At 66.2% G+C, this 56,045-nt stretch carries 51 protein-coding genes, 2 tRNA genes and 4 pseudogenes (2 of these 57 only partly in view); 35 read left to right on the top strand and 22 right to left on the bottom strand.

Annotated elements, in window-relative coordinates:
* The 3 genes in view from ggt to ACOOGH_RS01520 are tightly spaced (at most 48 nt apart) and all read right to left on the bottom strand, a layout consistent with a single transcriptional unit that may run on beyond the window.
* Positions 1–750: the beginning of a gamma-glutamyltransferase gene (gene ggt, locus ACOOGH_RS01510; RefSeq protein ID WP_420447232.1), read on the bottom strand. It extends 1,140 nt beyond the left edge of the window; only the first 750 of its 1,890 coding nucleotides appear in the window; the start codon lies at positions 748–750; its stop codon lies off the left edge, out of view.
* 48 nt (positions 751–798) lie between these two features.
* Positions 799–1,023 (bottom strand): type II toxin-antitoxin system HicA family toxin, encoded by a 225-nt coding sequence (locus ACOOGH_RS01515; protein WP_420447233.1) that lies wholly within the window; start codon positions 1,021–1,023, stop codon positions 799–801.
* Between the two features lie 6 nt (positions 1,024–1,029).
* On the bottom strand, positions 1,030–1,239 hold the full coding sequence (locus tag ACOOGH_RS01520; protein ID WP_420447234.1) for a type II toxin-antitoxin system HicB family antitoxin: 210 nt from the start codon (positions 1,237–1,239) through the stop codon (positions 1,030–1,032).
* Positions 1,240–1,422: 183 nt separating this feature from the next.
* Here ACOOGH_RS01520 and ACOOGH_RS01525 point away from each other — a divergent pair, with 183 nt between their 5' ends.
* The 6 genes from ACOOGH_RS01525 to ACOOGH_RS01550 all read left to right on the top strand — a co-directional run bounded on the left by ACOOGH_RS01525 (position 1,423) and on the right by ACOOGH_RS01550 (position 6,389).
* A complete protein-coding gene (locus ACOOGH_RS01525; RefSeq protein ID WP_420447235.1) occupies positions 1,423–3,048 on the top strand; it encodes a benzoate-CoA ligase family protein in 1,626 nt (541 codons plus the stop codon).
* A 150-nt stretch (positions 3,049–3,198) separates the two neighbouring features.
* Complete coding sequence (locus ACOOGH_RS01530) at positions 3,199–3,456, top strand: hypothetical protein (protein WP_420447236.1); 258 nt, start codon at positions 3,199–3,201, stop codon at positions 3,454–3,456.
* Positions 3,457–3,459: 3 nt separating this feature from the next.
* On the top strand, positions 3,460–4,218 hold the full coding sequence (locus ACOOGH_RS01535) for a hypothetical protein (protein ID WP_420447237.1): 759 nt from the start codon (positions 3,460–3,462) through the stop codon (positions 4,216–4,218).
* A 179-nt stretch (positions 4,219–4,397) separates the two neighbouring features.
* A complete protein-coding gene (locus ACOOGH_RS01540; protein ID WP_420447238.1) occupies positions 4,398–5,162 on the top strand; it encodes a porin family protein in 765 nt (254 codons plus the stop codon).
* Positions 5,159–5,881 (top strand): outer membrane beta-barrel protein, encoded by a 723-nt coding sequence (locus ACOOGH_RS01545; protein WP_420447239.1) that lies wholly within the window; start codon positions 5,159–5,161, stop codon positions 5,879–5,881. Before ACOOGH_RS01540 ends, ACOOGH_RS01545 begins: the two co-directional genes overlap by 4 nt.
* Before the next feature lie 100 nt (positions 5,882–5,981).
* Positions 5,982–6,389, top strand: coding sequence for a hypothetical protein (locus tag ACOOGH_RS01550; RefSeq protein ID WP_420447240.1), 408 nt, complete (start codon positions 5,982–5,984; stop codon positions 6,387–6,389).
* A 37-nt stretch (positions 6,390–6,426) separates the two neighbouring features.
* Here ACOOGH_RS01550 and ACOOGH_RS01555 read toward each other — a convergent pair whose 3' ends face one another.
* The 5 genes and pseudogenes from ACOOGH_RS01555 to ACOOGH_RS01575 form a co-directional block, all read right to left on the bottom strand.
* Positions 6,427–7,266, bottom strand: coding sequence for a class I SAM-dependent methyltransferase (locus ACOOGH_RS01555; RefSeq protein WP_420447241.1), 840 nt, complete (start codon positions 7,264–7,266; stop codon positions 6,427–6,429).
* Between the two features lie 62 nt (positions 7,267–7,328).
* The gene (locus tag ACOOGH_RS01560) at positions 7,329–8,840 is read right to left on the bottom strand and encodes a GPP34 family phosphoprotein (protein WP_420447242.1); all 1,512 of its coding nucleotides are present in this window, start codon (positions 8,838–8,840) and stop codon (positions 7,329–7,331) included.
* A 142-nt stretch (positions 8,841–8,982) separates the two neighbouring features.
* Positions 8,983–10,162, bottom strand: a pseudogene (locus ACOOGH_RS01565) (IS3 family transposase).
* A complete protein-coding gene (locus tag ACOOGH_RS01570; RefSeq protein WP_420447243.1) occupies positions 10,089–10,694 on the bottom strand; it encodes a hypothetical protein in 606 nt (201 codons plus the stop codon). Before ACOOGH_RS01570 ends, ACOOGH_RS01565 begins: the two are co-directional and overlap by 74 nt.
* 53 nt (positions 10,695–10,747) lie before the next feature.
* On the bottom strand, positions 10,748–10,942 hold the full coding sequence (locus ACOOGH_RS01575) for a hypothetical protein (protein WP_420447244.1): 195 nt from the start codon (positions 10,940–10,942) through the stop codon (positions 10,748–10,750).
* Positions 10,943–11,034: 92 nt separating this feature from the next.
* Here ACOOGH_RS01575 and ACOOGH_RS01580 point away from each other — a divergent pair, with 92 nt between their 5' ends.
* From ACOOGH_RS01580 to ACOOGH_RS01600, 5 genes and pseudogenes are all read left to right on the top strand, one after another.
* Positions 11,035–11,499: a transposase gene (locus ACOOGH_RS01580; RefSeq protein WP_420447245.1), complete on the top strand. Its 465-nt coding sequence runs from the start codon at positions 11,035–11,037 to the stop codon at positions 11,497–11,499.
* Positions 11,496–12,056 (top strand): DDE-type integrase/transposase/recombinase, encoded by a 561-nt coding sequence (locus ACOOGH_RS01585; RefSeq protein ID WP_420447246.1) that lies wholly within the window; start codon positions 11,496–11,498, stop codon positions 12,054–12,056. The genes ACOOGH_RS01580 and ACOOGH_RS01585 overlap by 4 nt, the downstream gene beginning before the upstream one ends.
* 48 nt (positions 12,057–12,104) lie before the next feature.
* Positions 12,105–13,283 (top strand): IS256 family transposase, encoded by a 1,179-nt coding sequence (locus ACOOGH_RS01590; protein ID WP_420447247.1) that lies wholly within the window; start codon positions 12,105–12,107, stop codon positions 13,281–13,283.
* A gap of 48 nt (positions 13,284–13,331) precedes the next feature.
* Positions 13,332–14,564 carry an IS256 family transposase gene (locus ACOOGH_RS01595; protein WP_420438216.1) on the top strand — a complete coding sequence of 411 codons (1,233 nt, stop codon included), beginning with the start codon at positions 13,332–13,334 and terminating at the stop codon, positions 14,562–14,564.
* Between the two features lie 162 nt (positions 14,565–14,726).
* A pseudogene (locus tag ACOOGH_RS01600) lies at positions 14,727–15,254 on the top strand (transposase); the annotation flags it as partial.
* Positions 15,255–17,428: 2,174 nt separating this feature from the next.
* Here the strand turns inward: ACOOGH_RS01600 and ACOOGH_RS01605 are convergent.
* From ACOOGH_RS01605 to ACOOGH_RS01615, 3 genes are all read right to left on the bottom strand, one after another.
* Positions 17,429–17,503 (bottom strand) — tRNA-Ile (locus tag ACOOGH_RS01605).
* A gap of 284 nt (positions 17,504–17,787) precedes the next feature.
* Positions 17,788–17,930, bottom strand: a tRNA-Ile gene (locus ACOOGH_RS01610).
* 335 nt (positions 17,931–18,265) lie between these two features.
* On the bottom strand, positions 18,266–18,790 hold the full coding sequence (locus ACOOGH_RS01615; RefSeq protein WP_420447248.1) for a hypothetical protein: 525 nt from the start codon (positions 18,788–18,790) through the stop codon (positions 18,266–18,268).
* Between the two features lie 366 nt (positions 18,791–19,156).
* Here ACOOGH_RS01615 and ACOOGH_RS01620 point away from each other — a divergent pair, with 366 nt between their 5' ends.
* Entirely contained in the window at positions 19,157–19,753 is a 597-nt protein-coding gene (locus tag ACOOGH_RS01620; RefSeq protein ID WP_420447249.1) for a DUF3883 domain-containing protein, read from the top strand.
* Positions 19,750–20,919 carry a PDDEXK nuclease domain-containing protein gene (locus tag ACOOGH_RS01625; protein WP_420447250.1) on the top strand — a complete coding sequence of 390 codons (1,170 nt, stop codon included), beginning with the start codon at positions 19,750–19,752 and terminating at the stop codon, positions 20,917–20,919. The genes ACOOGH_RS01620 and ACOOGH_RS01625 overlap by 4 nt, the downstream gene beginning before the upstream one ends.
* Positions 20,920–20,986: 67 nt before the next feature.
* Here ACOOGH_RS01625 and ACOOGH_RS01630 read toward each other — a convergent pair whose 3' ends face one another.
* The gene (locus tag ACOOGH_RS01630) at positions 20,987–21,520 is read right to left on the bottom strand and encodes an ATP-binding protein (RefSeq protein ID WP_420447251.1); all 534 of its coding nucleotides are present in this window, start codon (positions 21,518–21,520) and stop codon (positions 20,987–20,989) included.
* Positions 21,521–21,762: 242 nt separating this feature from the next.
* On the opposite strand from ACOOGH_RS01630, the gene ACOOGH_RS01635 reads away from it, so the two are divergent.
* Both ACOOGH_RS01635 and ACOOGH_RS01640 read left to right on the top strand, forming a co-directional pair.
* Entirely contained in the window at positions 21,763–23,199 is a 1,437-nt protein-coding gene (locus tag ACOOGH_RS01635; protein WP_420447252.1) for an SIR2 family protein, read from the top strand.
* Complete coding sequence (locus ACOOGH_RS01640) at positions 23,196–24,965, top strand: ATP-binding protein (protein WP_420447253.1); 1,770 nt, start codon at positions 23,196–23,198, stop codon at positions 24,963–24,965. The genes ACOOGH_RS01635 and ACOOGH_RS01640 overlap by 4 nt, the downstream gene beginning before the upstream one ends.
* A 75-nt stretch (positions 24,966–25,040) precedes the next feature.
* Here ACOOGH_RS01640 and ACOOGH_RS01645 read toward each other — a convergent pair.
* From ACOOGH_RS01645 to istA, 3 genes and pseudogenes are all read right to left on the bottom strand, one after another.
* A pseudogene (locus ACOOGH_RS01645) lies at positions 25,041–26,220 on the bottom strand (IS3 family transposase).
* A 175-nt stretch (positions 26,221–26,395) separates the two neighbouring features.
* A complete protein-coding gene (gene istB / locus ACOOGH_RS01650) occupies positions 26,396–27,205 on the bottom strand; it encodes an IS21-like element helper ATPase IstB (RefSeq protein ID WP_420447254.1) in 810 nt (269 codons plus the stop codon).
* The gene (istA, locus tag ACOOGH_RS01655) at positions 27,202–28,215 is read right to left on the bottom strand and encodes an IS21 family transposase (protein ID WP_420447255.1); all 1,014 of its coding nucleotides are present in this window, start codon (positions 28,213–28,215) and stop codon (positions 27,202–27,204) included. The genes istB and istA overlap by 4 nt, the downstream gene beginning before the upstream one ends.
* 157 nt (positions 28,216–28,372) lie before the next feature.
* Here istA and ACOOGH_RS01660 point away from each other — a divergent pair.
* Positions 28,373–28,708, top strand: a pseudogene (locus ACOOGH_RS01660) (ATPase); the annotation flags it as partial.
* A gap of 489 nt (positions 28,709–29,197) precedes the next feature.
* On the opposite strand, the gene ACOOGH_RS01665 reads toward ACOOGH_RS01660, so the two are convergent.
* From ACOOGH_RS01665 to ACOOGH_RS01695, 7 genes are all read right to left on the bottom strand, one after another.
* Complete coding sequence (locus ACOOGH_RS01665) at positions 29,198–30,232, bottom strand: type I restriction-modification enzyme R subunit C-terminal domain-containing protein (RefSeq protein WP_420447256.1); 1,035 nt, start codon at positions 30,230–30,232, stop codon at positions 29,198–29,200.
* A gap of 169 nt (positions 30,233–30,401) precedes the next feature.
* Positions 30,402–32,576 (bottom strand): DEAD/DEAH box helicase family protein, encoded by a 2,175-nt coding sequence (locus ACOOGH_RS01670; protein ID WP_420447257.1) that lies wholly within the window; start codon positions 32,574–32,576, stop codon positions 30,402–30,404.
* Positions 32,577–32,582: 6 nt separating this feature from the next.
* Complete coding sequence (locus tag ACOOGH_RS01675; RefSeq protein WP_420447258.1) at positions 32,583–33,755, bottom strand: restriction endonuclease subunit S; 1,173 nt, start codon at positions 33,753–33,755, stop codon at positions 32,583–32,585.
* Positions 33,752–35,236 (bottom strand): type I restriction-modification system subunit M, encoded by a 1,485-nt coding sequence (locus ACOOGH_RS01680; protein WP_420447259.1) that lies wholly within the window; start codon positions 35,234–35,236, stop codon positions 33,752–33,754. Before ACOOGH_RS01680 ends, ACOOGH_RS01675 begins: the two co-directional genes overlap by 4 nt.
* A gap of 118 nt (positions 35,237–35,354) precedes the next feature.
* Complete coding sequence (locus ACOOGH_RS01685) at positions 35,355–35,678, bottom strand: hypothetical protein (protein ID WP_420447260.1); 324 nt, start codon at positions 35,676–35,678, stop codon at positions 35,355–35,357.
* A gap of 331 nt (positions 35,679–36,009) precedes the next feature.
* Positions 36,010–36,711, bottom strand: coding sequence for a DNA-processing protein DprA (locus ACOOGH_RS01690; RefSeq protein ID WP_420447261.1), 702 nt, complete (start codon positions 36,709–36,711; stop codon positions 36,010–36,012).
* 159 nt (positions 36,712–36,870) lie between these two features.
* On the bottom strand, positions 36,871–37,596 hold the full coding sequence (locus ACOOGH_RS01695) for a S24 family peptidase (RefSeq protein WP_420447262.1): 726 nt from the start codon (positions 37,594–37,596) through the stop codon (positions 36,871–36,873).
* Positions 37,597–37,976: 380 nt separating this feature from the next.
* Here ACOOGH_RS01695 and ACOOGH_RS01700 point away from each other — a divergent pair, with 380 nt between their 5' ends.
* The 19 genes from ACOOGH_RS01700 to ACOOGH_RS01790 form a co-directional block, all read left to right on the top strand.
* Positions 37,977–38,522: a helix-turn-helix transcriptional regulator gene (locus ACOOGH_RS01700; RefSeq protein WP_420447263.1), complete on the top strand. Its 546-nt coding sequence runs from the start codon at positions 37,977–37,979 to the stop codon at positions 38,520–38,522.
* Complete coding sequence (locus tag ACOOGH_RS01705; protein ID WP_420447264.1) at positions 38,519–38,806, top strand: TrbC/VirB2 family protein; 288 nt, start codon at positions 38,519–38,521, stop codon at positions 38,804–38,806. The genes ACOOGH_RS01700 and ACOOGH_RS01705 overlap by 4 nt, the downstream gene beginning before the upstream one ends.
* Positions 38,806–39,111, top strand: coding sequence for a VirB3 family type IV secretion system protein (locus ACOOGH_RS01710; protein ID WP_420447265.1), 306 nt, complete (start codon positions 38,806–38,808; stop codon positions 39,109–39,111). Before ACOOGH_RS01705 ends, ACOOGH_RS01710 begins: the two co-directional genes overlap by 1 nt.
* The gene (locus ACOOGH_RS01715) at positions 39,108–41,558 is read left to right on the top strand and encodes a VirB4 family type IV secretion system protein (RefSeq protein WP_420447266.1); all 2,451 of its coding nucleotides are present in this window, start codon (positions 39,108–39,110) and stop codon (positions 41,556–41,558) included. Before ACOOGH_RS01710 ends, ACOOGH_RS01715 begins: the two co-directional genes overlap by 4 nt.
* Positions 41,559–41,562: 4 nt before the next feature.
* Positions 41,563–42,450 (top strand): TrbG/VirB9 family P-type conjugative transfer protein, encoded by an 888-nt coding sequence (locus tag ACOOGH_RS01720; protein WP_420447267.1) that lies wholly within the window; start codon positions 41,563–41,565, stop codon positions 42,448–42,450.
* Positions 42,447–42,809, top strand: a complete 363-nt coding sequence (locus tag ACOOGH_RS01725) for a hypothetical protein (RefSeq protein ID WP_420447268.1) — start codon at positions 42,447–42,449, stop codon at positions 42,807–42,809. Before ACOOGH_RS01720 ends, ACOOGH_RS01725 begins: the two co-directional genes overlap by 4 nt.
* Before the next feature lie 48 nt (positions 42,810–42,857).
* Positions 42,858–44,090, top strand: coding sequence for an IS256 family transposase (locus ACOOGH_RS01730; RefSeq protein WP_420438216.1), 1,233 nt, complete (start codon positions 42,858–42,860; stop codon positions 44,088–44,090).
* Between the two features lie 181 nt (positions 44,091–44,271).
* Positions 44,272–45,036: a TrbI/VirB10 family protein gene (locus ACOOGH_RS01735; RefSeq protein ID WP_420447269.1), complete on the top strand. Its 765-nt coding sequence runs from the start codon at positions 44,272–44,274 to the stop codon at positions 45,034–45,036.
* A 17-nt stretch (positions 45,037–45,053) separates the two neighbouring features.
* Positions 45,054–45,950: a hypothetical protein gene (locus tag ACOOGH_RS01740; protein WP_420447270.1), complete on the top strand. Its 897-nt coding sequence runs from the start codon at positions 45,054–45,056 to the stop codon at positions 45,948–45,950.
* 13 nt (positions 45,951–45,963) lie between these two features.
* Complete coding sequence (locus ACOOGH_RS01745; RefSeq protein WP_420447271.1) at positions 45,964–46,953, top strand: type IV secretion system protein; 990 nt, start codon at positions 45,964–45,966, stop codon at positions 46,951–46,953.
* A gap of 17 nt (positions 46,954–46,970) precedes the next feature.
* A complete protein-coding gene (locus ACOOGH_RS01750) occupies positions 46,971–47,642 on the top strand; it encodes a VirB8/TrbF family protein (protein WP_420447272.1) in 672 nt (223 codons plus the stop codon).
* Positions 47,639–48,574: a hypothetical protein gene (locus tag ACOOGH_RS01755; protein ID WP_420447273.1), complete on the top strand. Its 936-nt coding sequence runs from the start codon at positions 47,639–47,641 to the stop codon at positions 48,572–48,574. The genes ACOOGH_RS01750 and ACOOGH_RS01755 overlap by 4 nt, the downstream gene beginning before the upstream one ends.
* A 304-nt stretch (positions 48,575–48,878) precedes the next feature.
* Positions 48,879–50,918 (top strand): type IV secretory system conjugative DNA transfer family protein, encoded by a 2,040-nt coding sequence (locus ACOOGH_RS01760; protein WP_420447274.1) that lies wholly within the window; start codon positions 48,879–48,881, stop codon positions 50,916–50,918.
* Positions 50,915–51,925 (top strand): CpaF family protein, encoded by a 1,011-nt coding sequence (locus ACOOGH_RS01765; RefSeq protein ID WP_420447275.1) that lies wholly within the window; start codon positions 50,915–50,917, stop codon positions 51,923–51,925. The genes ACOOGH_RS01760 and ACOOGH_RS01765 overlap by 4 nt, the downstream gene beginning before the upstream one ends.
* Positions 51,922–52,146, top strand: coding sequence for a hypothetical protein (locus ACOOGH_RS01770; protein WP_420447276.1), 225 nt, complete (start codon positions 51,922–51,924; stop codon positions 52,144–52,146). The genes ACOOGH_RS01765 and ACOOGH_RS01770 overlap by 4 nt, the downstream gene beginning before the upstream one ends.
* Positions 52,143–53,177: an ArdC family protein gene (locus ACOOGH_RS01775; RefSeq protein ID WP_420447277.1), complete on the top strand. Its 1,035-nt coding sequence runs from the start codon at positions 52,143–52,145 to the stop codon at positions 53,175–53,177. The genes ACOOGH_RS01770 and ACOOGH_RS01775 overlap by 4 nt, the downstream gene beginning before the upstream one ends.
* A gap of 3 nt (positions 53,178–53,180) precedes the next feature.
* Complete coding sequence (locus ACOOGH_RS01780) at positions 53,181–54,080, top strand: hypothetical protein (protein ID WP_420447278.1); 900 nt, start codon at positions 53,181–53,183, stop codon at positions 54,078–54,080.
* 44 nt (positions 54,081–54,124) lie between these two features.
* Positions 54,125–54,439 (top strand): hypothetical protein, encoded by a 315-nt coding sequence (locus ACOOGH_RS01785; protein ID WP_420447279.1) that lies wholly within the window; start codon positions 54,125–54,127, stop codon positions 54,437–54,439.
* Between the two features lie 133 nt (positions 54,440–54,572).
* Positions 54,573–56,045, top strand: partial view of a phage/plasmid primase, P4 family gene (locus ACOOGH_RS01790; RefSeq protein ID WP_420447280.1) — the 5' portion only. 297 nt of this gene lie beyond the right edge of the window; the window shows 1,473 of its 1,770 coding nt (coding positions 1–1,473); its start codon is at positions 54,573–54,575; its stop codon lies off the right edge, out of view.

The following is a 56,045-nucleotide window of genomic DNA, read 5'->3' on the forward strand; positions in this document are numbered from 1 at the left end:
GTCGCCGGGAAGGAAGACGCGCGCGCTGTGCGCGAAGGCGCGGATTCCGTTCTGCGCCGCGTCGAGGGTCGACACGAGGCGCGTGGTGACCTCGAACCCGTTCGCGAGGTCGATGGCGGGTTGCACCACGTCCGTCCACTCGAGCGTGCCGAAACGCTGCTGCGCCTCCCACAGCCCGGACACGGTTCCGGGGACGCCCGCCGCGAGGTGTCCCAGAACGGAGCGGTCGGTCACGTTTCCGTCCGCGTCGAGGTACATGTCGCGGGTGGCCGCCAAGGGCGCCTTCTCACGGTGGTCCTGTGCGAAGACGGTGCCGTCGGCGAGGCGGACCATCATGAAGCCGCCGCCTCCCAGGTTGCCCGCCTCAGGGTTCACCACGGCGAGCGCCAGACCGGTGGCGACGGCCGCATCGACTGCGTTGCCGCCGGCCGCGAGGATCTCGACGCCGACGCGCGATGCGTATTCGTCGGTGGAGGCGACCATGCCCTCGGTGGCCGAGACGGGCGCATCTTCGGCCGCGAAGGGCCACCCCTGAGGGAAGGCGCCGCCCGCCTCGACGAAAGCGCTGGTCGTGGTGCCGGCCACGCCGGTGGCGGCGCCGTCTGCGGCTCCCCCTCCCGTGCCGTCGGACTGGCAGCCGCCACCAACGAGGGCCAGCAGCGCGAGGACCGCGCCGAACCTGAGCAGGACCCCTCCACGGAACGCGGCCCTGATTGGACCTCGAGTATCGACCCCGCGTGCATCGTGCATCTGAAATGACTCCCCTGGAGATGTAAATCCGTTCTCGGACTTCCGCGATCAGCGGTGTTCGACGAACTCGTCAACCGGCATGCCGACATCGCGGGCGATGCGCCGAAGCAGGATAGGTGACACGTCGCGGCCTCCATGGACCGGTACGGTGGTCGCGCGGCCACCGGGATGCCGAAACCGCTTGTGAGAACCGCGTTGCCGAACTTCCTTGAAGCCAAGCGTGCTGAGGATCGCGATGACTTGACGCGGCTTGAGGACGGGTACCGGCGGCACCCGACGTTAGGTCACGACTACAGTCTGGGTACCGACGTATTCGCCCACGAACGCAGGCGGTCCCTCAGCCAGAAGCATGGCAATCACTTCCTTGAGGTTGCCATTCAACTCCTCAAGCGTCTCGCCCTGGCTATGCGCCCCCGGGAAGCCGGGTACGTAGCCCACATAGAGGTCCGTATCCGGGCAGCGCTCCACGACAGCTGTATAGATTTGCATCGACCGAGATCCCTGTCCTTGATTGCACATACCATTCTAGCCGCCCCCCCGCACGGCGGCCAACGCACGGCGCGGTGCGCGCGGCGACCGAGGGCAAACGCTTGGTCGTCGCGGGTTCGCTGGCGCCACTCGTAGCCCGCCGCGCGTTTCGCCGCAGCCTTCGCGTGCCGTAGACTGGCCGTCATGGAACTTGCCGAGTTGAGCATCGACCGCTCGTCGTCCCCCGCGCGGCTCGTCTACGGAGAGCGGTTCAACGCGGCGTCCTGGTACATCGACCGACACCTGACCGAGGGACGGGCCGACAAGGTTGCCATCGAGCAGGCCGGGATGGCGGTCACCTACCGGGAGCTGGCTCAGCGCGTCGGGCAGGCAGGGAACACGCTCCTCGGGCTCGGGTTCGTGCCGGGCGACCGCATGCTGATGGTCGTGAAGGACTGTCCCGAGTTTTTCTACTTCTTCTGGGGGGCGATCAAGGCGGGGATCGTGCCTGTGCCCGTGAGCTACCTCATGCGGGCACGGGATCTCGCGTTCATGATCGACGACTCCGGGTGTCGAGCGGTTGTCTACTCTCCCGAGTTTGCGGCGGAGGTCGTGCCGGGGCTGGCGGCGGCGGGCACGGGCGCGCGCGGGCTAGCGCTCGACGCGGAGCGCGGCATACTCGGCGACGTGGCCGCGGCCCCTCCCGAGCTGGAGGCGGCGCCGGCCCGGCCGGAGGACATCGCGTTCTGGCTATATTCCTCCGGGACGACGGGGCGTCCCAAAGGGGTGCCGCACCGCCACCGCGACATGCCGGCCACCTGTGAGCACTACGCGGTCGGGATCCTCGGTCTGGGCGAGGAGGACCGCTGCTACTCCGCGGCGAAGCTCTTCTTCGCGTACGGGCTCGGGAACGCGATGACCTTCCCGCTGTGGGTCGGCGGCACCGCGATCCTCGACGCGCGGCGGCCAACGCCCGAGACCACCTTCGAGACGATCGAGACGTTGCGGCCGACGGCGTACTTCGGCGTGCCGACGCTGTACGCGGCCCAACTCCAGGCGCTGGACCTGGCGGAGGCTGCCCGTGGCGGCGCGGCAGGGCAGGGCGGCCCGGATCTGAGTTCGCTCAGGCTCTGCGTCTCCGCGGGCGAGGCGCTGCCACCGGACCTCTTCCGGCGCTGGAAGGCGGCGACGGGGATCGAGATCCTGGACGGGATCGGCTCCACGGAGGCGCTCCACATCTTCATCTCGAACGCGCCGGGGGACGTGAAGCCCGGGAGCACGGGCCGCGTCGTCCCCGGATACGAGGCGCGCATCCTCGACGAGGAGGGGGCCGAGGCAGGCCCCGGCGAGGCGGGACAGCTCGAGATCCGCGGCGACTCGACGACCCCAGGCTACTGGAACCGTCCCGAACTCGAGGCACGGACGATCGTGGACGGCTGGCTCCGCACTGGCGACCAGTACGTGCGCGACGCGGAGGGCTGGTTCCACTACCAGGGGCGCGCCGACGACATGATCAAGGTGGGGGGGATCTGGTGCTCCCCGTTCGACATCGAGGCCCGCCTCATGGATCACCCGTTGGTGCTGGAGGCGGCGGTCGTGGGCCGAGAGGACGACCACGGTCTGGTGAAGCCGGAGGCGCACGTGGTGCTCACCGAGCCGCTGAGGGAGACGGTGGGCGCCGAACCGGCCGCCGACGCGCTCACGGCGGAACTCGTCGCGCATTGCCGGGAGGGCCTCCCGCGCTACATGTACCCTCGCTGGATCCGGTTCGTAGCGGCGCTGCCGAAGACGGCGACCGGCAAGATCCAGCGCTTCCGGCTTCGTTCGTGATCGTGCGCCTGCCCTGACCTCACGCTGTGCTTCTCCCTCGCAGCACACCTTCCCGAGTCGGGCCGTGTAAGGTTTGGCGTTCTTCCGGCATCCAAGAGGGACGGGTGTAACACCACGTCCTTCCATCATCCCCATAGCCAGGAGAGCTGCATGTCAACACGCAAGGCGGGGTTTCTCGAGGACCATCAGGGCAATGCATCGTCCATGCGGTTGATGAGCATCACCGCGCTCGGTGCGAGCGTCGCCTTCGGGCTGATCTCGGTGCTGCATCCGGCGGCGCGGAGCGAGGCGAACGGGCTGTACATCACGATGGCGTTCCTGCTTGCCGCTTTTGCTCCGAAGGCGCTCCAGAAATTCGCCGAGGCGAAGTTCCCCCAGCTGTCCGCGAACCGGGAAGCCGCGGAGTAGCCGATGCCGAGCATCGAGCAGGAGACGCCGGAGACATGTGAGCTCGTCCTGAAGGGCTTTCGCTTCCCGAGGAAGCTGTCGAACAGTAAGGCGAACTTCCGGTTCGTCGTCGACCTGAGATTCATCGATGAAAGGAAGAACTTCGACAGCGAGCACGCCGTCATGCCCAGCCTGGACACATTCTGGGAGTGCGATACGAACCGTCAGGACAGGCCGAACTTCGTGCGCGATGTATCTCAGGAGGCCCGGACGGCCGCCTTCGCCCGCTTCGATATGGGGAGGGTCGATTCGTGGGACGCGCTGATCCTCGGTGTCAGGGCGAAGGGCCTGCATTCGGTCCAGTTCAAGGTGATCGACGTCAATCGGGCGGACGCGTGGGACTGGGTGAAGGGGATTCTGGGCGGGATCATGGAGTCGCTGAAACTGCAGGCGAAGCGGACGATCGAGGCGACGCTCAAGGGTGATGGGGAGGATGAGACCGAGCAGGTGGTCGACAAGACGCTCGTGTCGGGGTCGATCGGAGGCGCGGCGGCGGACCTGCGATCGTTTACCCTCAAGCGGCTCGCCCGCGGCGGCAAGGTCCTGTACCGGGGATCCGCGAGATTCGAGAACGGTGTGTGGGACGGCGACGACTTCGTGCCGAAGGACTACAGTGGCGCTGCGTCCGAAGGCCCGTGGGTCGTACAGGGAAAGGGCACGGAAGGGGACTACGAAATCCGGCTCGCCGTGAGGGATGCGATGCCGCCAGGTGTTCTCTGGTGAGGCCGACCATCCGTGTGACCCGGCAAGCGGATCTGTCGTCTGGCGGGGGAAGGCCGACGCCCAACGACAACTCGACCTAGTGTTCGGGGCGACGAGCTTCGAGAATGGGGGTGGGAGGGCCGCCGCCCCGAGCTCGGCGGTCGGCCGCCGGCTTACGCATTCGCATGGAGGGAGACGCCATGTCTGCAGGTCGTTATTCCGCGCTCGCCGCTGCCAGTATCGCGATCCTGGTCATCACGCTGACGGCCGCTCCGCTCGGCGCGCAGACGACCATCGGCCTCAGGGCCGGCATCGGCTCCGCCACCCTGTCCGGGGATGGATCGGCAGCCCCAACGGGCACCACGTTCGAAGACTCCAGGTCGGGGGTCGTGCTGGGGATCGACGCGGGGATCCCGCTGAGCGGCCCCCTGGGTGTCCGCATCGGCATGGGGCTGGCCCAGAAGGGTGGCGCCGCGGGCCTACCGGCGTCGATCACAACGGGCAGGCTGAACACCCAGTCGATTGCCCAGATGGACTACCTGCAATTCTCCGCGCTTCTTCGCGCGAGTTCCGACGCCGAAGGGGGGAATCTCAACTTCGGCATCCTCGTTGGGCCGTACGTGGGCCTCAACCTCTCGTGCAACGTGGCGCTGTCGACGGCCCAGGGTCGGGATACCGGCCCTCCCGTCCCTCCGGGGATTCCCAATCGGGTCTCTGCGGGTCAGGTGGGGCGGACGAGCGTCGCGCAGGACACGAAACTGGAATGCGGCGAGGACGGGACCAGCGAAGTCACGTCGAGCGACTTCGGACTGGCCTTCGGCGGAGGTTTCGAGGTGAAGCTCTCCGATTCGATGAGCCTGGGATTCGAGCTGATCTACGCCATGGGTCTCTCCGAAATCGACGATGACGGGCAGAAAAACCGCCAGGTATTGTTTCAGAGCGGGCTCATGTTCGCGATCGGATGAACGTCCCGCCCCCTGCAGTCCTGCGAATCCGTGTCGGACTTGTCGCAACGCTGATCCTCACGCTGGCGGCCGCGCCACTCGGCGCGCAGACGACCCTCGGGCTCCGGGGCGGCCTCAGCACCGCAACCTGGTCCGGTGACGAGCGAGGACTCCACGGAAGGGAGGGAGGATCCAGATCCGGGATCGTGTCGGGGATCGATCTCGGGATCCCCCTGGGCGGCATGCTGGATCTACGCCTCGGCCTGGGGCTGGCCCAGAAGGGCGGCGGCACGGACCCGCCGCCGTCGATCACCGCCGGACGGTCATTCCTCGCCGCGACGGCCGAGCTGGACTACCTGCAACTCTCCACGCTGCTTCGTGTCGGCACGGAGACCAACCGGGGGCTTCTCGACCTGGGCATCCTCGCGGGGCCGTATGTGGCCTTCAACTACTCGTGCGAGGTGTTGATGCGGGCCACTCATCCTCCGGATGGATCCGGTTTCAGGCACATGAGGATCCCCCCGGACGTGAGCGCGTCGTGCAGCGAGGCCGACGGAACGGGGGTCAGCTCCACCGACTTCGGGCTGGCCCTCGGCGCGGCGTTCGACGTCAAGCTGCACGATTCGGTCGCTCTCGCGCTCGACGTGATCTACGGATTCGGTTTCACCGATATCGATGATTTCGGAACCCGGAATCGTCACCTGGCCATCCAGAGCGGGCTCGTGTTCGTAATCGGGTGAGCCTTCAGTCGTCGGAATCGAAGTCGGCGGGGCCCAGGTTGCACAGGACCAGGAAACCGAGGAAGACCAGAACGACGCCAAGGGATCCCACAGGTCTTTAGTGAGGAATCGTCGTCGCTCCGGGCTCGCCGCGTTCGTCGTCGTCCTGGCCCTGCTTTCGGGCGGGTGCTCCATGCTGTTCATGCGACGGCCGCCCAGGGCCGAGGGGCCCCTGGCATCTGGCGACTGTACGCGAAGCGTCGCGGCTCCCGTCATCGATGGACTGGTCGGAGTGGGCCACCTCGGACAGGCCGCGGCGATCTGGGGGGACACGCGCGCCGACTTCGACAGCGAGAAAGCCTACGACAGGTTCCGGCTCGGCTCCGCCGCTCTCGCGGGCGCGTTCGTCGTCTCCGCGGTCCACGGGCTCAAATGGAGCGCGGAATGCAGGCGCCGGAGCACGCTGAGCGAGCAGGCGATTCGCGACCACCTCCGCGTGCTCGCGGCCCGGCAGCGGGGCGAGCGGTAAGCGGCCCGCGGCAAAGCCCCGCCGCGTTCGAGCGGCGCTACCGCCGCTCCAGCACGCAGTACCGGTACAGCTTCAGCGTCTCGCGCCAGTCCTCCGGGTACGCCGCCACCATGTCACCCAACCCGTACTCCTCCGCCAACTCCGCGAACGACCCCGACTCGGCCACCTGGAACGGCGCCTGCTTCTCGAACACCGTCAGGTCGGGGAAACCGGTGGGGAACGAGGCATTCATCGCCCTCTCCACCCCTTCGAGCCGCTTGCGGTCCTCGTCGGTGTCGAACTCGCGGTTCTGCAGGTCCACCGAAAAGTAGTCGAAGGCGATGCGGAGCGACGGCAGCGCGCTCGCGAGCCGGTTCAGGAACGGCATGATGCTCTCGGGGGGCAGGTACATCGTGTTGCCTTCCCAGACCAACAGCGTGGGCGCCGCCAGGTCGAAGCCGAGATCGGCCAGGCCGCCGGGAACGTCGGCCTCCAGGTAGTTGGCGAAGAGCGACGGCGGCTGTTCGATCCCGTTGTCTGACAGGATCTGGCGCTTGAATTCGAGGACCGCCTTCTGGTCTACCTCGAAGAAGGCGACGTCCATGTCGTGGTAGTGGTGGGCGCGCATGTCGAAGCCGCCCCCGAGCAGCACGACCTGGCGGGCCCCGTCCACGATCCCGCGCTCCACGAACCGGTTGAAGTAGCGGGTGCGGAAACGGACCATCGTGGTCGAGGGCGGAAACGCCGCCTCCAGTTGCCGGGCAGCCGTGCGGGCCCGGTCGGTCGAAAACCACGGGGCATAGGGATCGTTGAAGAGCCGCTGCGGCTTTTCGGGCTCGAGGGCCCGAATCGAGGCGATGACGAAGGCGGTCGCACCGATTTCGTTGATATCGATCATGGCTCAGGGCTTGGGAGATGAAAGGAAGTGACGTGTATGGTCGCGCGGACGGAAAGTAGCCGTCACCAAGTGGCCATCATAGCACGAACGCAGGAGGTCCCGGCACGCTCCGGGGGTGGATCTCGTTCCTGTCGCCGTCTATGCTGATACGAGATATACACTTGCAGGAGGAGAGCCGTGGGTAACGCGATCAAGACGATGTTCGGCTCCAAGAAATTCCTCGTCGCCCTTGGCACGGTGATCCTGATCGTGCTCGAGGATGTCGGCGTCCCGATCCCGGAAGAGGTGGTCGTACCGCTGGTGGCGTACGTCATCGCCCAGGGCATCGCCGACGTCGGGAAAGAGCGGGTCAAGGCGGAGCAGGGAAACTCCTGACAGTCGTCCATGAGATCCTGCGTATCGACGCCGATGAACAGCGGTGAAAGCTGGGCGTTGACCAGCGCCCGGCACATGGACGTGGCGCGGTAGGAGTCCCCAACCTTCAAGCTCGCCATGTACGCGCGGCCCTTGTCGTAGAGCTGATCCATCTGCCCTCCCAGCCTCACCTGGGAATAGGCCGGCGCCAGGAACTTGCGAAGCCGGAAGTGATCGGCGCCGTCCAGGGCGGGGAGGACGCCGGCCGCACCGTACACCTTCTCGAAGTCGCTGAAGTAGTCCCTGGTTCTCAGGTACGAGCGCCCGTGCTTGTGCACCCAGCGGTTCGTCTCGAGTCCGGCCAGGAAGGTCATGGGCTCCGCCAAGGGAGGGCGGATACGGAACACCGGGCCGTACTCCTCCGCGAGGTGCCCGAACAAGGCGTTCAGGTTGCCGTCTCGAACATGCGGGTTGGCCAGCAGCCTGGGCAGCGGGACCGTCGGAATCTTCTTGGCAAGAGCAGAATGTCTACGGATCGGGCCGACGGCGTTCCGAGAGACCGCATCGGCAATGGACCGGCCGATCAAGTCCATCTGGCAGATGTACTTGATGCGCTCCTCCACCTCTTCATCGAGTTGGAAGATCAGGCGAAAGACGTCGCACGTGTTGACGAGGCATACGATGACGACGTCTCTGGGGTCGGGAATCTCGTCGGCGAAGAGAACCTTGCCGATGCGCGCCTTGATGAACTGGTCGGGCGTACCTTGTGCAGATATCCCGTACGCTTGCGCATGCAAGACGGTGGGAGCCAGCGTCCAGAATTCACCATCATGGTGTTCGAGGATCCCCCGTTCAACAAGGCGCTCCAGAGTGAGGTCGATGATCGACTCCGCACGGGGGGCGAGCCTTTCGACCCAGTACCGGGCAGTGCGTTGGCCCGGTTCGTCCACGACTTCCTTCAGGATGGGGTCCAGGAGGGGATCGCCCGTTTCGGTCGGGTCCACGACGAACAGGGATGCCAGGTCCGAGTCGAGCCGCGACCGGAAGGAGAGTTCCGCCAGCACTCCGCCGACGACGGCGCAATTCAGTTGCCAGCCGGGTACCTGATGGAAGTAACCGCCCTTCTCGTCGAGAAGCATCAGGATGAGTTCGTCGATCAGGCTCAGGGGTTCAGCCGTCGAACTCTCCGCGCTCTCCACCGCCTTCGCCGTGTCAGTCATCGGTTCTCGTCTCGCCACAGCGGATGGAGCTGTCCCGCTTTCACGGACGGTTAGTTTCTGTGGTTGATCGTCTCGGGCTCTTCTCCTTTCGGCCTCTCTCAGGCGCTCGGGAGAGGACGTCCGTGCGCGCCGCCGGTGCGCCTCAGGCCGCATGGTTCCTCTCGTAGTCTGCCGGCGACTCGTAGCCGAGTGCGGAGTGCAGCCGCCGGGTGTTGTAGAAGCCCTCGATGAAGCCGAAGACCTCCCGTCGCGCCTCGTCCGCCGTGCGGAAGGAGCGCTTCCAGATCAGCTCGCACTCGAGCGTCGCGAAGAACGACTCGCACATGGCGTTGTCGTACGCATCGCCCGCCGAGCCCATGGACTGGGCGATGCCCGACTCGCGACAGCGCTCCCCGAAGGCGAGCGAGGTGTACTGCGAGCCCCTGTCGGAGTGATGGACGATGCGCCCCCGGGGACGACGGCGCGCGAGGGCCATCGACAGCGCGGCCTCGACGAGTTCGGTCCGCATGTGCGTCGCCATGGCCCAGCCGACGACGCGACGGCTCCAGACGTCGAGCACAACGGCCAGGTACAGCCAGCCCGCCCAAGTGGGCACATACGTGATGTCGGCCACCCACAGCTCGTCGGGCCCGGAGGCCGAGAAGTCCCGCCTCACCAGGTCCGGCGCGGGCCGGGCCTCGGTGTCCCTCTTCGTCGTCGCCGTCTTGAAACGCCGCCTGGTCGCGCCCTCGATCCCCAAGCCCCTCATCAGCCGCCCCACGCGCTTCTGGCCCACCCGCTCGCCCTCGGCCCTGAGCGTCGCGTGGATCCGCGGACGGCCGTACGTCTCGCCGCTCCCGGTCCAGATCGCCCCGATCCGCGCCTCGAGTTGCGCGTCCCGCCGCGCGCGGTCCGAGGCAGGACGCTTGAGCCAGTCGTAGTAGCCGCTGGGGGAGAGACCCAGCACCCGGCACATGGCCCGAAGCGGAAACTCGGCCCGGTGCGCCTTCATGAACGCGTACCCCCGCCGGGGATCGATCCGCTCTCCTGCGCGGGGCACCGCCGCGCAGCGGTGGTCAGGCCGCGGCTTTTTTTAGGATGTCCCGCTCCATCCTGAGCCGCTTGTTCTCACGCTCCAGGCGCCGCAGTTCGTTGCGCGCCTCCGTCGTCAGCCCGTCGCTACGGAACCCCTCGTCCACGTCCGCCCGCCGGACCCAGTTCCGGATCGTCTGCTCCGACGGATCGAACTCCCGGGCGAGTGACGCGGCGCTACGCCCGCTCCTCGCCAGTTCCACCAGCCGCTCCCTGTACTCGGACGGATACCGCCCCTGCCGGCCCGCCATAGGACACCTCCTTGCTTGACCCCAATGGATAGGTGTCCGTCAAAGCGGGGCAACTCCAAACCTCGCTGGCGCAGTCATCGAAGAGAAGCTCAAGGAATGCACGGTAACCGCCGTCTCCCTCGCCTTGGCCTACGCTGGTCTCGACTTGGCGGAACAATCGGAACCCGGAGCTGTTGTCGCCTTCCGACAAACACTTCGGCACCAAATCGCGACCCTCCAGAACCTTTAGTGCCGCTAGTCGGTTGAGCTGCGTGAACGCGGCCTTGAGGATGAACGTCTCCAGCGCACTGGTATCGGCTCCGCTCCCCGTGGTGTGGTGCTGTTCGTGCTCAATCTCCTGCAGGATCTCCTTGCGACGCCGACGCAGTTCGGAGCTTTCCGTCAACGGAGGGACGTCCTCCATCGGAAGAACTCTTCCGTCCTGCGGAAGGATGCCAAACGTGCTCTCGAGTTGCTCCTCGGTGCTCGCTACGAGCTGCTCGCGCAGGGCAACGACGGTCCGACGGAGTGCGTTCCGAAGATCTTGTTCCATAGGATCAAGGCTCTGTGGATCGACGAGTGAGATGTGAGGGGATCAGATCGAAATCAGATGGCAAGGCTATCCTCCAGGTTGTGGGCGATGGCGAGGCTCTTGTCGGTGCGGCACTTCTCGTGCACACGCTCGGGCCAGTAGCGCAGGGCGAGATGAGCCCAGTCGTAGTTTCCCTTCTCGAGCTTCTTCCACACGTTCTCGGGCTCGTCCCACGGAACCACCGCGTGAAGCGGTGCCAGGTTGATCACCCTCTCTGCCAACCTCGGTGAGGCATTCGCTACCTTGGAGATTACTGAAGGAGGGCGAAGGGTGGAGAACGATGGACGGAGAGAGGAATGGGATGACATCGTCGAAGATGGAGGAGGTGACCCCGGGACGCGAGGAGCGTAGCGACGAGCGGCACGGGGTCACGGCCGCGGCCCGCCCGCCGGCGCCGGATCCGGAGGTTGCGGCGAAGGCGACGAGGCGGCGCTTCACCGCGGCGTACAAGCTGTCGATCGTTGAGGAGGCGGACGCCTGCGAGACGCCGGGGGAGATTGGAGCGTTGCTGCGGCGCGAGGGACTGTACAGTTCGCACCTCTCGATGTGGAGGAAGGCGGCGCGGGAGGGGTCGCTGCGGGGGCTGGCGAAGAGACGCGGACCGAAGCCCTCGGGCGGGAAGCGGGAGGCGAGGAAGGTGCAGACGCTGGAGCGGGAGGTTGCGCGGTTGCGCGAGGAACTCCGCAAGGCGCGCATCATCATCGATGTCCAGGGAAAAGTTGCGGGGCTGCTGGGCGTGAGCCCCGGGGACGGGAAGCGCTCTTGAGCGCGGCCGGAGGCTTGGCCGGGCACGTGGGCGTACGCGCGGCGTGCGAGGCCCTCGGGGTCGCGCGCGCCACGTTCTACCGTCGCCGGAGGCCGAAGACCGGGCAGCGGCAGCCCCGGCCGGCTCCTGCCCGGGCCCTGGACGCGACGGAGCGGGCGGAGGTCTTCCGTGTGCTGTGCTCGCCGCGCTTCGCCGACCGCGCGCCGGCGGAAGTGTACGCGACGCTGCTGGACGAGGGCGTCTATCTGTGTTCGGAGCGGACGATGTACCGGATCCTGGCCGGGAAGGAGGCGGTTCGGGAGCGGCGGGCGCAGCGCAGCCATCCCAACCACCCGAAGCCCGAGGTGGTGGCCAGGGCACCCAACGAGGTGTGGTCCTGGGACATCACCCGGCTGCTGGGGCCGGAGAAGTGGCGGTACTTCCATCTGTACGTGATCCTGGACATCTACAGCCGCTACGCCACCGGATGGATGGTGGCGGAGCGGGAGACCGCGGGGCTGGCCGGACACTTGATCGGGGAGACGTGTCTCAAGCACGGTGTGCGGGGAGTGTGCTGATTTCTGTGTAAATGGCCATGGAGTAGACTCTGGAAGCGGGAGGAGACCATGGCGAGGAAGAAGGATGCGACGGAGCGGGAGGTAGACGAGCTTCTCGACAGCCTGCTGGAGGGCCGCAGCCCGGAAGAGATCATGGGCGGAGGCGGTCTTCTGGAGGCGCTGACGAAGCGGGTGGTGGAGCGGGCGCTGGAGGGAGAGCTCACCGACCACCTGGGCTACGAGAAGCACGCGAGAGAGGGCCGCAACGGCGGCAACTCGCGCAACGGCCGTACGCGGAAGCGAGTGAAGACGGACACGTCGGAGTTCGAGATCGAGGTGCCTCGGGACCGTGATTCGACGTTCGACCCGAAGTTCGTCAGGAAGGGCCAGCGTCGGCTGGGCGGGTTCGACGAGAAGGTGATCGCGCTGTACGCGCGGGGCATGACGACGCGGGAGATCCAGGGTCACCTGAAGGAGCTGTACAAGGTGGAGGTCTCACCGTCGCTGATCTCGGCGGTGACCGACGCGGTCCTGGAGGACGTGAAGGCGTGGCAGGGCCGGCCGTTGGATACGGTGTACCCGATCGTGTATCTGGACGCGATCCACGTGAAGGTGCGTTCCCGGGGCCACGTCCGGACGCACGCGGTCTACCTTGCCCTGGCCCTGACGCTCGAGGGCAACAAGGAGCTGTTGGGGCTGTGGGTGGGCGAAGCGGAGGGGGCGAAGTTCTGGCTCTCGGTCCTCACCGAACTCAAGAACCGGGGGGTCGAGGACATCCTGATCGCAGCGATCGACGGCCTCAAGGGCTTTCCCGAGGCGATCGAGTCGGTGTTCCCGAAGACGCAGGTCCAGCTCTGCATCGTGCATCTGGTGCGCGGCTCGCTCCGGTTCGTCGCCTGGAAGGAGCGCAAGGCGGTCGCCAGGGACTTGCGGGCCATCTACAGGGCTCCGAGCCTGGAGGCGGCCGAGACGGCGCTGGAGGCCTTTTCTCAGCGCTGGGACGAGCGCTTCCCCATGATCAGCCGGAAGTGGCGGGCGAACTGGGCGAACCTGACCCCGTTCTTCGATTATCCGCCCGAGATCCGCAAGGTCATGTACACGACGAACGCGATCGAGGCCCTGAACGCGCAGCTCACGAAGGTGACGAGGAAGCGCGGCGCGTTCCCAACCCCGGAGGCGGTCAGGAAAGTGCTGTACCTTGCGATCGAGAGGGCGTCACAGCGCTGGACCCGGCCGGGAGTGTGCTGATTTCTGTGTAAATGGCCATGGAGTAGACTCTGGAAGCGGGAGGAGACCATGGCGAGGAAGAAGGATGCGACGGAGCGGGAGGTAGACGAGCTTCTCGACAGCCTGCTGGAGGGCCGCAGCCCGGAAGAGATCATGGGCGGAGGCGGTCTTCTGGAGGCGCTGACGAAGCGGGTGGTGGAGCGGGCGCTGGAGGGAGAGCTCACCGACCACCTGGGCTACGAGAAGCACGCGAGAGAGGGCCGCAACGGCGGCAACTCGCGCAACGGCCGTACGCGGAAGCGAGTGAAGACGGACACGTCGGAGTTCGAGATCGAGGTGCCTCGGGACCGTGATTCGACGTTCGACCCGAAGTTCGTCAGGAAGGGCCAGCGTCGGCTGGGCGGGTTCGACGAGAAGGTGATCGCGCTGTACGCGCGGGGCATGACGACGCGGGAGATCCAGGGTCACCTGAAGGAGCTGTACAAGGTGGAGGTCTCACCGTCGCTGATCTCGGCGGTGACCGACGCGGTCCTGGAGGACGTGAAGGCGTGGCAGGGCCGGCCGTTGGATACGGTGTACCCGATCGTGTATCTGGACGCGATCCACGTGAAGGTGCGTTCCCGGGGCCACGTCCGGACGCACGCGGTCTACCTTGCCCTGGCCCTGACGCTCGAGGGCAACAAGGAGCTGTTGGGGCTGTGGGTGGGCGAAGCGGAGGGGGCGAAGTTCTGGCTCTCGGTCCTCACCGAACTCAAGAACCGGGGGGTCGAGGACATCCTGATCGCAGCGATCGACGGCCTCAAGGGCTTTCCCGAGGCGATCGAGTCGGTGTTCCCGAAGACGCAGGTCCAGCTCTGCATCGTGCATCTGGTGCGCGGCTCGCTCCGGTTCGTCGCCTGGAAGGAGCGCAAGGCGGTCGCCAGGGACTTGCGGGCCATCTACAGGGCTCCGAGCCTGGAGGCGGCCGAGACGGCGCTGGAGGCCTTTTCTCAGCGCTGGGACGAGCGCTTCCCCATGATCAGCCGGAAGTGGCGGGCGAACTGGGCGAACCTGACCCCGTTCTTCGATTATCCGCCCGAGATCCGCAAGGTCATGTACACGACGAACGCGATCGAGGCCCTGAACGCGCAGCTCACGAAGGTGACGAGGAAGCGCGGCGCGTTCCCAACCCCGGAGGCGGTCAGGAAAGTGCTGTACCTTGCGATCGAGAGGGCGTCACAGCGCTGGACCCGGCCCGTTCAGGACTGGACCGGCGCCCTGAACCACCTGTCGATCGTGTTCGAGGGCCGAGTGCCCGTATGAGTGCGAGGGCCATTTACACAGAAAATCTGACAGTCCCGACCCGGCCCGTTCAGGACTGGACCGGCGCCCTGAACCACCTGTCGATCGTGTTCGAGGGCCGAGTGCCCGTATGAGTGCGAGGGCCATTTACACAGAAAATCTGACAGTCCCCTGGCCGGACACTTGATCGGGGAGACGTGTCTCAAGCACGGTGTGCGGCCCCGGGTGCTCACGCTGCATTCGGACCGGGGATCTCCCATGACGGCCAAGTGCACGGCGCAGCTCCTGGCCGACCTGGGCGTCACCCAGTCGCTGAGTCGTCCCCGGGTCTCGAACGACAATCCCTACTCGGAAGCGCAGTTCAAGACCGTAAAGTACCACCCGGGCTTCCCGGGCCGGTTCGCCGACATCGAGGAGGCGAAGGACTTTTGCCGCACCTTCTTCCAATGGTACAACACCGAACACCGCCACGGCGGCATCGGCCTGCTCACGCCCCGGCAAGTCCACCTCGGCCGCGCCCCCGAGGTGATCGCGCACCGGCAGAACGTGCTGGCCGCGGCCTACGCCGCCCGCCCCGACCGCTTCGTGGGAGGCCCGCCGAGGGCCGCCGAACTCCCGGACGAAGTCTGGATCAACCGCGCACTCCCCATCACGTCGGCCAACGCCGCAGGACCGGCCGCCGGCGGGGAAATGGAGGGCTCACTAAACTGAATCGGCAAGTGTCTCACAATCGTTGGCAGGTTCCGGCCTTCAAGCCCCTCGTCAACCGCGATTTTCTCCCAGGGAGCCTTGTTCAACCGACCATCAATCCGTCCGCGCTCCTCTGCCCACAGCACCAGCACTGGCACGAACGGATCAACCATGTGCGCCAAGCCATTCAACGTTGCTGCGGGCAGCGAGACCTCCAGCGAGATTGCCAACCACAGCGCCCAGGAAACTTCGCTGCCGTGACCTAAACGAGCGTGAATCCTGATGAGGTAAGAGCACAGTTCTCGCACGCCCGGCTCATCAATCGTCAAGCCGCCGCCGCGAGCTCGTGCCAACTCGGTCGTTACGTATCGTAGCGTTCCGGGTTCGGACGCGGCACACTGCAAGAGAATGTCCTGGTAGACCGGCCACGAGTCCTCCTGGATATCCACACCGTGGACGATGGAGATCGCGTAACGCAAGACGCTCTTGTCTGGGTGCTGGTGCACGAGTTCAAACGCTCGGCTAAACAACGCGAGCAGGTCATCTGCTCCAACGCTCCTGAGCGTATTCGTCCACGCGTCTTGAAGCACATCGGGAAGCTTGACGACGCGCGTCTTTCGCTCGTTCAACTGAAGTTCATACTTGAGTAGAGTGGATTGAAGCTCGGCCAAGGCCTTCTCGGCAGCAGAGCGAGACACAAAAGCAAGCTCGTAGTCATCTACGGCCCGGAAGCCCTGCAGTGGTTCTCCCATGGCTTGTTGGAAACGGACGTCCACTGCACTCAAGACAACTTCGGCCAAGACATGCGACGTTGCCGGGCCGATCGGGATGCCCACGGATTGCCCGTCCTGCATTCGCCTGGAGAGAAAATCTAGTCTATCACCAACGAGATCCTCTCGCGTCCTACGCGGCTTCCGCAAATTAGTCTTCACCTTGGCTCTGCCTTCGATAGCCCACGCGATTGAGTGCGTGTAGATCGATGGATAGCAGCGCTGAACATCCGCGTACAACAAATACGCTGCGTTCCGGCGGTGGTGAGCCCTCAGCTTCGGGTAGTCAGACAGTTTGTACTCACGAGCTATTGCCGGATCCGCGTCCCCGTCTTCGCGTAGCGTTGGTCGCGATACCGAGAGCTGGCTCCGCTTCATGAGGTTTGTCAGGCCCTCCCAGTTGAGCGCGACCTCGCGGCATAGTGCGAAGTATATCGCTGGGTGGGGTACGGCCAGCGGACGCCGCAGCCGACCAACTCCCGCGAGGTTGTGACGTGCAAGGGGACGCCGGAGTGTATTGTGTCTTGTCATCTCGCTCGGGAGGTCTGCGTCAATCGGTGTATCGCCGAAGGAGTTGATCACGAAACACTGCGGGACCTCCCGAGGAAAGAAACCATGGGTTAGCAGATGCCTTAGAACCCGTGCCGGTGTGTCTCCCTCATCGACACCTGTGGTTGATTGAACTGCTGTCGGCTTATCCATAGGCGTGGAGAATAGGCAAGGCGCGGGGTTGGAATCTGGAAGTCTCGTGACGGTCGTTGGCCAGCAAGTTGACGCGGAGATGGTAGCGGGCTCGACGGGCGGCCTCAAGGGTTGGGCCGGAGCCCCGTTGTGAGGAGGACCGGGAGCTCTCGGGGAAGGGGCTGTCAATGGGGCATCGCAAGGTGTCACACGTCGGGTGAAGACGAGCAGGAAGGGTCACAGCGGTCACGACCTCGTCACCGAGACGGCCATGTTGGCCGTGAGCGCGGGATGGCCGGCGGCCGGTAGGACGTCGCGGCCCGAAATGCTACGGCGGCCATTTCCGCTTGAAGGGTCCGCGGGCCGCTCTCGGCCGTACGTGGGGCCGCACTTCGTCTCACCCTCCGCCGTCGCTGGGCCCAGGGAAGTTGGTTTAGCGCCGTCCCCTGCCGGGGCTGCTGCTTCGCCGAGGTCGCTCCCCGAGGAGCGCTCGGTGGCACCACCTGGCGGCGGATCGTCCATGAGGTCGCTCAACAACGGGTCCGAGGGAAAAGATCAAGGCTTCGCGGCCGGGGAGCATGGGCCCGGGTAGAGTTGGTGAAGCACCGTCCCTTCCAGGGCCGCTGCTTCACCGAGCTCGCGCCCAGCGGGGCGCTCGGTTGAACCACCGAGGCGACTTGGCCGTCCGTGAGGTCGGTCGAGTTAGGGGCTGGGGCGAAGGGTTGGATCCCGTGAAAGGAGGTATGGGCCCGGGTAGATTTGAACTACCGACCTCACGCTTATCAGGCGTGCGCTCTAACCAGGCTGAGCTACGGGCCCCGAAGAAGACCGGCGCGCGACCGTTCCGTGCTGAGGGAGGGTCGGGCGCCGGGCGGGGTCCATCCTAAGGATACGGCGCGGCGCGTTCAAGTTTCCTAGGCGCCGGGGATTCTGCTCTTGGGCTCGTCATCTCCCATCGGGTGTCATTCTCGATCGCAATCGACAGTTGCCACCCGCAGGTCGACCATGACGACCCTAACCATCGGAGGGCCCGTTCCCGGCCGTGGGGGTGCTACACATTGGGCCAGAGAGAGAGCCGGTCGAGGCTTGATGACCGGGGAGCGTGGGCCCGGGTAGAGTTGGTGTAGCACCGTCCTCTGCCGAGGCCGCTGCTTCACCGAGCTCGCGCCCAGCGGGGCGCTCGGTTGGCGAAGCACCGACCTCACGCTTATCAGGCGTGCGCTCTAACCAACTGAGCTACAGGCCCCAACTGAAGTTACGAGATTTCGAGGTGAAGTTCCAGCTAATTGACTCCCGCTAATTGAGCTGGGAACGAACTCTCCGCCGATGCCCAAGGGCCTTCCTGAGCTGGTCCTCGTCGGCCCTCTGGTAGCGCAGACTGCCAAAGCCTCGAATCACGGCAAGGAATCACGTAAGTCAAACTGGGACTGCACGATCTGCCATTCTTGCCGTTGCGAGATATCGAATTCCATCGAGTCGCGATGGCGGGGAATCCCTAATCGAATGGCGGGAATCCCCAAGCATCGTCCGATACCGTTTGGGGCACCAGAGAAGGCCAATCGACGTAAGCTGTTCCAGCGTTCACGACCCCTTCACGCTTCTTCGGCTGATCTTCAGGAAATCGTCGATGAGCGCCATCAATTCGTGGATGGTCGCCGATCCGCCGCCGATCAGCCCCGCTGTCAACACGACATCCGTGAACTGGAACACAGCTTGCTGGAGCGGCGGAGTGCCTCCGCCGAGCTCGAAGATCGTGCCGAGAAGCCGGACTCCAGACAGAGATACCATGAATCCGAACGTCAAACCGAGGAGGAGTGCGCGCTTCTGGGTGCCTGCCCTGTATTCCTGCAACTTGCTGTCGGCCGCCGCCCTACCTTCTTCCGCCGCTTGCACTTTCTCCTCCTCGAGGCGGGATTTCCCGCCTTGCCGCCATGCCTTGATGAGAACCTCAAGTGAGCGCTCCACAAACAGGGCGATGATGTAGAGGATTCCCAGCTGGCCGAACGCCCTTAGGAACGGGTTTCCGTCTACCGCTACGTTGACCGGCGTCAGGGAATCACCCGCCAGAAAGATGACGACCGCCAGCACCACGGCGAGCAGGATCATCCAGGTCGGTCCGATGTTGATTTCTTGTTCCATACTGTGCCTCTGGATTCTCCGGCGGTCTTCCGACAGCCGCGTCGGACCATGATTGCCGGGCCGCAGAACTCCAAACGTAGCAGCTTGGGACGTCCCGTGGCGCGCCATGGGTGCCTCTTGATCTTCCAGAGAGCGCACCTCTCGGTAGGCTTGCTGGCTGAAGAAGGCCGATCGGCGTGGCCAACCCCAGACCCGCATCCTCGACCGTTGGCCCGGAGTCCGTGTCATTCGCGCACCGGGGGACTACCTTTGGTCCGGCTCGCGGCGTGCCGAAGTGCGCCGCGATCACTGGACGGTCCGGAAACATCTTCACACGAATCGAAGGAACCGCTGGTGCCACCCAAGATCCAACTCCGCGAAGGCCAGATACTGACCGGACCCTCGTTCAGCGAACCGATGCTGGTAGAGCTGGAGCGCCAGCGGGCGGTCACCCTGCAAGGGGTGGAGCGACTCGCGAGCGCGCTGGTGCTGCCGCCCCCCGAGAGCGATGTGCTCGATCTCCGCCGGATACGCCCGCACCCCGAGACCGAAATGACGGCCATGCGGGTGGCGATGGAGCACGAGGAAGCGAAGGGACGGAAGGTCTACGATGTCCACAAGGAGAATCTGGGCTACGATGTGACCAGCCTCGATCTCCAGACCGGCGAGTTGCGGCTGATCGAGATGAAGGGGCTCGCCGCGCCTGGGGGGAGCATCCTGCTTACGCCGAACGAGCGGCGCGTGGCCGAGGACCGCCGCGACTGCTACTGGCTGTATGTGGTGACGAACTGTGCGAGCGCCCCGGAGTTGCAGGAGCCGATCCGGGATCCCGCCCGCTTCCCGTGGCACGAGGTGAAGAAGGTTCAGCACTACTGGATGGACGTGACGGCAATGACCGGGCCGATGCCTGCGGCAGGCGGCGATGACCCGGACGGCGGCTCGCCGGCATGAAGAAGCCCGTGCCATCCACCGGGGAGGCTGCCAGGTACGAGGCGATCTTTGGCGAGGTCTCCGAGATCGTTGAGGCCGCCCGGCGGTCGGCGGCCCGTTCCGTGAACGCGGCGATGACCGCCGCGTACTGGCTGATCGGACGGCAGATCGCCGAACTCGAACAGGAGGGGAGGAGCCGGGCGGAGTACGGCAAGGAGACCGTCGAGCGGCTCGCGGCCGACCTCTCGGCGCGGTACGGCAGGGGCTTCTCGGTCCGTAACGTCTGGCTCATGCGCGCGTTCTACCTCGCTTGGCCAATTGTGCAGACACCGTCTGCAGAATCTCTGCTGGATGCCATCCGGTCACGTTTTCCGCTCCCGTGGTCCGCCTATGTTCGGCTGCTCTCGGTCCAGAACGAGCGCGCCCGAACCTTCTATGAGGCTGAAGCGCTTTGCGGAGGCTGGACCGTCCGCCAGCTGAACCGCCAGATCAACAGCCAGTTCTACGAGCGGACCGCGCTTTCGAGGAACAAGGCCGCACTGCTCGCCGAGGGCGGCGAGGCGCGTCCCGGGGACGGTATTCTGCCGGAGGAAGAGATCAAGGACCCGTTCGTTCTCGAATTCCTCGATCTGAAGGACGAGTACTCCGAGACCGATCTTGAGGAGGCACTGATCCGCCACCTTGAAGCCTTCCTCCTGGAGCTGGGCGGGGACTTCTGCTTCATCGCGCGGCAACGGCGGCTGCGCATCGGCGACGAGTGGTATCGCGTCGATCTGCTGTTCTTTCACCGCCGCCTGCGGTGCCTCGTGGTCATCGACCTGAAGATCGGCAAGTTCACCCATGCGGATGCCGGGCAGATGCACCTCTACCTGAACTACGCCCGGGAGCACTGGGTCCGCCGGGAAGAGAACCCCCCGGTCGGACTGATCCTCTGCGCTCAAAAGGATGCAGCCGTTGCGCGGTATGCGCTGGATGGCCTACCCAACAAGGTCATGGCAGCCGAGTACCGGACCACGTTGCCGGACGAGGAACTCCTCGCTTCGGAGATCGAACGCACGCGGACGATGCTCGTCGCGGGTGCGCCATCCGACGCTCCAGATGGCCGATCCTCCGCAGCCGAAGGATCGGCAAGCTCCAGGGCGCTTCGACCAATGCGGTCCGAAACGACGAGTAAGCCCCCCCAATAGGACCCCCCTAAACAGAACCCAATAAGACCCGGGGTCTCATCAGGGGTCTCATTCGTCCTCGACGGACTCAGGCGCACGTCTCCACCGATCCGTTCGACCGTGACCCGCGGACACTGCCAGCCTGCGGGTCTTCAAACGCTGCCAAGGCCCTCTTCACCTGACGTTCGCTGGCGCTCAGGGCTAACTGGGCACGGGTCTTACGCAGCGCCAAGCCGTCGTCCGCTTGATCCACCAAGGCAAGCATCGCCCCTTGCCGTTCGATCAGAGCGCGCCGCAACGGCACGGCCTGCCCAAGCCGGAAGCACACGGTCACACAGTCGTCGCGTTCCTCGATCTCCGACCGTGGCAATCCGGCGGATGTCGCCAGCTCTGCCATCTTGAGCGTTCCTCGGCCCCACTCCTCAATGATGCCGCACCGATAGAACGTGCGCGCAATCAGCGGGTTCCACGGTCTCGACTCGTGCGGCCCGAACAGCGCGGCCGGAGTTAGGCCGAAATGCAACGGCCCGGTCGAGGTGACCTCGAGGCGGTCGTCGTACGCCGCGGGCCCAACCGAACCGCCGCCGAGCGCATTATCCCGGTGGCACAGGGCGTTCGCCACTCGGGCACATCGGAGTGACCCGGTCCCGGCTCCCGTGACCGCCAGCGGCTATCCTTCTTGGTCCGGCGGACGGGAGCACCATCGCCTCCTGTTCCGTCAATTCGACGGCCTGCCCGAACGATCTTCAACCGCTATTCTTATGATTCCCCGCCTGATGCGGACTCTCGCGAAGATTCGGGCCGATGTCCTGGCCGTGGAGAGGGGAGTACGGGCTGCGGGGCAAGATCTAGAGGAGGCAAGCTGTGACGCTGGACAATTCTCAGAGACATCTTCGAGATGGCGGACAGATTCTCAAGACGCGCGACGATCAGGTCCCAGTTTTCCCAGCGCGCAATGGCGGAGCTGAGGAGACGACCAAGCCGTTCAAGCTACCCAATGACGCAACGTCCTCCTGGATAAGTGCCAACGAACCCTTCGGCCCGGAGAAACTGCGTCCCAGGATCGAGCCCTGGCTTACAGCGCTAGTCCAGTCCGAGCATCTTTCGCTACTCCTTGGTTCCGGCCTGACGCACGCCGCACATGCAATCGCGACGGAGGATGTGCTTCCTGGGATGGGCGCGATCAGGTTCGACATATTGCACGAGGAAATCGCGGCGGACGCCAAGCGCGCTTCTGAGCTTGCAGGGCGCGACATCGGGAACTTCGAGGACCAAGTACGTGCTGCCAATGAGTTGCTCCGCGGCCTTGAGATCATCGCTTCAACGAAGCCGATCGTTGCTCCAGAGCATGAGCAGATCGAGGGCGTACGAAGAGGCTTGAAGGTCGCCTTGGGCTCATTCGCGCACTCGATACTCGAAGGAGAGCGACAGCTCGTCTCGGCTTCCGCCGAGAAACGCGAGCGGGCGTTCAATCACCTCGTCAGCTTCCTCATGAGCTTCGCGAGCCGGTCCGGCACGCGCGAGCGGCTGCATCTGTTCACGACGAACTATGACCGCTATGTGGAAGCTGCCTCGGATGTGGCGGGGCTGCGGCTGATCGATCGGTTCGTGGGCACGTTGGCGCCGGTGTTCCGTGCGTCACGCCTCAATGTAGACCTCCACTACAACCCGCCCGGCATCCGAGGCGAGCCGCGCTACCTGGAGGGCGTTGCCCGATTCACGAAGCTGCACGGCTCGGTTGACTGGATGGACTGCGGTCGGACGATTCGCCGGATCGGGCTGCCGTTCGGTGCCAAGGACGCCACCCCCTACCTGACAGGGGCGGGGTTGAGAGGAGCTGATGCGATGCAGCTGATGATCTACCCGAACGCCGCCAAGGATCGGGAAACAGCAGCGCACCCTTACGTCGAGCTGTTTCGGGACTTCGCTGCGGCCATCTGCCGGCCGAACAGCACGGTCGTCTGCTACGGCTACGGATTTGGCGACGAGCACATCAATCGAGTTCTCGAGGACATGCTGACCATTCCATCGACGCACCTTGTGATCATCGCTTACGGCGATCCTCTTCGCCGGATCATGGACACCTACGAGAAGCTGGGCCGCCACGCCCAGGTCACACTCCTGATCGGCGACCACCTCGGCGACCTCCAGGCGCTCGTTGACCACTATCTGCCCAAGCCGGCGATCGACCGCACAACCTTCCGAATGGCCGAGCTACTGAAAACTCGGTGGACCGTAGCCCAGGGTGAGGACGACAGAACGGGCACGGCTCCGGCGGACGAAGCAGGCGCGGGCAGATGAGCGAAGCTCCCTTCGAACATGCAGGAAGTCTCCGGATCGGTGCGGTCGACTTCGTCTCTCCAGACGAGATCAAGGTCGCCCTCGATATCGAGGCGCCCGAGTCCGTTGCGCTGAACACGGGTGGTCTGAGGCCTTTCCCACGAGTCAACGGCTACCTATTGGTCCCGGTGGACGACGGATTTCTCGTCGGCCAGACGGAGTGGATCACGGTAGAACGCTCGCCATTCCCGAAGCGTCGTGGGATGCAGGACTTCGGCCTCGTAGATTTGCCATACCCGCTGCGCAGGCTACGCCTCAATCCGCTGGGTACCTTGCGAGCTGGAGAATATGAGGAGGCCCACGTCTTCCGCCGGGGTGCTGACTTGTTGCCGTCGGTCGGCACCGCAGTCGTCCTGCCGACCGAAACGCAGCTCCGCTCGATCGTGGAATCCGGCGAAAGGCGGCGGGTCAAGATCGGCACAAGCCCGCTTGCCGGAGACGTGGAGGTCCGTGTCGATCCGAACCGGCTGTTCGGGCGCCATCTCGCCGTCCTTGGCAACACCGGCAGCGGCAAGTCTTGTTCCGTTGCCGGGCTCATTCGATGGAGCCTCGAACAGGCCGCGCTGTCACGCGGAGATGGGCGACCCAACGCCCGATTCATCGTGCTCGACCCTAACGGAGAGTATTCACGGGCATTCGGCGGCGACGAAACGATCAAGGCCCGAATCTTCAAGGTGAATCCCGCTGATGACGAGATCGCACTCAAGGTACCGCTGTGGTTTTGGAACAGCGCGGAATGGTGCTCATTTACGCAGGCAAGCCCAAGAACGCAGCGGCCGACGCTGATGTACGCTCTTCGACACGTTCGGGACGGTCACACAGAGCCAACGCCGGATGCCAGCCACGAGATGCGCCGCTTTCTCCGCACGCTCGTGATGACCATCCGCATCGAGCAGAACGCGGGCAGCCCTTGGGGCTCGTTCCCAAGACCAAAGGCATTTTTCGAAAAGCTGGAAAAGTGGAAGGTGGGGTTGGATGCGGATCTTGGATCCTTCACAGGTAGCCAACAGCAGAGACTTCAAGCGTTTGTCGACAAGATCGAAACGCTCTGCGTGCCTCGCCGGATTCTGTACGCCAATCAGGACTTCACTCGCCAAGAGATCCTCGATCTATTAGCAGTCGCTAGCAGCGCCCATTCTGCCTTTGGCGGCACAGACGCAGACGTGATTCCCGCGGATGTCGATACTCCCCGCCCCTTTGATGGCGCTTCCTTACTGCGAGGTGTCGAGGCAGCCGGCGAGATGCTGAATGTCTCCGAGTACATCGAGACTCTCCTCCTGCGAATCCGATCGCTACTCACAGACACTCGAATGAAACCAGTGGTGGGAGATGCAGCCGACATAAAACTGGACGAGTGGCTGGAGAACTACATCGGAATGGACAATGCCGATAAGGGATGTGTTTCGATAATCGACCTGTCTCTTGTGCCTGCCGAAGTCGTTCACGTCGTCACTGCGGTCATCGCTCGCATCACCTTCGAGGCGCTGCAGCGCTACGCAAAGCTGAATAGTGTCACTCTCCCCACGGTGATGGTGATGGAGGAGGCGCACACGTTCATCAAGCGTTACAAGGAGGATGTCGAAAACCAAGACGCGGCGACCGTCTGCTGCCAAGTCTTCGAGCGCATCGCTCGCGAGGGGAGGAAATTTGGCCTTGGCCTTGTGCTGTCATCCCAACGACCGTCTGGAGCTGTCCCGCTTTCACGGACGGTTAGTTTCTGTGGTTGATCGTCTCGGGCTCTTCTCCTTTCGGCCTCTCTCAGGCGCTCGGGAGAGGACGTCCGTGCGCGCCGCCGGTGCGCCTCAGGCCGCATGGTTCCTCTCGTAGTCTGCCGGCGACTCGTAGCCGAGTGCGGAGTGCAGCCGCCGGGTGTTGTAGAAGCCCTCGATGAAGCCGAAGACCTCCCGTCGCGCCTCGTCCGCCGTGCGGAAGGAGCGCTTCCAGATCAGCTCGCACTCGAGCGTCGCGAAGAACGACTCGCACATGGCGTTGTCGTACGCATCGCCCGCCGAGCCCATGGACTGGGCGATGCCCGACTCGCGACAGCGCTCCCCGAAGGCGAGCGAGGTGTACTGCGAGCCCCTGTCGGAGTGATGGACGATGCGCCCCCGGGGACGACGGCGCGCGAGGGCCATCGACAGCGCGGCCTCGACGAGTTCGGTCCGCATGTGCGTCGCCATGGCCCAGCCGACGACGCGACGGCTCCAGACGTCGAGCACAACGGCCAGGTACAGCCAGCCCGCCCAAGTGGGCACATACGTGATGTCGGCCACCCACAGCTCGTCGGGCCCGGAGGCCGAGAAGTCCCGCCTCACCAGGTCCGGCGCGGGCCGGGCCTCGGTGTCCCTCTTCGTCGTCGCCGTCTTGAAACGCCGCCTGGTCGCGCCCTCGATCCCCAAGCCCCTCATCAGCCGCCCCACGCGCTTCTGGCCCACCCGCTCGCCCTCGGCCCTGAGCGTCGCGTGGATCCGCGGACGGCCGTACGTCTCGCCGCTCCCGGTCCAGATCGCCCCGATCCGCGCCTCGAGTTGCGCGTCCCGCCGCGCGCGGTCCGAGGCAGGACGCTTGAGCCAGTCGTAGTAGCCGCTGGGGGAGAGACCCAGCACCCGGCACATGGCCCGAAGCGGAAACTCGGCCCGGTGCGCCTTCATGAACGCGTACCCCCGCCGGGGATCGATCCGCTCTCCTGCGCGGGGCACCGCCGCGCAGCGGTGGTCAGGCCGCGGCTTTTTTTAGGATGTCCCGCTCCATCCTGAGCCGCTTGTTCTCACGCTCCAGGCGCCGCAGTTCGTTGCGCGCCTCCGTCGTCAGCCCGTCGCTACGGAACCCCTCGTCCACGTCCGCCCGCCGGACCCAGTTCCGGATCGTCTGCTCCGACGGATCGAACTCCCGGGCGAGTGACGCGGCGCTACGCCCGCTCCTCGCCAGTTCCACCAGCCGCTCCCTGTACTCGGACGGATACCGCCCCTGCCGGCCCGCCATAGGACACCTCCTTGCTTGACCCCAATGGATAGGTGTCCGTCAAAGCGGGGCAACTCCACGTCCGATCTCTCTCCCACGGTGCTATCGCAGTGTAACACACACCTTGTCAACGGCGGGCGAAAATGTGACACATGCGGCGGGTGAAAATGTGACACCCGGCCGGAGGGGACGAGCCTCAAGGTGACGTCTCGGCCTCCGTGGTCGAGGGGTTGTTGCGGAGGGTGTTGAAGACATCGGCGTGCTGCCTCATGCGGTAGCTGTTACCGCGGATGTTGACGATGTGGCAGTGGTGGAGCAGCCGGTCGATCAGTGCGGTGGCCATGACCTCGTCGCCGAAGATGCGGCCCCACTCCTCGAAGCTCTGGTTGGAGGTGAGGATGGTGGAGCCGGTCTCGTAGCGCCGGTTGACGAGTTGGAAGAAGAGCGTGGCTCCGGTGCGCGAGATGGGGACGTATCCGATCTCGTCGACGATCAACAGGGCCGGGTGGGTGAGGACCTTGAGCCGTTGCTGGAGTCGGCCTGCGGCCTGTGCCTCCTCGAGAGAGGTGATGAGGTCGGCCAGGGCGCCGTAGTAGATGCGCCGTCCGCGCTCGGCGGTGGCGACGGCGAGCGAGATGGCCAGATGGGTCTTCCCGACGCCCGGGGGCCCGAGGAAGACGACGTTCTCCTTGCGGTCGAGGAAGGAGAGTTCGTGCAGGGAGTCGATCTGCTCGCGCTTGATCGAGGGCTGGAAGCTGAAGTCGAAGTCGGCCAGGGTCTTCACGGCTGGGAGCCGGGAGGCGCGCATGGCGGCCTGGAGCCTGCGGTTGTTGCGCAGGTCGATCTGGGCGGCGAGGAGCTTCTCGATCGCCTCGGCGGCGGTGAAGCGGCCTCCGTCGACGCTGGAGAGGATGGGGTCGAGGGCCTCGAGCGCGCCGGGGAGCTTGAGGTCGGCGAGCTGGGCACGGATCCGGTCGCGGCGGCTTGGCCGCTTGGCGGGCGTCACGAGACCCCCGCGGCGAGGCGGTCGTACTCGGCCAGGGGACGCCGTTCGATGGTGACCCGGGGCACCGAGGCGAGCCGGCGAACCTTCTCGGGCTCCCGTTCGGCGGGCAGCGCGAGCGAGTGGTAGGGCCGGTGGGCGAGCGGCCTGAGCACTTGGCGCTCGTCGCGTTCGAACCGTTCGGCGGGCCGCTCTCGCGTGGTGCCGTGGATCCGGACGTTGGCCACGCTCCCGAGCCACCACTCGGCCTGCGCGTTCAGGTCCGCGTCGCCGGCGAAGCTGCGACCGTAGGTGAAGCTCTTGCGAACGTAGCCGATGGGGCGCTCGACCTTCCCCTTCGTCTTCGCCCGGTAGGGCCGGCAGGCCCTGGGCCGGAAGCCCCAGTGTGCGGCGAAGCGGAGGAACTCGGCGTTCTCGGTCACGCGGCCGCCCTCGCCCCTCAGATCCCGGATGATCACGCTCTTCATCTGGTCGAACAGGAGCTCCCGCGGCACGCCTCCGAAGAAGCCGAAGGCCGCCTCCAGACCCTTGAGCAGCGTCGACATGTCCTGCCGCGGGTAGAACCGGAGCCACAACAGCCGCGAGTAGCCGAGCACGACCAGAAGCAGGTAGCGGCGGCCCCACGGGAAGCGGAAGTGGGCGAAGTCCACCTGGCCCTGCACTCCCGGGTCCGTCTCGAACCGCACGAGAGGGTCGGCCGGAGCACGGGGCCGGACCTTCCGGACGTACTCCCTGAGCTGCGTGTAGCCGCCGGGGTATCCCGCTGCACGGATCTCCGCCAGCAGCCGGACCGCCGTCAGTTCCGGATACTCCTCAAGCCGCTCCCGCACGATCGCCTTGTACGGATCCAGCTTCGTGGGCACCGGGGGCCGCGGACCGTAGCGGACCTCCTCGAGGTCCCGGTCCAGCTCCCCCTCGTTGATCCAGCGATAGATCGTCTGACGGCTGATCCCCAGTTCGCGGGAGATCTCCGTCACCGTCAGTCCTTCGTCCAGGTAGTGTCGCAAAAGCACGCGTCGCTCCCATCCGATCACCGGCGCCTCCCTCTCGAAGTGGAAGACGCCAAGTTCTGCGTTCCCGGACGGAGCGGCTGCTCCACCCGGCCTTACGGGAACGACCGATGTGTCACTTTTTCGGCCGCCATACCTGTCACTTTTTCACCCGCTACCGACACACCTTCTCCACCGTATCAGCAACGACCGTGACCAGGAGCTTGTCCGCCGGCTCGTTCCAGACAACCTAAGAGGGCTGCTGCGTGAGTTGCCGTCGTTGCCGTCGCAGAGCGCGATCCTGCTTGGTTGGGCCTCGGAGCTTCCGATCCTAGTAAAGATGAACACCCTGCCCCAGTCGCAACAGCCGCGTTCCGACGATCCCGAGTACTGGGGGGTATGGATCGGTACGGACGAGGAGGGCGATCCCATCTTGCGTAAGACGGATTGGCAGAAGGTCGCCGAAGACTGGCAGGCGGTCCCGGCCAACGACAGCGATGATACCAGGGAGACGTAAAGAGTGTGCTCGCACTCAAGCCCTATCCCGCGATGACGGAGTCTGGCGTCGAGGGGCTTGGGGAGGTTACCGGAGCATTGGGAGGTCGGAGAATCGGGGCGTGTCGGCCGGTAAGTCAGGGGAAGCGGCGGCACAAGAGTCGTATCCCCTGCGACCCGTGCCCATCCCGCTATGCTTGGCCCGCGTGAGGCCAACCCGTGTCACTCCTGTGGCAACGCCTTGAGCATCCCACGGTCGATGAGCCCTTTGGAGGTGTCCGTACCACGCCCAGAGCGCCAGGGATTGATTCCAAACGTGCAGACCCAGTTCGATGTTGTGGTCCTGAGCGGCCGCAGCGAAGTTCGAAGACGTTATTATGAACACGCGTTCCTCGTCCACGACTACGGTTTTCGCGTGAAGCACCCTGCGGGCTTCTGGAGCCACCGAGCAGGGATCGTAGAACACACGCCGCCGGTGAAGCGAATCACGGCGTGGAACCGAAGAAACCGACTAAGCAACCAGTCCTGAATTGACCTGCCGGAGCACCTCGAAAACGCCCTCAATGACCTCCGCGTTACCGTCGAATAGCGCGTCCGGTCCCTCCGCATGGAGGTTGCTGAACGGTGGCTCGTAGAGCGCCGAGGCTTCAATGACCCCTCGGGCGCTGAGCTGGTCGATCACCATTTCAATGAATCGGATCTGGGGGGCTGTGAGACTCCTGTCGGCCAGAAAACCTGAGAACGCGGCCTGCGCAGCCGTTCGATCCAACCCCACCAAGCTCCTTACGAAGTGAGCGAGCGATGGCGACTCACTGCGCGCCAGAAGCCCCGACAGCAGCGTGTCCCCGTCCTCTGCACCGATCTCGGCCAAGGTCGATTCCAGCCCTTTCAGGTCGGCATCCGTCAGCGGTTGGTTGGTCCTCAGCCGGTGGATGACCAGGTGATCGAGATGATTGTGCAGGTATTCCTTGACCTTCTTCTCGTACTGAGCTCCGGTCATCTTCGGCATGTAGATCGCCGGTTCTTTTCGAACCCCCACGACCTCGTCCTGGAAGTCCGTGTAGACGATCTTACGCTTCTTCTTGTCGAGGAAGGAGACAAGTACCCGCAGCCGTAGCCGCAGGTCCTCGATGCCGCTGAGATCGATTCCTTCCCAGAAACCGGTCTCCTGTACGGCAGCCAGATAGCCGAGCTGAGCCTTAACTGCGGGAATCGCGTTCTTCTCTTCGAGCAGCATGGCGATCTCGACGACCCGTCGGCGACGACTCTCGAATGCCGGGGCGTCGCCTTCGGCCAAGGCAAGCTGCATACGTAGCGCGGTGAGATCGAACAGTCGTGACTCGATGTCGTCCGGCTCGATCTCGTTCGGAAGTCCAGCGACCTCCGACTCCAGCGTCTCAACGTCGGAGTCGCTGAGTTGCTCCCACGCTCTCCGGTCACGGAAGTGGTTCACCGCCTCAAGGTGCATTCTCACGATGAAGTTCTCGCGGTTCATCGCGGCCACTTCGCCGTGAAGTCTGTCGGTCAGCGAGCCCACCATTTTCATGTTCGGGTCCAGGGCAGGCGTCGTCTGGACATGGGATAGGAGTTGGACGCGAGAGCGGAAGAGGCGGGTGCCGAGCGGCACTCCCCCACCCGCCTCGATCCCATCCGGGTTCTCGCGGAAGAAGTCGAAGTTGAAGCAGAAATCGAAGACGCGAAAATCCTGCTTGTCCTCATCCGGTCCGAAAAGGTCTGGGCAGAGCCGCGTTCCACGTCCGATCATCTGCCAGAACTTGATCTTCGAGTAGACCGGTTTGAAGAAGACCAGATTCGGCCACCTCTGGCACGTCGATACCTGTGTCGAGCATGTCCACCGAGATTGCTAGATGCGGAGCCTTGTTCTTCTGGGAGAAGTCGTCGATAAGACTCTCTGCGTACGCCGCGTAATGGTCGATGACGCGCGCGAAGTGTCCCGCGTGCTGTGGGTAGTGCCGGTTGAACCGTTTCTCGACGAACTCCGCGTGTTCGTGGTTGCGGGCGAACAGAATGGTCTTGGCCAGTCGGTCGCCGCCATTGGCCTTGTGGCCGTGCTCCATGAGGTGCCGGAGCGCCTTGTCCACCGTGTCCTGGTTGAAGAGCCAGCTATTGATCGCGGACGCGTTGACTCTGTCCGGAAGAGCGTCGGGGTTCACGTCGTCGCCCCAATCGAGGCCCTCCCACTGCTCCTTCTCCTCCTCGCTCAAGCCGTCGTATTCGATGCCCTCACGTGGAAACCTCAGATCCACCTGCTGTACGCGCGGCGGCACGAGGAAACCATCCGCGACAGCGGTCTCCAGCTCATAGGCATCCGTGGGAACGCCGGGCTCCAGATCGAAGAGCGCGTAGGTGTTCCGATCCACCTGTTCTCGTGGTGTCGCGGTCAGCCCGACGAGCAGCGAGTCGAAATAGCGAAAGATCGCTCCGTATTTCTGGTAAACGGAGCGGTGCGCCTCGTCGATGATCACGAGGTCAAAGTGCCCGACGCTGAACCGGGCCTCGTTGCCCTCCGACTCGTCGATCAATCCCATCATGGTCTGATACGTGGAGGCGTAAACTCGACCGACCTTGTCCTTCTCGGTCACCAGGTTCACCGGGCTCGATTCCGGCAGATGTGTCTTGAATGCATTCACCGCCTGCTTCACCAGTGACCGTCGGTCGGCCAGGAACAGCGTTCGCTTCACCCACTCCGCTCGTTGCAGGAGATCCACCAGCGCGATCGCTGTCCGGGTCTTGCCACTTCCGGTGGCCATCACCAGGAGCGCCTTGCGCCTCGCACATGCGAACTGTTCCGCGATGCTCCCGATTGCCCGCTTCTGGTAATAGCGGTCCACGATCCGGTCCCTTACCCGCGCCACATCCAACGCCTCTCGCTGGGTTCGGCGCACGATCAGGGATGCCAGCTCGTCCTTCTTGTAGAACCCGGCAACTGTGCGAGGTGGATGGAAGAGGTCGTCCCACAAGCGGGTCCTGTAGCCGTTGGTGTAGAAGATGACCGGCCGCTGCCCATGCATGACCTGCAGGCAGTCTGCGTAGAGTTTTGCCTGTTGCCGTCCCATCTTCGGATCCACCGTAGTCTTCTTTGCCTCGACCACGGCCAGCGGCTTGCCATCGTCTCCCCACAGGACGTAGTCCGCGTAGCCGATCTCCGACTCGTTCGGCATCCCGGTGACTTCGTATTCACGGTCGTGTTTCTGATCGAGCGGCCAACCTGCTCGATGGAGCGCCAAGTCAATCAGCAGGCGCCGGGTCTTTTCTTCGTTCCAGTCATGGGTCTCGGGGACGGCCTCGTTCTCTGCCTTGATAGCTGCGAGCCGTTTCCGCAACGCCTCCACCTCACCCTCCAGCTCCGCACGTGCGTCCTCGGCTGCGTCCCGCTGATCCGTAACGGCCTTCAACTCGGCGAGACTGGCCCGAGTCTGCGGGGTGTCCGGTCTGGGGATGAGGGACTCGTCAAAGATCCTTCCCCGCAGGTTCTCCGCTCCCTTCCGCAGGTAGGTGCGACCCGCCCAGTAGAGGATGTGCGAGAGCTCGCGTACCACGTCCAAAGCGGTTTCCGGTGTCGGCGTCTTCTTTCCGTGCACGGCGACGTTCCCCGCCTTCCGGACGAATTCTGCTTTCTGCCGGACGGCTTCGGGAACCAACGCTCGAAACGCCGGCTCTTGGAGGTAGTTTTCGAGGTTCTGGACTCTCGGTGGACTGAGTATCCTGTCGACTCTATAGACGCGCTTGACCAACCGTTCCAAGGCATGCCGGGCGTGGAAGCACGAAGCCCGAGGGTCACCGTAGACGTGCCGCTCCGCGTAGCTCGCACTCTCCGCGACGTAGTGGAATTCTTGCCTCAAGAAATCGAAGTTCGCGGAGATCTTCATCGGGGCTCAGAGATCGCCCCTGAAGGCGTGGGACTGCAGGGACGCGAAGAGGGAGTCGAGTTCCGCAAGGTGGGTACGCTGGCTGGCTCTCTGTTGTTCGATGGCGGCGACGACGGCAGCGAACCGGTGTTGAAGTTCGAGCGGCGGAAGATGGACTTGGAGTTCCTTCAAGCGTCCAAGGCTTATGCGGCCACGCGTCTGACCTCGCACCAGCCCTGTGGCTATCGACACCACGCGTGGATTGTTTAGGAGCCAACAGGCGTAGACCGCGTTCACCCTTGTCGTGTCAACCCTCATTCGGATGCAATCGGCTTTGTTGATTGCGCGTGCTAGGGTCAAAGGGACGATGAAAGCACGGAGATTAGGGTCACCCATAGTCCCTATAATCACGTCGCCGGGCTGGCAGTGATTGCGCGGCAGGCTGGCGAAGTGCTCTTCGGAGATGAAGGCAAGGTCGTCATTCCGCATCTCGCCGACCCCAACGTTCTGGAGCCGAATTACCCTCACGCCGCCCTCAACATAGTGAGAAGTCTTCAGATTCGAGCCAAAGGGACCGTCCCTGAGTTCCGAGATCGAGGGCAATGAGGTCAGTGGCCACCCCTTCGGATTGGTGACCGGGTCGCCGAACATGTCGAGGAACGTGGATTCGAGCAGAATATCGAGCTGAGCGATGGCCTCGCGGCGCTTTGCCCGCAACGCGTCCGCCGCATCCAGAATCCCCGCAATCCGCTGCTGCTCATCGAGGGGAGGAAGGGGGATCTTTATCTTGAACACCTCGGCAGGTCTGGCCCTAAGGAGCGACCCGCCAACGCCCGAGACCGTCCGCATGAAAGCCGAGTGAAAAACATCTCCGACCAACAGCCACCGCAGGAAGTTTGGCCAAATGCGCTCATCCCGGAGAATGATCCATTCGCCCGATGCAATCTGACGATGTTGATTCGCTGGTCTAACGACACACGCCCGACGGATGTGCGGCACGATGCGCGAGATCATCACGTCGTTCGGCTCGACAGCCTTCTTTGAAGAGCCGATTGAAGAGCCAGGAACTACTTCAGGAGCACCGGCATCGAAAGCGGGGATGCTATAGAGCTCGAACACTTCGTCCTGGTGCTTCTTGGGATCTACAGAGCCCCCTCTGCGAAGAGCAATGTCTCCCAGGGGGATCATGTTCCACTTCATCCGAGCATCCCCGTCAACTCTCTCCGCCCCTTCGCGATTTCTTCCTCCAGCACGGCCAGCCGGTCCAGAATCACCATCGGCGGATCGTATTCCACTGCCTCGTACTGGATCTCCTTGTAACGGTTGATCGAAAGATCGTAGTCGTTGCCCGCAACTTCGGCTTTCGGCACAAGGAAACTCTGATCCGTCCGAGCCCGCTCGCGCTCCGCGTCGCGGTTCTGCCAGCGGGCGAGAATATCGCAAAGGTCGCTCTTCTCCGGCTGCGGCGTGCGCTTGTCATCCAGCGAGTAGCCGTCCGCTTGCATATCGTAGAACCAGACGTGATCCGTACCGCCGGAGTTGGTCTTGGTGAAGAGCAGGATGGCCGTCGAAACTCCGGAATAGGGCTTGAAGACACCGGAGGGCATTGAGATGACAGTGTCGAGCTTCTGCTCCTCGACCAAGATCGTACGCAGGGTCCGATGCGCCTTGGTCGATCCAAAGAGGACGCCGTCGGGCACGATGACCGCGGCGCGTCCACCTGGCTGGAGCAAGCGGAGAAAGAGCGCGAGGAACAGCAACTCGGTCTTCTTTGTCTTGGCGATCCGCTGCAGATCCTTGGCAGTGGACTCGTAATCGAGGCTTCCGGCGAAGGGTGGATTGGCGAGGATGAGGGAGTACTTCTCCGCATCGTCGTCGTCGGCTTGCGCCAGCGAATCCCGGTAGCGAATGTCTGGATTCTCCGCGCCGTGCAGCAACATGTTCATACTGCCGATGCGAAGCATGGTGTTGTCAAAATCGTAGCCGTGGAACGTGTCTTCGTTGAAACGGCGGCGGGCGGCGGTGTCCTTGTAGATGATCTCGCTATGGTGCTCGACCAGATACTCGGCAGCGGTGATAAGAAAGCCCGCCGTGCCGCAGGCCGGATCGCAGATGACATCCCCAGGCGTCGGCGAGACCATGTCCACCATCAGCTTGATGATGTGACGCGGGGTGCGGAACTGCCCGTTCTGCCCGGCGGTTGCAATCTTGCCGAGCATGTACTCGTAAAGGTCGCCCTTGGTGTCGCTGTCGGCCATGTCGATGCCGTCAAGTTGATCCACCACGTTTGCCAGCACGCGGGGCGTGGGCATCATGAAGAGGGCGTCCCTCATGTGGTGTGCGTACGTCGAGCCTCTTCGGGCATCGCCTTCCCCTCTCTGCCCCAGGGATTTCATGAAGGGGAACACCTCGTCTCGCATGGTCGCGAACATCTTCTCGGGAGCAGTCTCCCTGAAGCGAGACCAGCGAATGGCGTCCTGATCGGGAGAAAAGATTGGCTCCTCGATGGGCTTCCCGGTGCGTGCGGCCTTGTTCGCCTTCAGCGTGTGCAGCTCATCGAGCCGCTTGATGAAGAGGAGGTAGGTCAGCTGCTCGATGACTGAGAGTGGGTTCGAAATGCCCCCGGACCACATCGTGTTCCAGATGCTGTCTACTGTGGCCTTGAGTTCGCCTGTGATCATGGTCTTGAATGGCCTCGGCGGCGGGTCGGTCTGTGCGGGCTCCGGGTCAGCCCCGTCGCCCGAAGTAGGCGACCTGGGACCGTAGCGTACGCTTTCCGTAGGCATCGGTCGAGGGCGCTCATGGCGTGCGCTGTGTGCTGCCATCGGCGTTGAGGACGACTTGTCCCTCGCCTTCCCGAACGGGGGCGAAGGCCGCTGGGAGTTGTGTCACTCCGGAGATCGTGCGGACGACGGCGAAGCCTGCGATCTGCGCGGATGGGAACGCTTCCTCCATTCGGAGAACGCACGCGTGGAGGGTGGCGCCGCTGGTTATCACGTCGTCCACGACCGTGATCCGGCCGACGGAGTCGAACCCGAGGAGAGGCGGTACGGAGAGGCTGATCGTTGCGTGGTGGCGTTCCTGCGTCGGCCGGTCTCCACGGGACCATGCGGACTTCGGCACCTTTTCCATCCGGTGAAGCCATTCCTTTCGTCTTCCAAGCCCCTCCGCTTCCATGGACCGCACGAGTTCGACGGTCGTTGACCGCGGTTTGCCTCCCCTTGCCCGAGGGGCATGACCGGGTGCCGGAACGAGCGCGACATCGGAGCCGAAATAGGTGGGGAACAGATCTCGACCGTGATCGGACGCCATCCACGCAGCAATGTTCTTGATTCTCACGGGATCGGAGAACTTTAGGTCCATGACGAGCTCCCAACCTTGTCGGGTCATGGCTGTGTCACCGGAGCGAGGCCGACCGGGACGGTACGCGGCCACGGACCCGAACGGAACACCTTCAGAACGGTAGGTCATCCGCACGCGCCGCCGACCCGACGCATCGGGAGGGGAGATCGTCGAGGACCAGCGGAAGCGTCCTTGCATCGAAGCCGAAGGCCCCATAGCGAATCATCTCGTTGGCCCAGTCCGGCGACTGCCTCTCGAGTGACCGTGTGGGAAAGAGCACGGGCCGCCCAAGCCTGATCGCCTCCCAGCCCTGGTGCCTCGTCCCGCTGTTGGTGGCCGCCTCGACGATCAGCGTGGCATCCGACAGAAGAGCCATGGTCTTGTTGCGCAAGGGGAAGTTCGACCGGTGCGGAGTCTGACCGCTGGGAAACTGCGACACCAGCAGATGCCGCTCTCCGATCGCGTCCTGGAGGCCCCGGTTTCGCGGTACCGCGTACCGATCCAGCGATGTGCCCAGTACGCCCACCGTCCTGCCGCCATTGGTCATCGCCGTCTCATGGGCCACGGTGTCGATCCCCAACGCGAGCCCGCTCACCACGGTTACACCGCGCGACACCAGCATCTCGGTGATCCGTCGGGCCAATTCCAAGCCCTCGGACGACGCGCGCCGGGATCCCACCACGGCGATTCGAGGGCCGCCCTCCAGCAGCGACGCATCGCCCCGCAGGAACAGCTGGCGCGGGGCGGCCTTCAGCTCGAACTCGTTGAGAGGTCCTAGGACATCGTCGGGCACCACAGTCTTTGGCTGCTTCACTGTCGCCGCTCCCATTTCAAGCTCCGCCCGCTGATGAATCGGCTCGGCGGGCGTCCACGAGCTGGATCTTCATGGCTACGTTCTCCGCGTCAGGAATCGATGATGCAATATAGCGTCCTCCCGCTCGCGCCGAATCCTACGAGGGACGCCCGCCAGCCCCTACAACCGTTTCGACATCCAGACCGCCCGTCCGACGACGCGGACCTCCTCGGCCGGCCGCTCGTAGCTGTCGTACTCGGGATTGATTGACTTGAGCACTACGCGGAGCGGCTCGGAGTGCGCCACGTGCGCGATCCGCTTGGCGACGAGCGCGATGCCGTCCCAGATCACGAAGATCCCCGGCGGCGCGGGCACCGTCCGGCTCACGTCGATCATGATGTGGTCGCCGCTTGAGAGCAGCGGTTCCATCGAGTCCCCGTCCACCTCGACCATCCACAGGTCGCCGGGATCGGCCCGGAGCCGGTGGCGGATGAACGCATCGGCGAACATCCACGCATCTCCGGTCACCCGCAGCTCGCCGCGCCAGGCTTCCTCCGCGTCCGGCTCCTCTCTGAGATCCGCCTCCGGCACGGCGCTGTAGCCGATCGGCGCAGCGTAGGCGTCGTTGGGCGGCGAAGGCCGCGTGGCGTTCGCCGAGAGCCGGAAACTCCGGCCGTGCTTGAGGAGCTCGGGTCGGCAGCCCAAGTGCTCGGCCAGGATCTCGCGGTCGTCCTCGGCGAGAACCTTCGGCGTGCCCCTGTGGATGAACTGCTGCAGGTAGGCGTCGTTGCGGCCCATGGCGACCGAGGCGGTGCGCAGGTTCGAGCCCTTCGCCGCCAGCAGCCTGAGCAGCCGCTTGCGCACCGGATCGAGCCGCGCGGTGGGTCCTTTTTTCTTGCGTCCCATGGGGCTGAAATAATCCCGCTTCCGGCCGGTTTCGCAAGCCGGGCGGGACACCGATGGAACCCGGCTGCGCTGGGTAAGGCGGTGGAACGCGTCCATGGCGCACCGTCTTCACTTGACCGGTCCCTCAAGACAGGTCCGCGCCACGCCAACCGGATGATCGGACCCGGCCTCCCGGCTTGGTCCCCACCTACCGCCGCCGCGACCTCCCGCGAGCACCCAACGGGGGTGTTTCCACCCCACTGGCGCCGCGATCCACCGGGCTCACCCCCTTACGAGACGTCCATAGACGTTACGAGACAATTAGGGATTTCCCTACGGTTGTCTTCCTAGAGAGCAATTCTTCACCGTTTTGGCCATGAAGACGCGGGAGCAGTTCGGCCATGGAGACTCTGGAGCGGTACTTCAACTCCCGGGTGAGCGGATTCCTCGAGGAAACCGGAATGGGAGCGACGACCCTCGGCTTGAAGGCGGTGGGCGACCCGAACCTGATGCGCGAGATCGCGCAGGGGCGCTCGCCGTCGCTCAGGATCGCGGACCAGGTGCTGGCGTTCATCAACCGTCACGAAAGGGATTCGGGCGGCGCCCGGGCTCCGCCCCGCCGCCGCAGGCGCCGAGCGCTCTCGTCGCGGACGAGGAGAACGAAGCGGAGCGGAGTGAGGAGCGAGCAATCGATGGAATCGGGAACGAGAGCGCCGATCCGTTTCCTGCGGCTTCCGGAGGTGGAGGCCCGGACGGGTCTGGCGCGGCCGACGATCTACGCCCGGATGGCCGCGGGGACCTTCCCGCAACCGGTCTCTCTGGGTGGACGCGCGGTGGGCTGGATCGAGGCCGAGGTCGAGGAGTGGATGCGCGAGCGAATCGCGAACACACGGGGCGTCGCGCGAGGCGGCGCCCGACCGAACCCCAAGAGGGAGAGAACGGAATGAAGAAGCTGATGAGAACGACGCGGGCGGCCGTGTGGGCCGCGCTGCTAATGCTGGCGCCCGGCGCGCTGCTGGCGCAGGGCACGAGCCCGTGGGTGGATGCGGTGGCCGAGCTCGAGACGCAGTTCACGGGGCCGATCGCGCGTGGGCTGTCGCTGATCGCGATCGTGGTAGGCGGGCTGATGTTCGCGTTCGGCGAGGGCGGCAGCAAGCGCACGCTGGCCGGGATCATCTTCGGGATCGGGATGGCCGTGGGCGCGGTGAACTTCCTGGCCTGGCTCTTCTGATGCGGGGCCTCAGGCGCTGGCCGGGCTACGCGGCGCTGAACCGTCCGCTGACGGTGCTGGGCGTCGAGCGGCGGCTGTTCCTGCTGGGCGCGACGCTCTCCGTCGCGGTGTGGAACGCGACGGCCTCCCTCGTGGCGGGCGGCTTGGTGTTCGCGGTCTGTTACGGCGCGGGCTGGCTGGCGGGCCGAAGGGATCCGGCGATGCTGGCGGTGCTCCGGGCCGCGGCGCGTTATCCGGCCCGGTACGATCCGGGCAAGTGGGCGGACGAGCCGTGGCACCTCGTGGTCCGCGGGGGTTCCCGGTGAGGGTCGCCGACGAACTCCGGGCCTACGAAGCGGCGGGTTCGCTGGCCGAGGAGCTGCCCTACTGGGGTTGGCTCGACGATGGCCAAAGCTGCCTGACCCGTGCGGGCGAACTGGTGGCGGCGGGCCGGATCCGGCCCGCCGTGACCGATGGGAGGACGCCCGAACAGATCGACCGCGTGCTGGGACTCTGGCAGAGGTTGCTCTCGGGTCTCGGTCCCGGCACGCGGATTCAATTCCACCTGCTCCGGCGCCCGGCGCCCGTGATGGGCGCGGATGTGGAAGGCGGTTCCGACGTTGCGTCCGTCTCGGGGCGCAAGAGGCGTGCCTTCTTGGCCGAACGCGTGCAGTGCCTCGACGCATACGTCGTCTGGTCTCAGGATCCCGGCCTACGCTCCGTCGCCGAGGGTTCGCGGCGGGGACCGCTGTCGCGGCTCAAGCGACTTCGGAAGCGCGGCACCAAGACGGGAACGACCTACCTCGCTTCGGAGATCGAGGCGGCTGCGGACCGGTTCCGGTCGATGATCGACGCGGGCCGCTCGCTCGTGGCCGAGCACACGCCGGTCGAGATGCTCGGAGCGCACGAGGCGTCCGGCCTCCTTTCCGAGTTGACGAACAAGCCCGGCACGTTCTGGGACGGTGCGACGGGCAGCGGCATGAACTGGCGGCTCGCGATCTCTGAGCTTGAGGCCGAGCGCTCCCACCTGAAACTCGACGGCGAGCCGGTGATCCTGTACTCGCTCCTCTCACCGCCGGGGCAGGCGCACGCGAACCTACTGAAGGACCTCTACTGCATCGACGCGACCCTAACGGTCTCGCTCGAATGGCGGCCGTGGACGGTCGAAGCGGCGCGGAGGCGGATCCGAAGCGCGCAACGCCACTACTTCGCGCGGCGCTACTCGATGATGGCGCATGCGCAGGACGCGCAGGGCACGGCGGCGGCGATGGTCGATTCGGCGGCGGCCGCCGAGTCGGACCGGCTGGGCAACGCGCTGGTCGAACTCGAAGCCGATGGGGTGGCCTACGGCGAGGCGTCGCTCACCGTCGCGCTCCATGGCGAGCTCGAAGAGATCGAGCGGCTGGACGGCGACGTGCGCCGTCTGTTCGCCGCGCACGACGCCAAGGTCATCCGGGAGGGCCACGGCCAGCTTCCCGCGTGGTTCGCCCGGCTCCCGGCCCAGCCGCGCAAGCGGCAGGTGCGCAAGATGTTCGTGTCGGCGGGCGTCGCGGCGTGCCTTGCGCCCGTGTTCGGACCGCCCAAGGGGAACCGAACGAGCCGCCATCTGGACCGCGAGCCGCTGGCGGTGTTCGAGACGCCGTGGCGCACCGCGTATCGCTACGACCTGTTCGCGGGTGACGTGGGCCACACGCTGATCCTGGGCGCGACGGGTGCGGGCAAGAGTTTCGCGCTGAACTTCCTGCTCGTCGAGGCGCTCAAGTACGACCCCCGCATCCTGATCCTGGACCTGGGCGGCTCCTACCGCTGGCTGACCCGGTTCCTCGGTGGCCGGTATCTCGAACTCGCGCCCGGCGAGGCGGAACCGACGCTCCGGCTACAGCCCTTCGCTCTGCCCGCTAGCACAAGGACGTTCCAGTTCCTGACCGGCTGGGTGCTCCGGCTCCTGAAGCTCGGAGGCTACGAGGCCGACGGGTCGGACACGAGCGAGATCCGCGCGCGGATCGAGGACCTCTACGCGCTGGGTCCTGAGCGCCGGACGCTGAGCGTGCTGGCCGGTTCGCTGCCGGTCGCAATGTGGCCCGCGCTGAGCCGCTGGACGGAGGGCGGTGCCTGGGGTGCGTTCCTCGACAACGCGCCCGACGGAGGAACGGACCTTGAGTTCCGCGACTGGCAGGTGATCGACCTGGCGGGCGCGGCGGAGCACGCGGACCTGTGCGAGGCGGCGCTTTCGTACCTCCTGGAACGCATGCGCCTGGAGATCGAGAACCCGGCCGAGACCGCGCGTCTCAAGCTGATGGTGGTGGACGAGGCGTGGCGGTACATGCAGGACCCCGCCGTGCTGAACTACCTGGCCGAGGCAGCGAAAACGTGGCGCAAGAAGAACGCCGCGCTCGTGCTTGCCACCCAGTCCGCCGTGGACGTGACCGGGACGCCGGGCGCGTCGGCGCTCCTCGAATCGATCCCGACCAAGCTCTTCCTCGCCAACCCCGAGTTGCCGAACGAGGCCGGGGCGCTCTTCCGGCTGAACGAGTCGGAGGTGGCCCAGGTCCGGGAGCTTACGCCCAAGCGGGAACTCTATCTCCGCCGCCCGGACGAGGCGGCGGTGCTCCGTCTCGAAGTCGATCCCGAGAGCTACTGGCTCTACACCTCCTCGCCCCTCGACGCCGAGAGGCGCGCCGAAGCCGTGGCGAGCCACGGCCTGGTCCGGGGGCTCGAAGTGCTCGCCCGGCCGAACCCATCCCACACCACCCCCAAAACGAAAGGGACCTGACACCATGAAGACACCAACCGCAGCGATCCTGCTCGGGATCACCGTTGTCCTGCTCACGCTGCTTCTGCTGGCGCTCCCCGGCGACGCTTGCGCGCAGCAAACGAGCGCCGATGCCGCCTACCTGCGCGTGCCGGTGCCCGAGGAGGGCGCAGAGCGGATCCCCCGGCTTCGCGCGCGCGTGCGCCATACAACGGTAATCGTGCTTCCGGCCGAAGAGCGCATCCTCGACTTCGTGGCCGGTGATTCCGAGTACTGGCACCTGACGGGCGCGGCCAACGTCGCATACCTGAAGCCGCTGGCCGAGGACGCGGCCACGAATGTCGCGCTCGTTTGCGAATCGGGGCGCATCTACTCGTTCCTCGTCTCCGAACACGGCGAGAAGCCGCCGCATCTTGTCGTCCGTGTCGAGCCGGGCGCGGAGGCGGCTGAGATGGCCGGCGGAAGCGCGGGCGGACCCGCGTTCGTGGCCCGGAGCGAGGTGGAAGCCTACCGGCAGATGGCGGCCCAGGCGGCAGAGTCCGCGGGCCGGGCGCGCGAGGAAGCCGAGGCCGGGATCGCCGAAGCGCGTAAGCAGGCGACCGCGGAGATCGAGGCGTTCCGCGCCTCCTACCCCGAACGGCTGCGGTTCGAGTACCGGCTGGACCGGAGGGCGTCGGAGCGACCGTTCCGGGTCGAGGCGATGTGGCACGACGGGCTCTTCACCTACATGCGTTCGCGCGCGCAAGAAGCCCCCGCACTCTACGAACTCACCGACGGCGAGCCGAGCCTGGTCGCGTTCGATCTGACCGAGGACGGCCTCTACGTCGCCCGCCGCGTTCTGGGCGACGGATGGCTCCAGATCGGTGACAAGCGGCTGCACTGGTGGTTCGAGCCCGGGGAGGCCCCCCGATGAGCGGCTGGAAGCAGTGGTTCAAGGAGCCGAAGGGCGCGCTGCCCGGCGGCATGGTCACGAAGATCGGGATCGCCCTGATCACCGTGCTCGTGGCGGGGTTGCTGTTCTCCTCGACGCTGTCGCGTCCCGGCGAGACGGCCGGGGGAGCCGCGCCCACGGAGGCGCGGCCTATGGACGACCGCACGGGCCGCTCGCTCGACGGGCGCCTCAGCGCCGAGACGGATCGCCAGACTCAGCAGGCGGCAGCCGATGCGGGCCAGGAGCGGCAACCGTCCGATGACGCCGGGCAGGAGAGAGCTGGACAAGGCGCGGAAACGGATGCCGGCAACGCCGGAACAACCCAAGCGGGAGTGTGCTGATTTCTGTGTAAATGGCCATGGAGTAGACTCTGGAAGCGGGAGGAGACCATGGCGAGGAAGAAGGATGCGACGGAGCGGGAGGTAGACGAGCTTCTCGACAGCCTGCTGGAGGGCCGCAGCCCGGAAGAGATCATGGGCGGAGGCGGTCTTCTGGAGGCGCTGACGAAGCGGGTGGTGGAGCGGGCGCTGGAGGGAGAGCTCACCGACCACCTGGGCTACGAGAAGCACGCGAGAGAGGGCCGCAACGGCGGCAACTCGCGCAACGGCCGTACGCGGAAGCGAGTGAAGACGGACACGTCGGAGTTCGAGATCGAGGTGCCTCGGGACCGTGATTCGACGTTCGACCCGAAGTTCGTCAGGAAGGGCCAGCGTCGGCTGGGCGGGTTCGACGAGAAGGTGATCGCGCTGTACGCGCGGGGCATGACGACGCGGGAGATCCAGGGTCACCTGAAGGAGCTGTACAAGGTGGAGGTCTCACCGTCGCTGATCTCGGCGGTGACCGACGCGGTCCTGGAGGACGTGAAGGCGTGGCAGGGCCGGCCGTTGGATACGGTGTACCCGATCGTGTATCTGGACGCGATCCACGTGAAGGTGCGTTCCCGGGGCCACGTCCGGACGCACGCGGTCTACCTTGCCCTGGCCCTGACGCTCGAGGGCAACAAGGAGCTGTTGGGGCTGTGGGTGGGCGAAGCGGAGGGGGCGAAGTTCTGGCTCTCGGTCCTCACCGAACTCAAGAACCGGGGGGTCGAGGACATCCTGATCGCAGCGATCGACGGCCTCAAGGGCTTTCCCGAGGCGATCGAGTCGGTGTTCCCGAAGACGCAGGTCCAGCTCTGCATCGTGCATCTGGTGCGCGGCTCGCTCCGGTTCGTCGCCTGGAAGGAGCGCAAGGCGGTCGCCAGGGACTTGCGGGCCATCTACAGGGCTCCGAGCCTGGAGGCGGCCGAGACGGCGCTGGAGGCCTTTTCTCAGCGCTGGGACGAGCGCTTCCCCATGATCAGCCGGAAGTGGCGGGCGAACTGGGCGAACCTGACCCCGTTCTTCGATTATCCGCCCGAGATCCGCAAGGTCATGTACACGACGAACGCGATCGAGGCCCTGAACGCGCAGCTCACGAAGGTGACGAGGAAGCGCGGCGCGTTCCCAACCCCGGAGGCGGTCAGGAAAGTGCTGTACCTTGCGATCGAGAGGGCGTCACAGCGCTGGACCCGGCCCGTTCAGGACTGGACCGGCGCCCTGAACCACCTGTCGATCGTGTTCGAGGGCCGAGTGCCCGTATGAGTGCGAGGGCCATTTACACAGAAAATCTGACAGTCCCACCCAAGCCGGCATCGGCCAGGCCGAGTTCGAGCTACGCGAGGCGCTCCGGCTCGAAGAGGTCGAGCGCAGGACGCGCTCGCTCCGCTCGCTCCCGGTCGCGCAGTCCCACCGGGATCCGAACCGGAGCTCAAATGCGGCTGCGGTGCCACCGTCCGCACCCGAGTCTCCCGATGCAGCCCTCGACGGCGCGCTCGCGTCCCTCGGGCAGTCCCTCGCCGCGCTTGAGACCGAGATGGCCGCCGGGCTGGCAACCGGAGAGTTCGGGCCCGGGGGAGGCAGTTCAGCGGCGCTGATAGGTCTACCCGCGTCCCGCACATCCGAGCCCGGCCGTTTTGTCCGGCCGCATGATCCGCCGGGCTGGGAGAGGATCCCCGAAGGCTCGTTCCTCGAAGCGGTGCTGCTCAGCCAACTCTCCGGCGAGTTCCCCGGCCCGGTGCTCGCCATGGTGTCGGTGCCGCTGTATTCGGCCGACCGGCAGCGGGTGCTGATCCCGCGCGGCGCGCGCGTCGTCGGTACCGCGAGCGCCGTCCAGAACCGGGACCAGAGCCGCCTCGCCGTGGCGTTCCACCGGCTGCTGCTCCCCGGCGGAAGCTGGATCGACCTCGAGTTCACCGGTCTCAACCAGGCGGGCGAGAGCGCGCTGAGGGACCAGGTCAACCGTCGCTACCTCTCGACGTTCGCGGCCGCCGGAGCGGTCGGCGCGCTGAGCGGGCTAGCGCTTGCCGGAGCCTCGCCCTACGGACTGCGAGCGGGCGTCGGCCAGGGACTCGGAGGCAGCGCCACCTCGATGCTCGACCGGTACCTGAACCGCATGCCCGAGATCACGATCCGCGCGGGCCACCGGCTCCGCATCTGGTTCACTGCGGATGTGCTCGTCCCAACCCCCCTCCGCGCCACACACCGATGACACGAAAGGACTCCCCCATGCGCCACCGCATCCTCGCCCCAGCACTTCTCGTCCCCCTGCTGCTTCTCGCGAATGCCACTCCCGCGAGCGCACAATTCGACTTCGGAAGCTGGTTCCAGCGGGCCACGATCATCGCGAACCAGCTCACGCAGATCTCGCACCAGGTCAGCCAGATCCGGTCGATGGCCCGCCAGCTCACGGAACTCGAAGACCAGCTCGACCACATGGAGCGCGCCGCCAAGGGCGAGATCGACGCGCTTCTGCAACCGTTCTCCGACCTCGCCGCCGACCCCGTGGGCCTCGTGCGCGACGGACTCGGTTGGCGGTCCGACTTCACGGGACAGGCCCGCGGCACGGTGGACGCCGTCCGGCGCTTCGGCAACGGCCGCTCGTTCACCAACCTCTGGCGCACCGCCCACGGGGCCGCCGACCGGGTGACGGAGGCGGACATCCTGGGTCTCTTCCGGGACCTTCCGCCCCGGGCCGCGACCCGGGCGCTCGAAGACTACCGCCGCGCCCGGGAGGCCGCCGACCGGCAGCGGGTCCTCGACTACGCGGCGCTGGACGCGGCGGCCGCGCTCGCGGAGACCATCGAGAGCGCGCAGGACTCGTTCGGTGACCTGACCGCGAACCGGAACTTGTCCAACACGGCCCTGCAGCAGGCACGGGTCGCCGCCGCGCTGAGCCAGGGGCGCATCAACGCGGCCGCGGGACAGGTGCTCGCCCACAAGGCGGCCGCCGAGGCGAGCCGGGCAAGGCAGGCCGAACTCGCCCGACTCGAATGGCTTGGACGTTGGCATGACGACCACGCTCGGGCGAACGCGCTCGCCGAGACGATGCGCGACGCGGCTTCGCTGAACCGGACCACACTCCGCGACGGCCTTCTGTTCCGCATTCCCTCGTTCTACCGGTAGGGGCGCGCCAGTCATGCAACTGCCTCCGCAGTCCATCGACCCGAACGTCCCCACGCGGATCCCGGAGAACCAACTCCAGGACTTCAAGAGCTTCCTGGACATCGTGCTCGACACCGTCGTCGGCGGAGCCGCGCCCGACGTGCACACGCTCGGGCTCCAGCTCTGGGGCGGGCTCGCCGCCGTGATGGTCGCCTGGACCGGACTCAAGATCGCGTTCAGCGGCACGTTCCAGCCTTGGGAGATCGTCAAGCTCGTGATCGGGATCGCGATCCCCCGCACGCTGCTCCACTACTACACCGTCCCGATCCCCGGCGTCGGGTTCACGTTCCCGGCCATGATCGCCGGCGGCGGGATCTGGCTCCAGAACCTCTTTCTGTCCGACGTGGTGTCCGCGGGCTACACCGAGATGACCGCGCTCGTGCAGGCGTACTCGGCGCACCTGAGCGCGGCGTGGTCCACGGGCAACCTGATCTCGATCGTGACGGCGGGCACCACGGTGATCTTCTCCTCGCTGGTCACGCTCGTGATGGGCGCGTCGCTCGTGGTCTGCCTGCTCGCGCTCTTCTGCGTCACCTACGCGCAGGTGATCTGGGCGCAGGTCGCCATCGCCATCGCGATCCTGCTCGGTCCCGTGTTCATCGCGTTCCTGCTCTTCGAGCCGCTCTCGTTCCTGTTCTGGGGATGGTTCCGGACCATGATGGTCTACGCGCTCTACGGCGTCGTGGCCGGGGCGGTGCTCAGGGTCTTCATGGGCGTGGGACTCGGCTACATCACGACCTACGCCGATGCGCTCATGGGCACCGGAACGGCGGACCCGTTCGAGCTCTGGCTGTGGGCCGTCGTCCTCATGCCGCTCGTCGTCTGCGGCCTCATGGCCGGACTCAAGGTCGGCGAACTCGCCTCGATGCTCGTGTCCGGTTCCGGCTCCGCCGGGTCCGGGTTCGTCGCGCTCGTCATGCAGGGCGCCAGCAGGGCCGCCGCCCCCGCCAAGCCCCCCGTCTGAGTTCCTGGGAGAAGCCAATGATGAAACGAGACAAGAGTGCCGGCCGCGAGTACGCCGAGATCTGGGGCGAGGCGGTCGAGGCGAACCGGAAGCTGCGGAGGATCCTGATCCTGCTCTCCGCAAGCATCGTGCTCGGCGTGGTGGTCCTGCTGAGGATCGCGGGCGCCGAGCCGCCCAAGCCGATCGTGATCCGAGTCGACGAGGTCGGCCGCGCCGAGGCGCTGGCCTACGAGGCCGCCACCGCGCAGGCCGATCCGCTCGATCCGACAACCAAGTACTTCCTGAACCGGTTCGTCCACGACTTCCACTCGCGGCGCCGGGCGACGGCGCAGGAGAACTGGACGAGGAGCCTCCGGTTCCTGAGCACCGATCTCGCGAACGCGGCGTTCCAGAGGGACGGCGCGGAGGTCGCGAGCGTCGCGGCGGGGACCGCCGAGACCGAACTCGAAGTCGAGCAGGTGGTGCTGCGCATCCACCCCGCGCCCGAGCCGCCGCACGGCGCGACGGCGGACTTCGACCTCGTGCATCTCAGAGGCGAACAGGAGCTGAGGCGCGAGCGCTGGACTCTTTCGCTCCGGTTCGAGTTCCTGGACTCCGTCGCGCCCGAGCTCGTCGTCCACAACCCGATGGGGCTCCTTATCACCTACATGCGCGCCGACCGGGCGCTCGTGACCGGGGGCGACCGATGATCGCGCATTTGAAGGGGCGCGAGAAGGCGCTTGGACACTTCGGCTGGACGGGCCGCGAGGCCGAGTGGATCGCGCTCGCGTGCCTCCACAGCGGCGTGTTCACGCGCGACCAGATCTGCGACTGGCTCGGCATCCACCCCCGCAGCGCGCGCCGGTTCATCCAGGACATGTCGGACCGGAGGCTGGCGTCCAAGGACCGGCTTGAAGGCCGGAGGGTCTGCCGGATCTACGCGCGGGCGGTCTACCGGGCGCTCGGCGCCGAAAACATCCGCCATCGCCGAATCGCCTCCGTTCGGGTGTTGCTTCGCCGCCTCCTCTCTCTCGACTACGTGATGGAGCACACCGGCCAGTCGTGGCTTCCGACCGAGCCCGAGAAGGTCGCCGCGTTCGAGGCGCTCGGGATCGAGCGAGCGCTGTTGCCCGTGCGCGTGTACCGGGGCGGCTGCCGCGATACGCGCCGCTACTTCCCTCTGAAGCTGCCCGTCGCGCTGGACGCCGGAGGCGCGGTGTTCGTCTACGCGGATCCGGGCCATGACACGGCGACCGGGCTCCGTTCCTGGGGCCGGGCCCACCGGGAACTCTGGGAGGGGCTCCAGGAGCAGGGCCGAAAGGTCGAGGCCGTCGCGGTCGTCCTGGGCGACGGGGAGTTCGACCGGGCGGAGAAGGTTCTGGCCAACTGGACCGACCCGAAGCGGTCCCCCAGCCGCTCGCAGGCGTCCGCAACCGGACGCGAGATCCGCCGCGAGATCGAGCGGATCGAAAAGGGCATCCGCGGCAGGGACAAGCGCGTGACCGGGCGGTACGGCAGCCTCCGGGGCTGCCTGGTGCGGCTCGCCGAACTGCGGGCCGCGCTCCCGACAGCGCCTTCGGAAGCGATGATCGACGGCTTCACTGTGTGGCGTTCGAGCCGTCTGTCGGGGGACCCGTTTTGAGCGCCGGATGCGGGTGCTGGTGGCGACTCCTGCGTGTCCGGCTCGCTTTGGGGGTCGCCGGACACGAAATCGCCGTTTGGCCGGACACGGCCCTGGCCGTCCATGTTGCTGGCGCGCTTGCGGTTGCGTCACAGCGAGGGGAGCGCCGACGCCAGTCTGCGTTCTCTGGAGGTGGCTGGGAGCGACCCCCCATCTCGGCAAACCTCGATTGGCGCCGGGGGGGATGGAGCCGGACAGCCCCATCCTTCCCTCCGCCGCAGGGTCGCTCCCAGCCAGCGGTCCGTCCCGGAAGGGTGCCCGACCGATGAGGTACGGTACCCTCGCCATCATCGGGAGCGCGGTCGGGGCAGTCGGCGGCCACGCGCTCAGGGCGCCGTTCCCGTCACCGGGCGCGAACCCGTACCTCGACCTCATTGCGTCGCACGACCCGGGTCTGCACGCCGCGCTCCGCGTCTGGCATTACGCATGGCCCGCCGTCCTGGTCGTGCTCGCGGGCTCGTTCGCGCTGTCCGTCTGGCGGGTCTGGCTCCAGCCGCTGTTCCGCCTCAGGCGGCGGGGTAAGCTGCCCGAGTGGCCCGTCTCGGCCGAGGACGAAGCGCCTTCGCTCGTGATCGGCGAGCTGCACCATCCGACCGTGCCGCGCGAGAGCGAGCAACCTTCGTGGCTCGTCATCCCCGAGAAGGGACTCTACACCGGCACGCTCATCGTCGGTGCCGTCGGCACGGGCAAGACCAGCGGCTGCATGTACCCGTTCGCCCACCAGATCCTCACCTGGCGCGCCGACGATCCCGGCCGCCGCGCGGGCGCGCTCGTGCTCGAAGTGAAGGGCGACTTCTGCCACCAGGTCCGAGGCATCCTCGAAGACGCCGGACGCGCGGACGACTACCTCGAGATCGGGCTCGGCGGCTCGGTCCAGTGGAACCCGCTCGACGATCCGCTGCTCGACTCCTACTCGCTCGCCTACGGCGTCGCCTCGCTCATCAACCAGCTCTTCGGCAAGTCTCGCGAACCGTTTTGGCAACAGGCATACACGAACCTCGTGCGCTGGATCATCGAGCTGCACCGGCTCCTGCCGGGCGGCTGGGTCACGCTCCAGGACATCTACCGCTGCACGGTGGACGCGGAGCTCCTGGCCCAACAGATCGGCGAAGCCCAGAAGATCGCGGACCAGGTATCCCCGGTGGACGCCGTCCTCACCAATGAAAACATGATCTCCCACGCCGACGCGCTCAAGAAGTGGAGCTGGGAGGAGGACGGCGACGACCGCGTGCGCTCGCGGCTGGACGCCGAGCTTCGGGCCAAGCTCGCGAAGCTCGAAGTCACCTGCGTGGTGGAGGCGGCCGGAGGCGGCGGGGGTAGCGAGTTCCGGGAGCGGGTCGAGGCGATCGGGCGGTGGTACGAGAAGGACTGGTCGAAGCTGGACGCCAAGCTCCGCACCTCGATCGTCGAGGGGATCAGCGTCTTCCTCTCGCTCTTCGATCAACCCGAAGTCGCGGGCATCTTCTGCCCGCCACCGCCGGAGACCGCCAAGCCGGAACCCGGGGACGGCGGTGAGGCCGGCGAAGACGACGACGACGTGAAGGGTCCGCCCATGCAGGGCCTGCGCCGGAGGCTGCCCCCGCTCGCCGAGTTGATCGAGGACGGCAAGGTGCTGGCGCTCAACATGCCCGCGGGCGCGAACCCGGCGCTCGCCCGCGCCATCGGCGTGCTCCTCAAGAGTGCGTGGATGCAGGCGCTGCTCCGTCGTCCGGCGGAGGCAGCCCTGCGTCCCGACCGCTACATGCGGCCCGCCGTGTTCATCTGCGACGAATATCAGGCGTTCGCCACAGTGGGCCAGGACGACCCGTCCGGCGACGAAAGGGCGTTCGCGCTCACGCGGCAGTGCCGGTGCATCCCCATCGTCGCCACGCAGTCGCTCTCCTCACTCCGCTCCGTGCTGCCCTCGGGCGAGGCGTGGCGCACGCTCGTCCAGACGCTCCGCACCCGGATCTTCCTCTCGCTCTCCGACGAGGCGTCGGCCAAGATCGCGTCGGAGATGTGCGGCTCGGTCATGAAGACCCAGCCCTCCTACACCTTCACCGAGACCACCGGCAGGCCCGAGTTCTCGCTCCTGTCCGGGCGCGCCGGGGGCGGACGCGGCACCATCGGCGCGAGCAAGTCGTTCCGGCGGCAGAGGGAGCCGGTGTTCACGCCGCGCGAGTTCGCACTGCTCGCGAACTACCAGGCCGTCTGCCTTCCCTACGACGGCGTCAAGTCGCTCCCCGCCCGCCGCGTCTATCTCAAGCCGCACTACCTGCCGAGAACCCAAGGCTACTGGCGGCAGCGCGAGGAGGGCCGGATATGAAGCGCGCCAGCGGTGTCGGCCACCTCACTCCGTTCCTGCCGGGGCTGGAGAAGCTGCTCGAAGACCCGGAGGTCTCCGAGATCATGATCAACGGTCCCGGGAACGTGTGGGTCGAGCGCGGCGGCCGCCTGGAGCCCCACAAGGCGCCCGAACTCACCGCCGCGTGGCTTCACCGTGCCGCCATCCACATCGCCCGGCCGCTCGGGCTCGATCCCGCCCAACGGCCGGTCCTGGACGCCCGGCTCGAAGACGGATCACGGGTCGCCATCTGCACCCCGCCCGCATCTCCCGAGGTCGCGATCACCATACGCCGGTTCGGGGGCCGCGCGTTCACGGCCGAGGACCTGGTGCGCCTGGGCTCGCTGCCCGAAGACACCCTCGAAGCCGCTCGGAGCACGCTTGCGGCCCGCCAGAACATCCTGGTCTCCGGCGGCACGGGCTCGGGCAAGACGACGCTCCTGAACGCGCTGATCGAACTGCTGCCCGAGGACGAGCGGATCGTCGCCATCGAGGACACGCTCGAACTCAGAATCGACCGGGCGAACTGCCTCCGGTTCGAGGCCGGGGCCATCGGGTCCGAAGCGGTCTCGATCCGCGACCTGGTGCGCCACGCGCTCCGCCACCGGCCCGACCACATCGTCGTCGGCGAGGTCCGGGGCGGCGAGGCCGCCGACCTGCTGCAGGCGCTCAACACCGGACACGGCGGCTCGCTCACCACCATCCACGCCAACAACGCGCGCTCCGCGCTCTCGCGGCTCGCGAGCTGCGCCATGCAGGCCGGAGACGCGCTGCCCTGGGAGGTCACCTGCCGGGGCGTCGTGGACGGGATCGCGCTCGTGCTGCACGTGGCCCGCCGAGAGGGCCGGCGGTTCGTCGAGGACGCGCTCGAGGTCTGCGGCTACGACGCGACGGCCGGCCACTGGATCACCGCGCCGCCGGGAGCGCGGTCCGGGACTTACCCGGAGACCGGAACCCATACCCACCCACCGAAGGAGGTGAACGCATGAGCTGGAACGGCGGAACCATCCCCATCGAAATCATCCCCGTCGACACGTTCGAGGACTTCGACCGTGAACTCGCGCGCGACGGCCGCGAGACGCTCGAAGTCGAGGCCGATCTGGCCGGGGAGTACGGCCTGTTCGCCGAGGAGGTCGGGACCGAGGACGAGATCCTGGCCGCCTGGGACGATCCGCACGGGGACGCCGGGGAGGAGGTGGACGAGCGATGAAGCACGACGAATATCATCGCAAGTTCGCCGATACGATCATCGAGCAGATCAGGCGAGGCACCGCGCCCTGGCAGAAGCCGTGGCAGCCGGGCGAGCGCGTGATGCCAAGGAACGTCGACACCGACCGCTCCTACCGGGGCGGAAACAGCCTCCACCTCGCCTCCATGCAGCAGGAAGCCGGCTACGGCGACGTGCGCTGGGGCACCTACCGCCAGATCCAGAAGCAGGGCGGCCAGGTCCGGAAGGGCGAGCGGGGCACGCGCATCCTCTCCTTCCAGGACAAGAAGCGGATCGCCGTGACCGACGAGCGCGGACGGCACAGGAGGAACGCCCAGGGCAAGAAGCTCTACCGCTACGAGAAGCTCAAGACCCCCTACGTCCGGCAGTACACCGTGTTCAACGCCGAGCAGGCCGACGGGCTGCCCGAGCGCTCGAACGCGCCGCCCGAGCCGCTCTGGAAGACCCATCAGGGGGCCGAGCGGGTCATGGAGGACGCTGGAGTGCCCGTCCGCCACGTCGCGGGCGACCGCGCCTACTACCACATGAAGCGCGACGAGATCGTGCTGCCCGAGCGCGGCCAGTTCCCCTCCGCGAACCACTACTACCAAACCGCGCTTCACGAGCTGGGCCACAGCACCGGCCACAAGGACCGGATGAACCGCGAGACGCTCATCGAGGGGATCGACGGCGGGTTCGGATCGGCCCAGTACGCGAGGGAGGAGCTGCGGGCCGAGATCAGCGCGATGATGACCGGCGAGCGCGTCGGCGTCGGCCACGACCCGAGCCGGGGCGCGGCCTACGTCGAGGGTTGGGTCCAGGCGCTCGAAGAGGACCCGCGCGAGATCCGGCGCGCCGCCGCGGACGCGCAGAAGATCTCCGACTTCGTGCTGGCGCGGCACCGCGAGCGCATCGCCGCGCGAGATCCCGTCGCCGTGGCGGCGGTTCGCACGCCCACGCGGGGACCGCAGCGGATCCAAGTACACGTGCCGAGGATCCCGGTCCCCGAGCGCGGCTTCGGGCCGAGCCGCTGACCCGTGAGAGGGAGAGAGACGTTCGGCCGCGCGGCCGAACCGGACCCGCGCCCCGCCGCGCCACCCAGCCGCAATCGCGAACGCATGCGGAAAGGCCACCGCCGAGAATACGCCGCGGACCGGGCGCGCGGGTCCATCTCCTTCTCCGAACGCTGCGCCGGGGCGCTCACCGACATCGGCGTCTTCGGCGCGGTCTCCTACCGCGACCTCGCGGAGGCCCGCTTCGGCGGCCATCCCCACACCACTCGGAAGGCCGTGAACGACTGGATCCGCAAGGGATGGGTCAAGGAGCACCGGGCCACCGGACCGAAGGGCAAGCCGTTCAAGGTCCTCTCGCTCACCCGCAAGGGTGTCGTCGAGGCCCGGAAAAAAGCCGCCAGGCGCGGAATCGATCCCGCACAGCGGATCGGAACCCAACGCATCCGGCCCGCCGAGGCCGGGCACGACACCGCCATCTACCGCGCCGCGTGCAAGGAGAAGCAGAGGCTCCTTGAGCAGGGCGCCACCGCCAGGCGCGTCCGCCTCGACGCCGAACTCAAGAGCGCCGTCGCGCGGGCGAGCGAGGCCGCCCGGCTCAAGCACGGCAGACAGGCCGCCGATGACGAACGCCGCCGGGTCGCCAACGAACTCGGGCTTCCAATCGATGAACACGGCAAGGTGCTCTACCCGGACGCTCAGATCGAGTACGAGGACGCCGAAGGGCGGACCGGGCGCGTCAACGTCGAGGCCGTCTCCGGCAACTACCGCGAACCAGCCGTCCGGGCCAAGGCCGCCGCCGGGTTCGCCATGCACGCCAACGGACCGGCCGCGGCGGCGCTCCTCGGCAGGCTCGGTCTCGGAAGTGACGGCGGTTCCTGGCTCAGGGGGCCAGCCGACCGCGACCCCGCTTCAGTCGAAATCTGACCCAAGGACTCAAGGTCGAAATCTGACCCAAGGAGGAGTATACGATGCAGCCTTGGAAGATCAGCGCGGGACTCACCGCCGCACTCGCCGGATCGACGTTCCTGATCGGTGGGTCCCGCCTCGAATACCTCGCGCCCCACTGGCCCGCGATCCTCGCCGAGCACGGCCTCACGCTGGCACTTCACGCCGTGCTCGCGCTCTCCGTCGTCGCGGCCGCGATCTACATGGTCGCCCGCGTCACGGGGCTCGCCGATCTCGGGAGCCGCGTCGATCTCGCCGAACGGTCCGTGCGGCGCGGCGAGGGGGATGCGGACCTCATCGAGGCGCTTCGGAGGGACACGCGAGGAGAGTGGGAATGAGCGCCCGCTCCCGTTGTACTCGTTGCGGAGCAAGGGTCCGGCCACGGGCGCCCGCCTGCCCGGTGTGCGGCGGTCTCGGACGCTGTCCGTGCGGCCGCATCGCCGATCTCGTCCGTACATCGAACGAGCGGCGATGCTGGCGCTGCGACGAGGGTCCGCGAACGCGCCGACCGAGCGCGGCCGGCCCACCGTGAACCGCTCCGGACGGACGCAGGCCCAGGTGGCCCACGACTACCTGCGCTCAACCGGCAAACGCCTCGACACGCGCGGCAGGGAATGGCGCGGACCCTGTCCGGCCTGCGGCGGCGAGGACCGGTTCCGCGTCTCGCCCTCGGGATACTTCCATTGCCGCAAGCATCCCGGCGATCCGCAGCACTTCAAGGCCATGGGCGAAGCGCTCGGATACCGGCTCGACACCCCGCCCTCCGACTGGTACGAGACACGGGCCAGGCGCGCGCGGAGGGATCTGGCGCTGACCGAGGAGATCGCCAACGGACCCATCGGCCAAGAGGACCCGGAGCGCGACCGGATCCTCGCGGAAGCGAGAGCCGAGGCCGCCAAAGCCGAGAAGGCGGCAAGACTCTGCGGGATCGTGGACGCCGCCGTCATGGGCGCGGCGCCGAAGGAGCTGGGCGTCGAGGTTCGCCTGGTCCGCGAATGCGTGCGCCAAGGCGTGCTGGCCGACCTCGCGCTGGGACCCGGGCGCGCGCGCCTCTACTGGACGGGTGCGGTCTGGGTGTCCGGGTCCGGCCGGGCCAGCCCGGGCAAGGCGGTCGCGCGGGTCTGGAACATCGGCGGCAAGCGCGCCCGAACCAAGGTCGCACGCGCCGCTCTCGACGTCCTCTACGCCCATGCACCCGAGCTGCAACCGGACGCCGATCCCATGCTGTGCGGCCTGCCCGGCCGGGCGGTGGTGGACCTCAGGCGGATCGAGGACCGGCCAGCCCGGAGGGAGGACGGGGTCACACGCTCTCTGGGGTGCGCGCCGGAGGGAGGCAACGCCGAACGGTTCGACGCGTTCCTGCACGAGATGTGCGGAGACGACGGGGACGTCGTCCGATGGCTCTGGCGCTGGTTCGGCTATCTGCTCACCGGCCAGACCGTCGTCCACCGGGCCGTCTTCCTCTACGGACGCGGCGCCGCCGGCAAGTCCACGCTCGTCGAACTGCTCACGCGCATCATGGGCGACTACGCCGCCCGAATCCCGCCCGACGGACTCATCGCCGCACGCGGAACCTCCGACCGCCACCCGGAATGGATGACCGCGCTCGACGGATCACGTTTCGCCTCCGCCTCCGAAATCCCCAGCTCGGGCCGCCTCAAGGCCGGCCTCTTCAAGGCGCTCACCGGCGCAGACACCATCCGCGCCAACCGGATGCGCGCCGACGGCTACTCCTTCCGCCCCACCGCCAAACTCATGCTCTACGGCAACGCCGAACCCCGGCTGCCAGGGTGGGACTCCGGACTCAAACGACGACTTGTCGTCATTCCCTGTAGTACCGCCAACCAACTTGACGAACGACTGCCCGAGACGCTCTGGCAGGAGGCGCCGCGCATCCTGGCCCGCCTGGTGGGCGAAGCGAACGCCGGCTGGCAGCGCCACCAG

Source organism: Candidatus Palauibacter sp., assembly GCF_965213655.1.
Lineage (GTDB): Bacteria > Gemmatimonadota > Gemmatimonadetes > Palauibacterales > Palauibacteraceae > Palauibacter.

What these genes read in the sequence shown, in the direction of transcription:
- ACOOGH_RS01520 (WP_420447234.1), bottom strand. Translation starts at nt 1,239, where the DNA reads ATGCAAATCTATACAGCTGTCGTGGAGCGCTGCCCGGATACGGACCTC.
- ACOOGH_RS01525 (WP_420447235.1), top strand. Translation starts at nt 1,423, where the DNA reads ATGGAACTTGCCGAGTTGAGCATCGACCGCTCGTCGTCCCCCGCGCGG.
- ACOOGH_RS01530 (WP_420447236.1), top strand. Translation starts at nt 3,199, where the DNA reads ATGTCAACACGCAAGGCGGGGTTTCTCGAGGACCATCAGGGCAATGCA.
- ACOOGH_RS01535 (WP_420447237.1), top strand. Translation starts at nt 3,460, where the DNA reads ATGCCGAGCATCGAGCAGGAGACGCCGGAGACATGTGAGCTCGTCCTG.
- ACOOGH_RS01540 (WP_420447238.1), top strand. Translation starts at nt 4,398, where the DNA reads ATGTCTGCAGGTCGTTATTCCGCGCTCGCCGCTGCCAGTATCGCGATC.
- ACOOGH_RS01545 (WP_420447239.1), top strand. Translation starts at nt 5,159, where the DNA reads ATGAACGTCCCGCCCCCTGCAGTCCTGCGAATCCGTGTCGGACTTGTC.
- ACOOGH_RS01555 (WP_420447241.1), bottom strand. Translation starts at nt 7,266, where the DNA reads ATGATCGATATCAACGAAATCGGTGCGACCGCCTTCGTCATCGCCTCG.
- ACOOGH_RS01560 (WP_420447242.1), bottom strand. Translation starts at nt 8,840, where the DNA reads ATGACTGACACGGCGAAGGCGGTGGAGAGCGCGGAGAGTTCGACGGCT.
- ACOOGH_RS01570 (WP_420447243.1), bottom strand. Translation starts at nt 10,694, where the DNA reads ATGGAACAAGATCTTCGGAACGCACTCCGTCGGACCGTCGTTGCCCTG.
- ACOOGH_RS01580 (WP_420447245.1), top strand. Translation starts at nt 11,035, where the DNA reads ATGACATCGTCGAAGATGGAGGAGGTGACCCCGGGACGCGAGGAGCGT.
- ACOOGH_RS01590 (WP_420447247.1), top strand. Translation starts at nt 12,105, where the DNA reads ATGGCGAGGAAGAAGGATGCGACGGAGCGGGAGGTAGACGAGCTTCTC.
- ACOOGH_RS01595 (WP_420438216.1), top strand. Translation starts at nt 13,332, where the DNA reads ATGGCGAGGAAGAAGGATGCGACGGAGCGGGAGGTAGACGAGCTTCTC.
- ACOOGH_RS01615 (WP_420447248.1), bottom strand. Translation starts at nt 18,790, where the DNA reads ATGATCCTGCTCGCCGTGGTGCTGGCGGTCGTCATCTTTCTGGCGGGT.
- ACOOGH_RS01625 (WP_420447250.1), top strand. Translation starts at nt 19,750, where the DNA reads ATGAAGAAGCCCGTGCCATCCACCGGGGAGGCTGCCAGGTACGAGGCG.
- ACOOGH_RS01640 (WP_420447253.1), top strand. Translation starts at nt 23,196, where the DNA reads ATGAGCGAAGCTCCCTTCGAACATGCAGGAAGTCTCCGGATCGGTGCG.
- ACOOGH_RS01665 (WP_420447256.1), bottom strand. Translation starts at nt 30,232, where the DNA reads ATGAAAATGGTGGGCTCGCTGACCGACAGACTTCACGGCGAAGTGGCC.
- ACOOGH_RS01670 (WP_420447257.1), bottom strand. Translation starts at nt 32,576, where the DNA reads ATGAAGATCTCCGCGAACTTCGATTTCTTGAGGCAAGAATTCCACTAC.
- ACOOGH_RS01675 (WP_420447258.1), bottom strand. Translation starts at nt 33,755, where the DNA reads ATGAAGTGGAACATGATCCCCCTGGGAGACATTGCTCTTCGCAGAGGG.
- ACOOGH_RS01680 (WP_420447259.1), bottom strand. Translation starts at nt 35,236, where the DNA reads ATGATCACAGGCGAACTCAAGGCCACAGTAGACAGCATCTGGAACACG.
- ACOOGH_RS01695 (WP_420447262.1), bottom strand. Translation starts at nt 37,596, where the DNA reads ATGGGACGCAAGAAAAAAGGACCCACCGCGCGGCTCGATCCGGTGCGC.
- ACOOGH_RS01700 (WP_420447263.1), top strand. Translation starts at nt 37,977, where the DNA reads ATGGAGACTCTGGAGCGGTACTTCAACTCCCGGGTGAGCGGATTCCTC.
- ACOOGH_RS01705 (WP_420447264.1), top strand. Translation starts at nt 38,519, where the DNA reads ATGAAGAAGCTGATGAGAACGACGCGGGCGGCCGTGTGGGCCGCGCTG.
- ACOOGH_RS01710 (WP_420447265.1), top strand. Translation starts at nt 38,806, where the DNA reads ATGCGGGGCCTCAGGCGCTGGCCGGGCTACGCGGCGCTGAACCGTCCG.
- ACOOGH_RS01720 (WP_420447267.1), top strand. Translation starts at nt 41,563, where the DNA reads ATGAAGACACCAACCGCAGCGATCCTGCTCGGGATCACCGTTGTCCTG.
- ACOOGH_RS01725 (WP_420447268.1), top strand. Translation starts at nt 42,447, where the DNA reads ATGAGCGGCTGGAAGCAGTGGTTCAAGGAGCCGAAGGGCGCGCTGCCC.
- ACOOGH_RS01730 (WP_420438216.1), top strand. Translation starts at nt 42,858, where the DNA reads ATGGCGAGGAAGAAGGATGCGACGGAGCGGGAGGTAGACGAGCTTCTC.
- ACOOGH_RS01740 (WP_420447270.1), top strand. Translation starts at nt 45,054, where the DNA reads ATGCGCCACCGCATCCTCGCCCCAGCACTTCTCGTCCCCCTGCTGCTT.
- ACOOGH_RS01745 (WP_420447271.1), top strand. Translation starts at nt 45,964, where the DNA reads ATGCAACTGCCTCCGCAGTCCATCGACCCGAACGTCCCCACGCGGATC.
- ACOOGH_RS01750 (WP_420447272.1), top strand. Translation starts at nt 46,971, where the DNA reads ATGATGAAACGAGACAAGAGTGCCGGCCGCGAGTACGCCGAGATCTGG.
- ACOOGH_RS01755 (WP_420447273.1), top strand. Translation starts at nt 47,639, where the DNA reads ATGATCGCGCATTTGAAGGGGCGCGAGAAGGCGCTTGGACACTTCGGC.
- ACOOGH_RS01760 (WP_420447274.1), top strand. Translation starts at nt 48,879, where the DNA reads ATGAGGTACGGTACCCTCGCCATCATCGGGAGCGCGGTCGGGGCAGTC.
- ACOOGH_RS01765 (WP_420447275.1), top strand. Translation starts at nt 50,915, where the DNA reads ATGAAGCGCGCCAGCGGTGTCGGCCACCTCACTCCGTTCCTGCCGGGG.
- ACOOGH_RS01770 (WP_420447276.1), top strand. Translation starts at nt 51,922, where the DNA reads ATGAGCTGGAACGGCGGAACCATCCCCATCGAAATCATCCCCGTCGAC.
- ACOOGH_RS01775 (WP_420447277.1), top strand. Translation starts at nt 52,143, where the DNA reads ATGAAGCACGACGAATATCATCGCAAGTTCGCCGATACGATCATCGAG.
- ACOOGH_RS01785 (WP_420447279.1), top strand. Translation starts at nt 54,125, where the DNA reads ATGCAGCCTTGGAAGATCAGCGCGGGACTCACCGCCGCACTCGCCGGA.